Origin of the sequence: Acinetobacter sp. EKM10A, assembly GCF_011075215.1 — a bacterium.
Taxonomy (GTDB): domain Bacteria; phylum Pseudomonadota; class Gammaproteobacteria; order Pseudomonadales; family Moraxellaceae; genus Acinetobacter; species Acinetobacter baumannii.
This window is the reverse complement of record NZ_JAALLK010000004.1, coordinates 288,357-346,027: the sequence shown is the minus strand read 5'-3', so window position 1 is coordinate 346,027 and position 57,671 is coordinate 288,357. Positions and strand designations below refer to the sequence as shown.

Genomic DNA, 57,671 nt, shown 5'->3' with positions numbered 1-57,671 from the left:
AGTAACTTACAGTTACACCGCCGGCGTTACATACAACGTCAGGAACTACAACAATGCCACGCTCAACCAATACATCTTCAGCTTTAGGATAAGTCGGGCCGTTCGCGCCTTCTAAAATCAACTTAGCTTTAAGTTTTTCAGCACGCTCAACTGTAATTTGGCCTTCTAATGCAGCAGGAATAATGATGTCTACTTCTGCAGTCCAGAAATCTTCATCTGCAATTGCTTGTGCACCAGCAAAACCACCAACACCTTGGTTTGCATTTACGTGATCACGTAGCGCAACAAGATCAATACCATCAGCATTGAAAATTGTGCCAGTGTGGTCTTGAACGTGAGTGATTTTTGCTTTTGATTCAACAAATAAGAAAGCAGCTTCGCTACCTACGTTACCAAAACCTTGAACAGCAACTTTCGCACCTTCAATTGGTAAGTTGATTTTTGCAGCAACTTCACGGCCAGTAACGAATACACCGCGACCAGTTGCTTTCACACGACCTAAAGAGCCGCCTAAGTGCACTGGTTTACCAGTTACAACACCAGTCACTGTGTGACCTTGGCTAGTAGAATAAGTATCCATCATCCAACCCATAATATTGGCATTTGTACCAACGTCTGGAGCAGGAATATCTTTTTGAGGTCCGATAATGTGACCAATTTCAGTCGTATAACGGCGAGTTAAACGCTCTAATTCACGATTTGATAATTTACGTGGGTCAACACGGATACCACCTTTTGCACCACCAAATGGCAAGTTCAAAACAGCAGTTTTAATTGTCATCCATGCAGACAATGCCATCACTTCATTTAAGTCAACATTTGGATGGTAACGAACACCACCTTTACCAGGACCACGAGACAAGTTGTGTTGTACACGGTAGCCTTCAAAGTGCTGGATTGAACCGTCGTCCATTACAATTGGCACGTCCACAATAAGCGCACGCTTAGGACGTTTTAAAGTATCGATATAATCAGCTAAATGTTCTAAGTATGGCGCTACACGGTCAATTTGAGCCAAGTAAGTTTGCCATGCATCGCTATGTTCGTTTACGTATGAAAGATCTGACATCTTTTTTCCTATCTACCTACACAGACTCAGATGTGATAAATCTGCAGTCTTTATTATTCAGCAACCAAAACCTTGCAATAACAATGTTTTGATTTATTTATAAAATCTTCAGCTCTTCTAAAGCTTTAGACCTTTTAAATTCCATCTTTTGATATCAAAAGTACGATTTACTTTTATATATCGATATCTTTTACAATATTCTTTTGCCTCATCTGCCATTTATAAAAAGTCTTTATAAAAGCAAAAGTTCCACCGCAACCAACTCAAATAAGTCGACTGGAAATAAGTACAAAAGAGGTGACATAACCGTTTGGGAGTTAAAAAGAACTAGGGTTCATGAAACAAAAAAACCATAAGTCCCTAAAATTATTTTTGACTAATCGATAGATCCCTCCATTAGTCTTTTTAAATAAAAATTGTTCAGTAATACTGCAAGTTTCACATCACTACTCAAGCGAGTTAATCAAGCCTTCATATAGACATAAAATCTTTAAGTAAATATAGCACAGAGCAAGTTAATTTAGAACATTTTAAAATAAACAAGCAGAGAAAAAATAATCAATTTTCTCTATTTTTTATAATAAAAAAGTAACCAGACCTAAAAAAACACTACACTATAATAATTTTATTTTATGGAAATTAAAAAAATATTAAAATTAAAAATGATTAAAAAATTACCATTTAATAACAAAGACTTAATTAACAAAAAATTTTTAAAAATTCTTAAAATTTCTATAAATTTTCATAATATTTATTCAGTTTCTCTAATTCAAAACAAAGATATATAAATATTTAAACAATCTCTTTATTAAATAACCATGATAAACATATACTTATTTAAAAACTTATAATAATTAGCTATTAATAATATTCCGACAAGTGGTTAATTTATGTGTCAATATTTGCTTTTATTATCAAAACAAAAAAAACATTTTCAAAAAAAATATATAAAACTCACTTTAAAGCTCAAGTTGCGCCCATGAAAAAAGGCCCTATAAGGAGCCTTCAATCAACACAACCAAGTAAGCAAAAGACTTAGTTTTGAGCTATATCTTTTTTACGATAAAAGATGAAATAGCTGACATAGCATAGCAAGATAAAAATAATGCAGCAGATAAAGCCCACTTGCATAGATGGATCAAATACCATACTGATACAAGTAACTATACAGAATAGCCCGCCTACAATTGGAGTAAGAGGAAAAAGTGGTGCAGCGAAACGTAGATCTTTTACTGTTTTTCCTGACTTATACCACTGTCTACGGAAGTTAAATTGCGAAATACAAATTGCAATCCAAACAACAACCATTGTAAAAGCAGCAACACCCAACAAATTTTTAAAAATTGTTTCTGGCGCAAATTGTTCTGAAAGCAACCCCGGAATAGCACCAAACATTGTCACAATAATGGCAATAATAGGTGTTCCAGACGGCGTGAGTTTCGCAAAAATTTTAGGTAATTGATTTTTTGCTGAAAGCGACCACATCATACGTGATGCAGCAAATAGACCCGAGTTAGCAGCTGAAAGCAAAGCTGTAATAATTACAAAACGGATAATATCCTCTGCATACGGAATACCAATGTAATTAAATACAGTCACAAATGGGCTACTGCTCACATCATTTGCACTAAGACCTGCTAGGTGGTATGGCAATAGTGAACTAATCACTACAATCGTACCAACAAAGAAAATCAATAAGCGCCAAATAGCCGCATTAATTGCCTTAGGAACTGTTTTTGCTGGATTCTCAGCTTCGCCAGCCGCCACCCCAATTAATTCTGTGCCAGAAAATGCAAAGTTAACGATAAGCATAGTGGCAAAAATTGGGAAAAGACCATTTGGGAACCAACCATGAGCAGTCAAATTACTGAACAATGGTGCTGTTTCATGCCCCTGATAAGGAATAAAGCCGAAAATCGCCAGTAACCCCAAACCAATAAAACAGATAATGGTGATTACTTTTACAAGCGCCAGCCAAAATTCAGACTCTGCAAATAAGCGGGTGGAACTTACATTAAGAAAGAAAACCAAGGCGCCAAAGAAAAGAGTCCAAGCCCACACCGAGGTAGATGGAAACCACTCCTGAACCAACAAGGCCGCAGCGGTAAACTCAGTCCCCAAAGTTGCAGTCCAAGTCAGCCAATACAGCCAAGTAATCATATACCCCGTACCTGGACCGATATAACGCCGTGCGTATTCACCAAAAGAGCCAGACTCAGGGACATGAACCGCTAGCTCACCGAGACACAGCATAACGGTATAGGCAATTAGACCGCCCAAGAAATAAGAGATAATTGCGCCAATTGGACCTGCTTGAGAGATTACGTCGCCAGACCCAAGAAAAAGACCTGTACCTATGGCACCGCCAAGGGAGATCATCACCAAATGTCGAGTACTCATTGCTCGTTTCAAAGGTGCAGAACTTCCATGTTGCGATGCATCATTATTCCGATAATTTAATGATTGCATATAAAAAACTGTAACGACAATTTAGTAAAAAATCATTTTAGGATAAAAAAATAAATATGCAATTATCTTTGAATAGTGAATTTATTTTAAGCAATCTTTTGCCAATCAAATAAAATATATTTAAAAAACAATCAATTAATAATTATTATGGTAATTATTGTATTTTAATTAATCTTACATCATTTCTTTAATTTATATAAATTTAAAAACTATACTTTTTAAAATATAATAATTTTTCACTTAATTCCCCATGCCTACTTTTAGCTCTATCTTTATTTAAAAATTAGATACACTATTTATTTAAATAATGACTTTTAATTTTATATACAAATAAATTGATAAAAAAAATTTTTTTAAGCAAAAAATAAAGCTCAAATCTCAAGATTTGAGCTTTATTTAATCGAGGAAATAACTTAGTAGCTGGTCAATACAAACTGTTGAGATGGCTGAACGGAACCTTCAACGTAATCACATACAGCTTGTTCATCACAATTTAAATTTAATTGCTTATAGCTTAACGCAAAGAAATCAGAATATTGTTTAATGACAAACGGACTCATATCAGAAGTGAGTGCATCACCCTGTTTAAACAATTTAATAATTTTTCGGTCATTCATCCCTAACAAATAAAGTTCATTATTTAACTCAATCTGAACAACCCCAGTGTGTTCTGCCACAATCGGAATCAAATATGATGGGTTCGCCAACACTACATCTACAGCATAGGTTTCAAGCTTTAGATTAATCAAATTAAATACCAGTATTGCCTCAAATTGATTTTTCAAACCCTTTTTATGGTTTTCAGCTTGCTGGCTATACTGAATTTTAATTCCAAGCTTCTGGAAATCTTGCTCTGTAGCTTGCTTTGTTTTAATAAGACTACGAGTGACTGCTTGCTTAAGTGGATTGTCTAAATAACGTTCATCTAACTGAAAGTCATTTTGACGCAATATTTTCAATAACATGCTGTCATGGTATGTCAGCACATTTGCAAGAACATTACGATAATAGAACTTGCTTTGTTTTTTGATTTTACGAACTTGTTGATAGAAATACGTTTCATCAAATTCATGCTCAATAAAATCATGTAAAAGGCTTGAGCTTGCCAATACAGATAAAGCTTCATGTCCTGTAAAAGGCAAATGAATTGTATGTAAACTTGGTAAGATCTCTTTTATTTTTAAGTAATGTTCGCGATCAATTGAAAAGTAAGGATCATAAACAATAATGTATTCACGACTTGCATTCACATCTTGCGGCTGAATTTGCATGTCTTTATTCGCGACAGCATCGAAGAACTCAGCATAGCGTCGGTCTTCAACTTGTTCAGGGTCAATTGAATACTGAGGTACAAATGCAATGATTCGATTCATATTTAATAAATTCGAATATTTAATTGCTGCATAGCCACCCATTGAGCCGCCATAACCTACAATATTTTTAAAACGCTGAATAATAGGCAAAATGACTTTTGCCAGCTCAACCATACTGGCCTTTGGAAACCATGATTTTTGTTTTGGCATCACCCCAATAACATTGTATTGGTACTTTATTAGAGACTTTTCAGCATTGATAGATAAGCCACTCGCCCGGGTAATCAAATCGCCAAAAGAGAGAACTAATGTATTAGAATCGCCTTGTAAAAAAATGGCTCTAATGTGTTCGTCTTCAAAAATAATTTGCTTATCCATGCTCACACCGAAAGAAAATTTACTCCCACATACATCGTCAAAAATGAAACAAAATAGGTGTTTTGCCAATTTATGATTGCGGAGTATCTTATTTTATAGATGCCAGTCAGATTAAAAAGCGCAAAATATGACACAATCCTTACATCCTGCCGCTCAAAAAGGCTTCAGCTCTGCTGCTGAGCTTTATCAGCAAGTTAGACCAAATTATCCCGTAGAAATAGTAAGTTGGCTACAAGATCGGCTCCAAATCCATGAAAATTCTACTGTTATCGATCTTGGATCGGGTACTGGCAAATTCTTACCTTACTTAAAACAGACACATGCCAATATTATTGCGGTAGAGCCAATTGGCGAGATGTTACAACAGCTTCAGCAAGCCTATCCTGATATTAAAACTTTACAAGCCTTTAGCCACAATATTCCGGTAAATGACCAACAGATTGATGCTGTCATTTGTGCCCAATCTTTTCATTGGTTTGACAACATAGAAACATTGACCGAAATCCATCGGGTATTAAAACCTCAAGGACATTTAGGACTTGTTTGGAACCAGCGCGATGAAGGTACAGACTGGGTAAAAGCTTTAGCGGATTTTCTACTACCGCTTGAAGGTGATACACCTCGTTACCATAGTGAAAGGTGGAAAAAGGTTTTTGAAGAGCAAAATTTATTTACTTTTGACAATTTAAATACTTTTTCGCAATCGCAGCATGGTACTGTCGAACAAGTGGTGAGTAAGCGGTTACTTTCAACAAGTTTTATTGCAGCAATGACTGAAAAAGATCAACTACAGCTCAAAGCTCAGTTTGAAAAAATTGTTTATGATTTTACTGGGTTAGGCCCACAAGATCAGATTGATTTTCCATATGTCACATATGCATATCATTTTCAAAAAAGTACGTCGTCAAATCATAGAGAATAGGTTCGGTTGAAAGCTATGTTAAAAAAAACGCCTCATATCATCTTAATGTCTTTGCTCAGCTCTAGCCTATTATTGACGGCTTGTAAAAAAGCAGATGAGCCAGCAAAGACTGAACAATCTCATACAAGTTCATCTACCGATCAGGTCTTAGAAAAACTCAATGAAAGACCAGTGAAGAAATTCCCAGCTACTGCGGATGACGCTCATGATATTGCACTACTAGAAGATTACGATCACCGCTTTACTGAAATGAGTGATGAAATGGAAACTGAGCTAGAAAAAATGCATGAGGCAGGTACGCTCACCACAGAATTTGAACAAAAACGTACGCTTGATAATGTGCGCTCAGCATTGACCATGTTAAAAGAGCTCGACTTAAAAACTGAACAAGGCCGTTACATTCAAGGTCTACTTTATCAATACTGGGAAAACCAAGAAAAGAACTTTAGTGATAAGCAAGCAAGTAAAGATGAGCAGGTCAAACAGCTTGCTGACTATTTACAAGCACAAAATCAGTTAAAGTACTGGAAAGCCTCACAGCAGCATTAATTTAACTGCATGCAATAAAAAGCCTTCTTATAAAGAAGGCTTTTTTAATTTAAATATTTTGTTTTTCAACCCAGTGAATGGATTGAACACGGAAGAGTTCACATGCACCATCGCCGGTATCAGTTGGGGTCAAAGATGACTTCCAAACCAAATCTTTATCTTTGATTTCAACCAGATCACCTTTTAAATAAACCAAATCACCACGTTTAACTTGCTTAATTTGTTGGGCGATTTCAGGGTTTGCAGGAATAATGTGCATATTCGATACCATCTGCATCGCTTGCTCAGCTGGTACAGGAAGTTTTGCTATTTTCCAGTTTAAATAGCGGTCATATTGTTTCACTGAAATATGGCGCGCGATTTCAGGTTGAGCAAATAAACCCCAACTTACCGCATAATCAATCGGTGAAAATTTGGCTTGCTCATCATTGTGATAAATTTTTGAACCTAAGATCCTAAAATTTCCCTGAAATGGTTGTAATACAGAAATTGATTGATCTTTTTCAACTGGAAGCAAACCATTGGCAATATTGTATTCACTCGAGGTTGATGCAAATGCTGAACCCATACCTAAAGACGCCAGCAAAGCTATCATCAAACGTTGTTTTTTCATCGCTTTATACCTCAAATATTGCTAGATCAAATTCATTAGATCTTCGTTTTATGGTAGCTCTAAGGTATGAAAAAAATATCGGAATTTAGTAACAATACAGATCAATTTCGTCTATTTTTGTGCCTAATTAAATAGATTATTAATCTTCAAAATCTATTCTTAAAGTTTCAAAACGAACTTTCCCTTCCTTAATTGCCTGAGCAATTGCTTGCTGCCCCTTTGTTAAACGTGCCCCTCCACTTTTTACATCCAGCAAAATAATTTGAATATCATCGGCAGTTCCGTCTCCATCTCGAAAATCGGTATAGCCATCGAAAATAATATAATCAACCGGGTCGCCCATAAACTTGGCATCACTTGGCAAATACTGAAACTCCGGCAAGACTGGCGCAAATTGTTCTGCCATTTTTCCTTTTAATACGGCGCGGCTCGTATTCACACTTCTCTTTTGTGCTTGGGCAAGGGCTTGTTGATGCTCAAGCTCCAACTCGGCAATATATTGCTCGTATTCAGCCTTGATTCGGCCATTACGGGTATTTGATAAAATGAGCGTCGTGATAATAATACCAATACCAGCACCAATAAGCATGGCCAGCCATACGGACATAAATTTTCCTTAACAAATACACATCATCGCGATAGATGAGCAATCATATCTAAAATTAGGGAGTAGCTTAAACTTTTGTCAAAGGCAGTCATCTACTTCATATAAAAAGATGCTAAGGTATAAGTAGAACAAGTGTGCTGCTGAATATAACTGAATTTATGAAAACGATACTTATTGCAAATCAAAAGGGCGGATGCGGAAAAACCATGACAGCCATTACGTTGGCAACAGCTTTGGCACAAAAAGGATATAAAGTAGCATTGGCAGATTCTGACAACCAGAAATCTTCCTTACAATGGTTAAAACAACGTCCAGATAACGTAGCTGTAATTCAAAGCCTCGACTGGCGTCAAGAAAAATCAATTGGTGATGCACCTAAAAATTTAGACTATTTAATTATTGATGCACCGGGTGCCCTTTCAGGTGATCATGCTGAACAATTAGTCAGCGAAGCCCATGCGATTATTACTCCACTTCAGCCTTCATTTTTCGATATCGACAGTACACGACGTTTTCTCAAGCATTTGCAGGATATTAAGCGTATTCGTAAAGGTAAAGTACAAATTTTACTACTTGCAAACCGAGTTAAACCGAACAGCGCCAGTTCAAAAGATATTCAGCAATTTTTTGAAAAAATCGAACATGAACCTATTGCATGGATTGCCGAGCGTAGTGCTTATGGCAGTTTAGCAATGCAAGGTTTAAGTGTATTTGATAAACCACAAAAGAACTTTATTGCAATTCAAAGCCAGTGGCAGCCTCTTTTAAATAAACTGATTGAAGATAAATCTGAGTGGTTCTAAAACCATCTCTTTATTTTAGGTGGGCAAGATGCAGAAATGAGCACGCCTGCCTAAAATTTGTCTCAGGTCATTTTTCAGTTAATATGACCTTATTCTATTTTAAAAATTAGAGAATTTTGTTCGTGCATCCATACGCTCCTACTTTACAGCGCGTTTTATTGTTTGGGCTGTTTTTTATCCTGATCTTTTTAGGATTTAACATCCTGAAGTACTTTATTGTACCTGTACTTTGGGCTGCCATTATTGCCTACATGACTTGGCCGATTTATTTAAGAATTCAGCATTTTTTTGGTGAAAACAGAAATAATTTAAATGCTACAGTTATGATTAGCTTAGTCATTTTAATTGTTGGCGTGCCATTTACATGTGCTATTTTTATTCTACAACATGAAGGTCGTAACCTTTATTTTGATTTACAGCGTCAAGTCTTTTCAGGTCATTTAAGCGTTCCCGATTTTATTCGTAATCTTCCGTTTATTGGTAAAGAAATATCTCGCACACTCAACGAAATTAATACAGACCCTAATAGTACTATTCAGAATATTGCAGCTTGGGTACAAAGCCATTTAAGTTATGGGCGTGTGTTATTAAATGAAATTAGTAAAAATATCGTCAAACTTTGTTTTGCGATTTTAAGTCTTTTCTTCTTTTATCGTGATGGCCACACGATCTTAACCCAAGTGAGTAAAGCCTTGGAAATGGTGATTGGGCCACGTATTCATCATTATCTCGACACAATTTCAGAAACCACTCGTGCCGTTGTGTATGGCGTGGGTTTAACTGCAATTGCTCAAGCAGTACTGGCTGGATTAAGTTATTTCGTCGCTGGTGTACCTAACCCAATGGTTCTCACCATTGCAACGTTCTTATTAGCCCTAATTCCGTTTGGTACTCCTGTTTCCTACTTAGGCGTTGGACTATGGTTGTTCTCTCAAGGTCAAACCATGGAAGCTATTGGCGTCATCTTATGGGGTGTGCTGATTGTAAGTAGTTCAGACAACGTGATCCGTCCACTTGTAATCTCTGGTGCGACTCAAATTCCTTTTTTATTGATTATGTTCGGTGTATTGGGTGGTATTGCAAGTTTTGGTTTAGTTGGTCTATTTATTGGCCCTGTTATTTTAGCTGTTTTATTAGCAATTTGGCGAGAATGGCTTCACGAGACAATTGACCCTGAACCCATGCCAAAAACAACCATGATTTATGATTCAGATGATGATTTACCGCCATCTAAAAACTAAGCTAATGATTTAAAAATATTTCAAGATACAAAGTGACTATTTAAATTAACTTGTAGGGTTCACGCACCTTTGCTTGAATAAAAAAATCAGATTTATAGTTATAAGGATATCTATAATGCCAGTATTTAATAAAATTGGTGCAGTATGTGCACTGACAGCTTTATTAACGGTCGGTTGTAGCACGGTAAGTAAGACTGTATCTGATACAGCCCATGCACTTACCACAATGCATACTAAAAAAGTGGTGGATGTTAATGAAGTGACAGCCAATGGTATAGGTAAAAAACTTGGTACGATCAGCTTTCAAGACAGTGATAAGGGCTTAATCATTACCCCTGCTTTAGCAGATTTACCAAGTGGTACTCGCGGTTTCCACATCCATGAAAATCCATCTTGTGCCCCTGCTGTTAAAGATGGAAAACCAGGCGCTGCTTTAGCTGCTGGTAGCCACTATAACCCTAACCAAGCCCCACATCATGGTACGCCAACTACTGGGCATTTAGGCGATTTACCAGCATTAGTCGTTGACAATACTGGTGTAGCTACAACTGCTGTTATTGCACCACGTTTAAAACTTGCTGACATTCAAGGTCGCGCTATCATGATCCATGCTGGTGGTGATAACTATTCAGATTCTCCTCTGCCTCTAGGTGGTGGCGGAGCGCGAATCGCATGTGGTGTAATCAAATAAGTGCTTTTTTTAAATTGTGGGTATCTAAAAAGATATCCACAATTTTGCTATTTTATTAAGCAACTTAGACTAATTAATTATTATAAAATCTTAAAAAATAAACTGACTTTTTTAAACAAAACGCATAATATTTTTCAAGTAATAAAAATTTAAATACCAATTGTCACGTACCCTCTCATTTAGAAAAAAGCCGTGAATAACCTGACTCAACTATTCAATCGTTTTAAAACGAATTCAATTTTAATTTATTGCCTGCAAATTTTAATTGTACTCACAGGCACAACTTTAGGTTTACTTTGGTTAGGTCATAATGAGCTGATCGTTCCTGTGACTTTAGGTGCGATTGCTGCTGCACTTACTGATTTTGATGATCGCTTAAGTCTTCGTTTACGCAACCTGCTCTATGTCTGCCTACTCTTTTTTACTGTCAGCACTATTCTTGGTTTTTTAGCACCTTATAAATTTTTATTTATTTTATATCTTTCAATTTCCAGTGCTTGTTTCATTTTATTGGGAGCTTTAGGGCAACGCTACGCTACCATTTCTTTTGGTACGATTTTACTCTCAATTTATAGCATGTTTGGTTTAGGAGAATATGCACACTGGTACCAACAGCCTACTTATTTTGTCTATGGTGCGTTGTGGTACGGCCTAACTTCTATTTTATTTTTTATTCTTAAACCAACACTTCCTTTACAAGATAAACTTTCACAAATTTTTGAAGAAATTTCAGCCTTACTTCAAGCTAAAGCACGGTTGTTCGACCCGGATAATAAAGAAAATGTTGAACAGCTTTTATTTGAATTATCATTGCAAAATACACAAGTTGCGCAAAGCCTTAACCAAATACGCAGCTCTCTGCTGACTCGCCTTAAGGCATCACGAGTCAGTAATAAAAGTATTTATTGGTTAAACTTATACTTTTTTGCGCGAGATATACACGAGCAGGCAACTTCTAATTATTTACACTACGAGCATATCCAACAAAATTTTAGCCGTAGTGATCTCATTTTTCGTTTTCAGAAAAACCTACGCTTACAAGCTCAAGCTTGCCATGATTTAGCCCAATGCATTTTGCATAATCAACAATATCAGTCTTCTCAAGAAAGCCAAATTGGCCTAAACCATTTGGAAAGCTCTTTGAAAGACTGGATACAACAGCATCCACAAAATTTTGAAGTTAAAAATTTAAAGCTAATTTTTAATAATTTAAAAGGAATGCATGAACAATTTGAGCAGCTTCAATATGCTCAACCGTTTAATGAAACGCTAAGTCAGAACAAGCAAGAACATCTCAATTTACTAGATGACGATATTCAAGGATTTTCAGACCTTGTTTTAAAAATTCGGCAGCAACTAACGCCACAATCGGCCCTATTTAGGCATGCCATACGAATTGCGGTTGTATTTGCCGCAGGTTATGCCATTTCCCTCCTACCTTTTGCCCAACATGGTTACTGGATTTTGCTCACCAGTTTATTTGTTTGCCAAATTACTTACTTTGCAACCAAAAGTCGTTTAAAGCTTAGAACGATTGGGACTTTACTCGGCGTTTTATTGGGTATTCCCATTTTATATTTTGTTCCTAGTATTGAAGGTCAACTCATTCTTACCATTATTTGTGGAGTTAGCTTTTTCTACTTACGCCAGAAAAAATATGCGCTGGCAACACTGATGGCAACCTTAATGGTATTGCTCATTTTCAATTTAAAAGGTGCAGGTTACAGCATTATTTTACCTCGCCTAATCGACACCTTATTAGGCTGCTTTATTGCTTGGCTTGCTGTTAATTTTATTTGGCCAGACTGGAACTTCCGTAATATTCCAAACAATATTAAGAAAAGTAGCCAAGCCACTTTTGATTACTTCAATGTGATTGTCGAGCAATATCAGCATGGGAAAAATCAAGACATTGAATATCGTAGAATTCGCCGTGCTGCACATAACGCGCAAATTGAACTGTCAAATATGATTTCAAGCTTAAGTGCTGAGCCCAATCCAAATCCAGAGCTGATTCATTATGCCTTTCGTTATTTGGTTTATAGCCACAGCCAGCTGAGTTATGTCGCCGCCTTAGGCAGCCAAAGACAAAAAATTGATGATCAACAGGTATTACAACTCTTACTGGATTGTCAGCAAATTCTTAAACAAAGTTTATTTGAACAAGCGTCGGTTAACTTTAGTTTTCTTGAACAGACTTTAAAGCAAATTCAAAGTTTAATAACTCAAGAACATTTTTCAGAGAACTACACACTTGTCTTAAAACAGATGAGTTTATTATTAGAAACCTTGCCTGAACTCTTAAGCTTAAAAGGCAAACTTTTAGAGCATGAAATTAAATAGAATAAAAAATACCGGAATATAAATTCCGGTATTTTTTTAATGTAAGTCTTGTGCAACTCTTTCCTGCATTTCTCGTTTTAAAGCTAAACGTGGTTGAGTAAACCACAAGGCAATAAATGCAAAAGCAGATAAGACAAAAGCCCATAAATGAAATTGGGTGTAGAGGTAACGTACAAGCTCAATCATTGCAAAGAAGCTCGTCATCAATAGCATTGAAACAGCAGCAGCTACAGTTCCTTTTGACACTTCAGATGACATGAGTGCAAAACGGTACAACACTGAGAAGCTAATTCCTTCACCAAAACAAATGAGTGTCATACCTATTAACAAGCAAGGAATTAAATAGGCTTGCCAGACAACACCTAATATTAAAATTAGCGTACCAGTGAGCATAATCGGTAAGCCAATTAAGACAGTTTTACCTAAAGCTAAACGGTCAATAATTTTAATTAAAACAATGTTACCAACAATTAAACCTAAAAATACCGGGAACTGTGCTAAACCATATTGCACGCTCGTTAGCTTCAGTTCATCGACCAAAATAATTGGTGATAATGCAATCCAGAGCATAAGCGGCATACCTACAAGCGGTAAGGCCAACGTTAACCCAAGGAACTGCCGATTGCTAAATACCTTTTTAAAGTCATCAAAAAGATAACTAAAAGGCTGTTTGGTTACACTCACCTTATGACTAGGCATTTGTTTCTTTAAGCCAACCCAACTCAGCAGTGCAAGTAAAGCAATTGCCACGAAACCCCAGTGCCATGAAACATAATCAATTAAGAAAGCTCCAAGTACAGGCCCTAGCAAAGGCGCAAGCAATGAAATATTTGCCATGAGGGCCATGACTTTAATCGCATCACGCTCGGCAAAGTTTTCCTGAATTGCGGCATATCCCACTGCTGAAATTACGCTTAACCCAATACCTTGTAAAAAACGTAATGTCAGAAAGTGTTCAATTTGTCGCGTTAATAAAATTAAAAAACAGCACAAGGCAAAAAATAAAACACCAGACAAAAGTACTTTTTTACGGCCTAATCGATCTGATAAAGGTCCTAGTAACCATGCAACAGATGCACCACCTAATAAATAAAATGACATTGAAGACGGCGCCCAAGTTGCACTTACACCGAAATCTTCAGTAATTGCCAACATGGCTGGCTGAATCAGGTCATTACCAATATAAACCGCAAATTCAAATAGCACTAAAGCTAAAGGAAACATCAACGTTGTACGGTTCAACGCTGTCGTTTGAATATTTTTCATGAGTTTGTACACTTCAAAATAGCGGCCACTATGTCTCAGCAACTACATATTGAAATAAATAATGTAGTCATGACGATGACAGTATGGTCAGTCAATCTTTAGTTAAGTTGTTATATGCCGTGAGAGTGCATGTTTAGAATGTGAAACACCGTATTCACAAGGTGTCTAAAACGAGAAAAAATGTATGACGTGAGATTCGGTAATTTTTACCATCTGGCATAATTGCCGGATGACACAATATCACTTTTCAAATTGATCATCAATCGGACAATTCCAACAATTTTAAATTCTATATTTTAATGATGACGAACTCATTTTTATATTGTGAATAACTCTAAAGTTATCCACATATTCAATAGAAATTCAGCTTTAAGGACAAGGATTAACTTGAAAGTCTGCTGTTTCCTCGCCTTTTGTACATTGATAACTTTGTTTTTTATTCACGATTTTCCAAACAGTCTCATCTTTTTTTAATAAATACTCAGTACGTGTTTTCGAAACAGCATCTTCACTCGGCTCTGTCTGCAAAATAGTGACTTGAGCATTAGAAGGATCTTCTAAGGCATTCATTTGCTGTGAAATACTTAAATTACTGGCATTATTTAAAAGATTAGGTTGATCGAGTAAAACAGCTTGTATCGGACTGTTCGCTTGAGGTGTAGGTGGATTTGTATTTGGTGTACAAGCACTCAGAATCAACAAATTACACATCATGAGTAAACCAATCTTTTTCATACTCAACTCCACCACAACTTCACCTTGATGCTAAAGGCTACAAATAATTTTTTCCGTTCAACTTTGTAAAGTATTTGCCATTAAAATAAAGAAACCAATATAAGGTATCAAATCAAGATTAATGATTTTTAATCAATAATATTTTTCCAATTACTACATTTTTCTTTAAGAGTAAGTTCTCTAAAGTATCGCTCAAGTTTAAGAATTGAATTAGAGTAACTCCCATGAGCAATATTTTAGTCATTAATGGTGCCAAACAATTTGCCCACTCAAATGGTGAATTAAATGACACACTCACGACATTAGCGACGAATCACCTGACTGAACTCGGCCACGAAGTAAAAGTCACTCGTGCAGATAGTGACTACAATGCGGAAGCCGAAGTAGAAAAGTATTTATGGGCAGATGTCGTAATTTATCAAATGCCTGGCTGGTGGATGGGTGCACCGTGGACCGTAAAAAAATATATTGACGATGTATTTACGACAGGTCATGGTTCTCTTTATGCAAACGATGGTCGTAGCCGCTCTGATACCTCAAAAAAATATGGTTCAGGTGGTTTAATTCATGACAAAAAATATATGCTGTCGCTTACTTGGAATGCGCCAATGGAAGCATTTGACGATGCGGATCAGTTTTTCCATGGCGTGGGTGTAGATGGTGTTTATTTACCATTTCATAAAGCAAATCAGTTCTTAGGTATGAGTACCCTACCAACATTTATTGTAAATGATGTAATTAAAATGCCTGATGTAGATAGTTATGTGGAAGCATACAAAGCACATTTGAACACACTATTTGCAGCAGCCTAATCCGGAGAAAACCATGCTTACTATTATCGCGGAAATTCGTACTCAATCGGGTGGACAGCACCGCCAAAACGTATTGAATGCATTTCAAAAAATCATTCCAACTGTTTTAGCAGAAGATGGTTGCCATGGTTATGAACCTTTGGTTGACCACATTTCAAATGCGAGCTTCCAAAACAAAGACCCTGACATTATTGTGATGTTAGAAAAATGGGAAAGTGTAGCTCATCTTGAAGCACACTTGGCTACACCTCATATGCAAGCGCATCATGAAGCAGTCAAAGATGATGTGGTTGACGTCAAAATTAAAATTTTAGAAAGCGGCGTATAATTTAAGAAATAAAAAAGACGATATATTTATCGTCTTTTTTATGCTTAAGAACAAAGCTGCGTTTGGAAACCTCTAGAACCTTTTCCTCTTGCACATTGGTAGCTCTTTTGCTTATTTTGCAATTGCCACTTTTCATCAACCAATTTAAATAAATATTCCGTCCGAATTGCTGAGACAGAGTCATCCATTAAACCGGTTTGTATAACAGTAATGCGAGAAACAGTTGGGGATTCTACTCGGTTAAATACCTGCTGAACTGAAGTATTGTTATGCTCTTTTACAATCTCGGGTTGCGTTTTAAGTACTTGTTGCATTGGGGTTTCTGAGCCCACAAAAGGAATTAATTTACTTGTGGTTGCACAACCCGTCATAAGTCCAGCACAGAGTGCAGAAATTAAAAATAAACGTTGCATTTTCATCACCAAAAAACAAAAGGCATAGCTTTATGATGCTATGCCTTTGTCGGTTACTCTGTAGAAACTATGTAGTTCTACAAAATAGATCTAATTTAAAGATCGAATAATTTACCCGGATTCATAATGCCATTCGGGTCAAATACTTTTTTCAAAGCTTTCATATATTCGATTTCTTCAGCTGAGCGCGAATATTCCAAATATGGCTTTTTCGTCATACCTACGCCATGCTCGGCAGAGATTGAACCATCGTATTTTTTAACGGTATCAAACACATATTTATTCACAACCTGACACTTCGCAAAGAACTCATCTTTGGTTAAGTTTTCAGGTTTTAAAATATTTAAGTGTAAGTTACCGTCGCCGATATGGCCAAACCAGCAAATTTCAAAGTCAGGATAGTTTTCTTGAACAATTGCATCAATCTCACGAATAAATGCAGGTACGTGAGTAATTAATACTGAAATATCGTTTTTGTATGGAATAAATGGCGCGATTGATTCAGAGATATCTTCGCGTAAACGCCATAAGCTTTCTACTTGGTCAAGGCTCTGGCTCATTACGCCATCAAGTACCCAACCTTGTTCCATACAGTGTTCGAAAATCTCCATTGCTTTGTCGATAATCGGTTCGTATGGCGCTTCAAACTCAAGCAATACATAGAATGGACATTGAGTTTCAAATGGACGTTGAACATGACCACGGTCGAGTACTTTTTGCATTGCAAGCTCACCAAAGAACTCAAATGCAGTTAAGTCGATATCTTTTTGGAAAGCATGTAACACAGGCATTACTGCATCAAAATCAGGCACACCTAAAACTAAAACTTGTAGGTTTTGTGGTTGACGCTCAAGTTTAATTTCTGCTTCAGTCACTAAACCTAATGTACCTTCACCACCAATAAACAAATGCTGTAATGCATATCCAGTTGCATTTTTAATCATGCCTTTGTTTAAACGTAAAATGTCGCCTTTACCTGTCACTACAGTTAAACCGAGTACCCAGTTACGCGTCATGCCATATTTAATGACTTTAATACCACCAGCGTTGGTACCGATATTACCGCCAATCTGACTAGAACCCGCTGACGCAAAGTCAACCGGATAATACATACCCTGCTCTTCTGCATAATTTTGCAATTGCTCAGTCACAACACCAGCTTGTACACGAACCATACGGTCTGCCGGGAAGAACTCAAGAATCTGGTTCATTTTGTCCATGCTAATGACAATTTCACCATTGGTTGCTACAGCACCAGCAGAAAGTCCTGTACGTCCACCTGACGGTGTAATTGCGATATTAAACTGGTTTGCAAGCTTCACAACTTCCTGAACTTGTTCAGTCGTTGATGGAAAAACGATGACCGATGGGTTCGGATTAAAATGCTTGGTATGATCTTTACCCCAGTTTTCGAGACTATCAGCATCGGTTTTAATACGGTTTTCACCGACGATTGCTGTTAATTGGGTGAGTAACTCAGGTGTTAAAGCGACTGGAGCATTCATCGTTTGCAGACCTAGCAAGAAGTAAACTGTGGTGGGACTATGACCTCATATTTCTCTAGGTTTTCACCTGAGCAAAGCCATAATGTTCAAGGAACTCCTATATTCTACATGTAACAGCACAAGCGATAAAGTTCAGAATAGAGATACTGTCACTACAAAACATGTTTAACACCAATAAAACACTTTTTATAAGGCCTTAAAGGAAAATTTGGGCCTAAACGTAGATCAAGCATATTTTGTAATGCTCGACAAGCCATAAATGGAAGTGATTAGATATAGATAAAATTGCCATAAGGCGATGGTATAAACGAAATATCTATAGCGCTGCCCAGTATGTTATTATACCGCCACCAAATTTGGCCTTTGTAGCGGAGCCGTAATGAGCCAACATCTTTCACTACCTAAAGATAAAATCCGTTTCCTTTTGTTAGAAGGCGTTCACCAAAACGCAGTCGATACTTTAAACGCTGCGGGTTATACCAACATTGACTATCGCAAAACTGCTCTTGAAGGCGAAGCGCTTAAAGAAGCAATTAAAGATGCTCACTTTATTGGTATTCGTTCGCGTACCCAATTGACTGAAGAAGTTTTCGAAGCTGCAAATAAATTGATCGCAGTAGGTTGTTTCTGTATCGGAACAAACCAAGTAGATCTTAAAGCAGCGATGGCACGTGGTATTCCTGTATTTAACGCACCATATTCAAATACGCGTTCGGTTGCAGAGCTCGTACTTGCTGAAACTATTCTTCTTCTTCGCCGTGTTCCTGAAAAGTCAGCGGCTTGTCATCGTGGTGGTTGGGACAAATCTGCTGTGGGTTCTTTTGAAACTCGTGGCAAAACTTTAGGTATTGTGGGTTACGGTTCCATCGGTTCTCAACTTTCAGTTCTTGCTGAAAGTATGGGTATGCATGTCATTTATTATGATGCAGTCACTAAATTACCAATGGGTAATGCTCGCCAAGTTGGTTCTTTAGATGAACTTTTAGCAACTGCTGATGTTGTGACTTTGCATGTACCGGATGTTCCGTCTACACGTAACTTCTTCACTAAAGAACAATTTGCAAAAATGAAAGAAGGCGCGATCTTCTTAAATGCTGCACGTGGTACATGCGTAGTAATCGAAGATTTAGCTGATGCAATCAAATCTGGTCACCTTGCAGGTGCGGCAGTTGACGTATTCCCGAAAGAACCAAAAGCAAATGGTGAAGAGTTCCAGTCTCCACTTCGTGGTTTAGACAACGTGATCTTGACTCCTCACGTTGGTGGTTCAACGATGGAAGCTCAAGCAAACATCGGTTTAGAAGTAGCAGAGAAATTTGTTGCTTACTCTGATAAGGGTATGACACTTTCTGCGGTAAACTTCCCAGAAATCGCGTTGCCATTGACAGCGGGTCAACACCGTTTACTACATATCCACAAAAATGTACCGGGTGTATTGTCTAAAATCAACAACTTGTTTGCTGAACAAGGCATCAACATTTCTGGTCAGTCACTTATGACTAAAGGCGACATCGGTTACCTTGTAATGGACGTAGATGCTTCTGCTTCTCAAGAAGCTTTAGATATGTTGCATGAAGTTGAGGGCACAATTCGCGTACGCGTATTGTTCTAATACAGACTGTAACTTTAAAAGCCACAGCATTGTCTGTGGCTTTTTTATAGGTATTTACATTATCATGTGAAAAGTATACCAATTGATCAAATAATAAAATGTCCAGTTCAAGCCAGAAATCCCAGCTTCATGCTTTGGGCTTTCTTATTCTTGCCATGTTAAGTGTCCAAAGTAGCGCATCCTTAGCTAAAGTCCTGTTTCAGAACTTTCCTGTACTGACTGTTTCTTCAATGCGTTTATGTATCGGGGCATTTATTTTGGCTTTCATTTTTCAGATCTGGAAAATTAATTTTAGTCAGGTCCGATGGAAAGCTATTTTGAGCTATGGCTTTGCTCTTGCTGGCATGAATGCCCTTTTCTATTTATCGCTTGAACGTTTACCCATTGGTATTGCGGTTGCATTTGAATTTATTGGTCCACTTAGTGTGGCCCTTTACCATGCTAAACAAAAATATGATTTTGTCTGGGTCACTTTCGCAATTATTGGTCTCATTTTATTATTTCCTTTTAACCAAGCACATAGCTTGGACTGGATCGGAGTCCTATTTGCGATGAGTGCGGGTGCTTGTTGGGCCCTATATATTATTGCAGGGCAAAAGCCTTCTGGTATCTCAGGTAACCATACCGTTTGTTTGGGCATGACTGTAGGTGCTTGTATACTTTTACCCATTACTTTTTTCTCAGGCTCGATTGGGCAAGTTATAGAACTACCATACTTTTTTTATTTTATTGGTCTCGCTGTTTTAGCCAGTGCACTTCCATTCTCTTTAGAAATGTTAGCTCTACGCAATTTAACACCTTTAAGTTTTGGAACATTGATGAGCCTAGAGCCAGCTGTTGCTGCACTTTCCGGTTTTATCTTCTTAGGTGAATACCTGTTATGGAATCAATGGTTGGCACTCGCCACCATTATTACTGCTTCTGTGGGTTGTACTATAACTACCCAAAGAGCCCGACAACAACGTGAAAAACAGTAGGTTAATTCTGCAAAACCTGCGAGTTGAAACCCAGTATTGGCTATAATTAATCACCCTTATTTTTTACATATCAAATGAAGCGTTAAGGTACTTCCATGCAAAATCTTCCAATTATTGCTGTGCTCTATATGATTTTGTCGATGGTTTCGTATCAAATCAGCGCTTCATTTGCCAAGCAACTTATTGCGGCTTTAGATCCGCTTACCGTTACTATTTTAAGATTATGTTTTGCAGCAGTGATTGTTGCCATTATGTTCCGTTCTTGGAAAATCTGGTCTCGCTTACCTTATTTAAAATGGCGTGATTTATTAATGTATTGCGCATCTTTAGGGTTAATGAATATCTTATTTTACACCTCTCTTGGAAAATTACCCCAAGGGATTGCGGTAGGTCTAGAATTTATTGGTCCATTAGGCCTAGCCCTAGTTTCTATCAAACAAAAGAGCGAATATATCTGGGTAGCTTTTGCCATGCTGGGTATTGCACTCATGGTACCTTGGCAAGATCCAACTCAACACCACTTTTCTTACGTAGGTGCAGCCTGTGCTTTAGGCGCAGGGCTTTGTTGGGCATTCTATATTTATTTTGGTCAAAAAGTTGTAACTCAAAATATAGGAATGCATGCCTTAACCATAGGGATTACCGTATCTGCCCTCGCCTTATTACCAATTGGTATTTGGTATAATGGCCCAGCATTACTTGATACACAGTACTGGGGTAAAGCCTTACTTATTGCAGTTTTAGCGACTGCTATTCCCTATGCACTCGACCTAATGGCACTCAAACAACTTAATAAATTAACTTATGGCACCCTAACAAGTTTAGCGCCAGCATTGGCAGCATTAACAGGTTTCTTACTACTTCATGAAGAAATCAGCATGCTGCAATGGGTGGCTTTAGCTTGCGTAATGCTAGCGTCAATTGGAGTTACTTTAAGAAGCAAAACAGCATCATAGGTGTAGCTTATTGCTGTTTTTTATACTTTTTATATTCCTTTAAATATTTATTGCCTAGCGTTTCTTTTTCACTGTCTTTAAGAATTTTACCGGCTTGCTGAAAAAACTTATGCTCTTCTTCTTTTAAGTGGTGATGGACTTTTTCGCTCAACTGTTTAGCGGTTGCCAACCAACTTGGGCTACTCATATCCGTTTTTTCGAGTTGCTCGACCAACTCATCCATTTCATGGTGTTCAGATAAAGCATGTCTCGTAATATCCAAACCGACATCATCAAACATTAAAGGAATATATAAATAACGGTCTTCGGCAACTGAGTGAGCATAAAGTTCGTTTTTTAATGCATCAAATAATTCTTTTCGTTCTTCGGTTAAACCATGTGTCTGGATTAATTGTTCAGAAAGGTTGCGTTGATTTTCGTGGCTTTCTCTTAATGCTTCGAAAATATTCATTCTCTTCCTCATTTTTAGTTAAAAAATCTTTTTTATTTCAAGGTTTATCGTACGGCAAAATTTATATTATTTAAGTAGCTTAAAATGAGACTATTTTTTACACAGTTTTCTTTCTAGTAAGTTTCTGTAATGTTTTTTATATTTCCAATTTTAAAAGATACATAAAAGTATGAACCACTCCTCAGGAACAGTTCATACTTTTTATCTTATTTAGCCTGTAACAAACATTTGATATCCCAAACGGCAAATCAGGATACTCACCAAAATTAAAAAGATAATACGTACAAAACCACTACCGTATTTAAGTGCGGTACGCACCCCAACAATAGAACCTAGCACGTTAGCCGCTGCCATCATTAAACCAATATGTAAAATAGCGTGCCCAGTTGGAATGAGGAAACTCAGCGCAGCTAAGTTAGTCATAAAATTACCGATTTTTGACAACGCCGAAGCATGTAAAAAATCGACTTGTAAAAAACGAATGAAGAAAAAGATAAAGAAACTACCAGTACCCGGCCCGAAAATACCGTCATAAAAGCCAATCGCCAGACTACCGATACCAGCTAAAACGAGCATTTTCGTAGTAATTTTTTGCTCGGTATGAACCTGTCCGAAGTTCTTTTTAACTAGGGTATAAATCGCAATCACAATCAACATCACGAAAACAAAAGGACGCAATACCGATTGAGGGATAAGCGACAAACAAGCCGCGCCAGCGAAAGAACTAATCAAGGCACAAATGGCAATAACGGCTAAAAGCTTCCATTGCAACTTTACTTTTTTAGCAAATGTATAAGCTGCCGATGCCGTACCAAAAATGGATGAGACTTTATTGGTACCAATCACCGTAGCAGTCGACATGTTAGGAAAAGTGCTCATGATCCCGGGAATCTGGATGAGTCCGCCGCCACCAACAGCAGCATCAATTGCTCCCGCAGTAAACGCAAAAAAGATCAAACTAAGGATAACATCCCATTCCATGCCCATGTTTTATACTCTACATCTACTACAAATTTAAGATACGTTTAGGTACCAACCGTTTTTTATCGGTAATTTCAGCTAAACCTAGACAGCGTTCATCCGAAAAAACCAACACTTCTGCTTCTGCAGAATGATCAATATTGCTTTCTAGACCGTTACAAAAATATTTTTCCCGTCCTTCGGGAACCTGAATTTTTAAGAAATGGTCAATTGGAGCATATACGGGCAGTAGCAAAGCTTCTCTTTGCTCTTCCGTTAAGCTTTCCAAATATTCAATGGTATAACTTGGGATGAGTTCAAAATGTCCAGTTTGAATACGGTGAAGCATGGTTAAATGACCACCACAACCAAGCGCCTCACCAATATCTTCACCTAACACACGAATATATGTTCCTTTAGAACAAGTTACATCTAAAGTGATACTATTTTCAGTAAATTCAATGAGTTCTAAAGCATAAATCGTAACTGGGCGTGCCTCGCGCTCAATCTCTATACCCTTTCTGGCCAGCTCATATAGTGGCTTACCTTCTTTTTTTAATGCCGAGTACATCGGTGGAACTTGTTGAATATCGCCCCTAAACTTTTCTAAAGTTTGCTCAATAAGCTCTTTGCTAAGAACCGGGATAGGACGTTCTTGTAAAATATCGCCTTCAACATCGCCTGTTGTTGTAGTTTGGCCTAATCGAACAGTAGTTTGATAACGCTTTGTCGAGTCCAGCAAGTAATGTGAGAATTTAGTGGCCTCTCCTAAACAAATAGGAAGTAAACCGGTTGCTAATGGATCTAATGCACCAGTATGACCCGCCTTTTGGGCACGGTAAAGCCAACGCACTTTTTGCAAAGCAGCGTTAGAACTTAGCCCTAATGGTTTATTTAAAAGAAATACACCACTGATATGGCGACGAGAAATTTTTTGATTTTTTGTCGTCATTTTTACTGGAACACAAAGCTAGAGAAAAGTGCCGACATGTTAGCAAATTCAGCAAGATATTTTCATAATATTTAGGTGCCTTTTCACTTATTTTATGGCACATTAATGATCGAGTAAAAAAACAACAAATGAAAACTTAAGGAAGATATCTTTATGCAAAGGATGCAGAAAAAGATATGGTGGTGTGTGATCGGATTTTTTATTTTGAGCCTCATCGCATGTGTGTATTGGCTAAGCCCAGACTCGGAAAATACTTCACCTCAGCCAAATCAGGATGAAGCTAGGTTGGTAGCTACTTCACAATCTACTTTAAATTCACCATTAAACGAAAATACTTATTTGAGTAAAAGTCAGCAAGATACTCAAGTTAACTGCCAATTAAAAATTAATAGTTCACAGCATTTAGTTGTGAATAGCCAAACCCGTGACTGCTTTGAATATTTTATTACGCAGTATGGCGAGAGCAATTTACAACAAGTTAAAACTCATTTTGAGAAATTTATACAAGATCAATATTTAGAGCCAGCCCGCTCACAGATTATTGATTTGTGGACGCGTTATTTAAAATACCGTGAGCAGCTTGCACAAATTCAACCGCCTCAATCTAAACAACAAGATCAAAATTATTTTCAAAAGATCTTCAGTTCAATTCAAGATATAAGAAAACGTTTCTTCTCTGCCTCTGAAATTGAAGGGTTATTTTCAACAGAAGATATTTATCAGAACTACACATTAGATCGCATGAAGATTTTAGAAGATTCATCTTTAAGCGAAATTGAAAAAGCTAAAAAACTTAAAGAGCGCTTTGAACAATTACCAGAAGACTGGCAAGAAAACCTACAAGAACTTTCAAAGCTTGATGATTTACACACACTGACCAAACAAATTAAAGCTCGCAATGGTTCAGCAGAGGAACTTCGGCAAATGCGTACAGCACTTGTTGGAGCCGAGGCAACTCAACGATTAGAAACTTTAGATATACAGCGTAATGCGTGGCAACAGCGAGTGACTGGCTACTTAAATCAGCGTGATGAAGTCCTGCATAGCAATATGAGTGACAACGCTAAAAAACAAGCTATCCAACAACTACGCCAACAACAATTTAGCTCATCGCAAGAACAGCTTCGTCTTAGAACTTTTGAAACAGTCCATGATCAAGGAGGTGAACTACCCTTTAACTACTAGGCTTTTCTATTTCAAAGTGAGCCAAACCTTATCCAGCAGTAGAAGCTGCTTCTCATACAAAATAAAAATAGTGAGTAAAAAATGAAAAGGAACTTAATATTTTTCTGTGCTGCAATACTCTCAGGACTGAGTGTTTCAGCAACCCATGCCACAAATGCCGAGCAAGTCAAAAGCTCATTCGTCTATTCGACTTATGCACAAACCAAATATCCATTGGTTTTTAACCATGGTATGGCGGGTTTTAACCGAGTTGGAACAGATACGCTTGGTCTGGACTACTGGTATCAGATTCTTCCTGATCTTGCGCGTAACGGAGGAAATGTCTGGGCAACAAGAGTTTCACCGTTTAACTCAACTGAAGTTCGTGGAGAACAACTTGCCCAACAAGTAGAAGAAATTATTGCCATCACCGGAAAGCCTAAAGTCAACTTGATCGGACATAGCCACGGGGGACCAACAATTCGCTATGTCGCTGGGATCATGCCTGAAAAAGTAGCTTCACTTACTACTATTGGTGCACCTCACAAAGGATCGCCAATGGCAGATGTCATCCTGAATGTTGAGGGTACTCCTCTATCCGGACTGGCAACATTAGTAAACTGGTTTTCCGCAGCAATTACTTGGGCAGGAGGTCTAGACCCAAATAGTTATCCGCATGACTCCCTAGCAGGTGCCCACAGTTTATCGACTCAAGGCTCTGCACAGTTTAATGCCCAGTTTCCAATGGGTATTCCTAACACGTCTTGTGGTGAGGGTACTTATCAGGAGAAAGGCATTTATATGTATTCATTCTCTGGTAATAAAGCGCTGACAAACCCATTAGATCCATTTGATATAGCATTGACAGGAAGTAGTCTAGTGGTTGACCCATTTGGGGATAATGATGGGCTGGTTTCTCGATGCAGTGCCAAATTTGGTAAAACTATTCGTGACGACTATAACTGGAATCATTTAGATGAAGTCAATCAGGTCATGGGAATACGTTCTATTTTTGCAGCAGACCCTGTCTCGGTTTACCGTCAACATGCTAACCGTTTAAAACTTCAAGGATTATAAGCTTTAAAACAAAAAAATGCGCCAAGAGGCGCATTTTTTACTCGCTATAAGCTTACGCTTTACGAGCTGGTAATTTTTCACGAATACGTGCAGCTTTACCAGACAAGTCACGGAGGTAGTAAAGTTTAGCACGACGAACGTCACCACGACGTTTCACTTCGATTTTAGCAACAACTGGTGAGTGAGTTTGGAATACACGCTCAACACCAACACCGCTAGAAATTTTACGTACTGTGAACGCAGAGTTCAAACCACGGTTTTTCTTAGCGATTACAACACCTTCAAATGCCTGAAGACGTTCACGGTCACCTTCTTTTACTTTAACTTGAACAACTACTGTGTCACCAGGAGCAAATTCAGGAAGGTCAGTTTTTAACTGTGAATTTTCAATAGCTTGAACTAAAGGATGTTTACCACTCATTGTGGGAATCTCCAATATGTGCGGAGTCAGAAGAGGCCTGAGTTTCCGCTGGGGATAGAGGCTAAAGCGCATATCAACCCGTTTAACTTTCCCTTTACGACAACCGTAAAGAGCCTTAAGTACACATAAATCTATAAAAAATAGACTTATGCTTTAATTCGAAGCAAAGCTTCTCATCTTTTGCTCAGAAAAACACAGGGGATGTGCTTACCCTTGTTCATCTGACAGCCATTTTTTTTGCTGCTTAGTCAACGTAACCTGTTCAATCAACTCAGGTCGACGCTCTAAAGTTCGTTGATAACGCTGCAAAAAACGCCATTTCTCAATATTGGCATGATGTCCCGACTTTAAAATTTCAGGAACCTCTAACCCTTCAAACTGGTCTGGCTTAGTGTATTGCGGACAATCCAAAAGACCATCTACAAAAGAATCCTGTATCGCTGATTGCTCATCTGACATTACATTCGGCAAACGGCGAATAATACTATCAAGCAACACCATGGCAGGTAGTTCACCACCAGATAAGACATAATCTCCAATTGACCATTCCTGATCAACATAATGCTGGATCAAACGCTCATCGACGCCTTCATAACGCCCACACAATACAATTAAGCCATCATAATCGACGAACTGCTGTACTGCCTGTTCATTTAAAGTTTTGCCTTGTGGAGACATATACACCACAGGTACATGAACACATCCTGCTTGCGAAGCAAGTTGTTTGGCATGGTTAATTGCTTTTGCCAAAGGCTCCGCCATCATCACCATACCAGGGCCACCACCAAATGGACGTTCATCCACTCTTCGGTAATTCCCTTCAGCAAAATCACGTGGATTAATACAAGTGACTTGTACTATGTCACGTTTTGCTGCACGCCCGCTAATCCCGTAGGCTGTAATCGCTTCAAACATTTCAGGAAAAAGCGTAATGACTGCAAAAAACACCGCAGACTCCTCTATTTTCCTGCTGCGTTAATCCTATAAAAAGGATTAATAATCTACGCCCCAATTGACGTAAATGCGACCAGCTTCAAGATCAACGCGTTGCACCACATCTTTATGCCACGGGATCATGCGTTCTTCTGAATCAATGCTGTCTGGTGTAGCGCGTACAACCATCACATCATTAGCTCCAGTTTCAAACAACTCATGAATTTGCCCCAAGTTTACTTCCTGTTCGTCTTCATCAAGACCTAACACTGTTAAGCCTTTCAAATCTGACCAGTAGTACTCATCTACATCTGCTTTCGGCAGTTGAGATTTAGCAATCCAGATATTAGCGCCAACCAAGCTTTCTGCTCCTGTGCGATCACTCACACCTTTTAGAGCAACAACCAGGCCTTTGCCATGTGGTTTCCAACGTTTTACATCAACGATTTGCCAACCGGCCTTGGTCTCGATGTACCAAGGCAAGTAGTCAAACATATTGCTCATGGGTTCTGTATTGGAATACACCCAGAGCCACCCATTTAATCCATAAGCTGAACGTAACTGTCCAATCTGAATACGATCTTCGGGAACATTCTGTGTTGGTGTCATGGGCTACCTACTACAATAATTATGCAGTAGCTTTTTTAGCTTGAGCAGCCAAAGAAGCAACACGTTCAGAAGGTTGAGCACCTTGAGAAACCCAGTGAGCAAAACGGTCTGCATCTAAACGAAGTTTTTCTGCTTGACCTTGTGCAGTTGGGTTAAAGAAACCGATACGCTCGATGAAACGACCATCACGTGCATTGCGGCTATCAGTCACAACGATTTGATAGAATGGACGTTTTTTTGCGCCGCCACGTGCTAAACGAATAACAACCATGATAAAAGCCTTATAATTCTTACGGATTATCCCTGCGCCGACCATCGGCAACACTTCAAACCCCTTTCATAGAGGGCGACATTCTACGTGATTTTCACCCTGAAAGAAAGATTAAATTTTGAGTTATCCGCAGTTTTGAATTTAAATTACTCTGTCCAACTTGATGAAGCCGATAGTGCACAATCTGTAGCACCTTTTGCCCAAAATTTTTGCCCTTGATCATTTAAGCAAATAATTCCATCACCAGCTTGTGAAGTATTAGCGATTGGTGTTGCCGTAAGCACCCATGTCGAATCGTTTAAAGTAGTAAAAGCTAAAGTATATAAAGCTTTGCCCTGAAGAGGACTCACATTAGAGCCATAAATTGATTGTATAGTTGCATTTGAGGGATAACGGTTATTCACCATTTTTTGAGACTCTAAAGTCTGCGCAATATTCATCATTTCGGATTGAACAGCAGTACGATGTCCTTTATGCAAATATTGTAAATATGAAGGGGTGGCTATAGCCGCTAAAATTGCAACTATTGCTACCACGACCATAATTTCAATTAAAGAAAAACCATTCTTCACTGCCAAACCTCACTGTTCGCTTCACATGTATTACAAGTAGTCGTACCACCACAATCATTATCAACAGCTGTAACTGTTAAACTTTGACAACGTATACCTGAATTTTTAGCAATAAAATTAAAATTTCTCGAATCTGTTGTGGTTGCTCTAATTACCCATGTTTGACCATTAGCAGCAGAATTTGTTAATAAATTACCTCTGGTCGTATCATCAGTAATCTGAATCGTATATCCCCCGCGAGGTAGGGTTATAGAGGTTGTGGTAAAACCCCTATAAGTAAAATTTCTTGATTTATGCTGTTCTAATTGTTCAGCTAATTTCAAAATTTCACTTTTAGCCGCAGATGCAGTAGCTCTACGGCTATAACTTTGATATGAAGGGATAACAATTGAAGCAAAAATAGCAACGATAACAATCACGACCATAAGCTCAATCAAGGTAACCCCCTGATTGAACCGTAGAATAGAGTATTTATTCATAAGCTGTTCCTTCTAGCGATAGCGCTCATACCAGCGCACAGGAAGTAAATGACTTGTACATTGCCACTCACCTGTTCCGTTCTCGTTTCCAGACAGCTGTAATTTCCCACAACTATTAGTCACAGGAGGTTCATCTCTTTTTGGAACAAATGTGATATTACGAATACCTGCACCAATGACATTTGTATTACATTCAGAGACTCCAGCTGGACAGTTACTACCAGTTTTTGTTTGAAACCCGCTCGGGTTTTCTTTATTTGAATTAATGGTTCCATCCGGATTAAGACAAGCACCAAATGGTAAACAATAAGTTTGTCGGTCTGTTTCTCCCACAACACGAGGTAGACAAGGATCTGCCGCAACAATTCCCGTTCCTTGAGGGTCATAAACTGGAATAATTAAATTACCCGTAATTGCCATTGGTTCCTCAAAAGCTTTTAGTCCTCCTTTAATACGAAAACTATTATTAGCTTTTTCTGTACCATCGCTCGTACTAGAAAGCGAGCGATACCAACCACCTTTACCTACTCCTGTAGTTGGGAAGAAAATTTGAGCTACTCTTGTTTCACCTGTTCTTAGAATTTGTGGATTTTTTCTTAAGCCTGTCCGTGTAATATCTTTTGTTTCAAGCTGATTATCAGTTAAAGACATTAAGTTCTTTTTAACAAAGTCTCTATCAATAATTCCATATACATTATTTACAGGACGTCCACTTAATGCACTTGCAGGCGTCATACCTTCACGACCTGTGAGTGGGTAAACATCTAACGGTGTACTACGGTCTCCTGATGCGATTCCTACTGTAATAAAAGTGTGAATTCCATAATCGTGGATCGTTACTGTTGGAGGCTCATAAAAACGAGGAGCATTCCCACCTGTATAATCATTTGTGCCATCATAAGTTGAATCATTTGTTGCTAAATTCGCTAAACGCACAACTCTGACACCAAAACTGCTATAGGTCGAATTGGTTTTTGTCTGATTATTATTAAGGTCCACGCGAAAAATTTGTCCGCCTAAATCTCCAAAATATAGATGGTCGACTAAGCCATCAGCATCACGGTCTAAAGTACTAATACGGCTAACAATACTATGCTTCATATTGGCGTTATCAGTATTAGAACCTGTATCACTTGTCCACCACAAACGCTGACCAGTTTTTGCATCAATAATATAGACAGCATTTCCTTTTGCTTTTCCATTGGTAAAGCAAGCGTCAGTCAACGTAATATTTGGTTTTTCATAACACTGATCATAACCACCGCCAACAATCAGGACACGTCTAATAGAACCGTTATAACGGATGTTCGCGAGTAGGGTTTAGACCAGCTTTGACCCATACGGCTATAGTCAGTCTGGTCTGCCCCTATTCTAAAAAGCAGTTTCGGTGAAGTAGGGCTTAATACATCTAGTCCGTAGTAGCTACTTCCTCCCATACGCATGCCGCCATAAATATTCATTTGCTTTGCAGTTACTTTTGATACTGCCGAGCTACCACTTCCCACTGTAGTAATATTATAGGCTGGATCAGATACCCAAGCTCCGTCCATACCATGAGCGGGAGCTGAAGCATCACTTTGACCAACAACTAAAGCTTTGGAAGCAACTGAATCATTTAAAATATCTGCAGGAACAAAGACCATTTGCTCAATACCAGATGAAGCATCCACAATATGTAACCCGCCTTCCATGGTTCCATAGAGAATGGATTGTTCTCGGGCAGATGTTAAATTCCCATTATCATCTAGTGTTCCATTGTAGGTTAGTTGAACCGGTAAAGAGTGAATACTTCCCCCCATCGATAAATAAGGTTCATTCGATGTAACCAAAGATGAAGGCAGAGTTGTTGCATTAATATCTGTTGAATAACCTAAATAATTTAATATTTTTAATTTCAAGCTTATAGGAAAAGCTTTTAAAATATTTTGTCCAGTTGATGGATCAAATTTACCTAAAACATAACTTGCTGTATTAGCCACCGTATCAAAAGGATTAGTTCCTTCTGGTGGAGCGGCTGGAATTTTTAACAAATTAGTTCCAGAAGTTGAAATTTTCGTTAAGCTACCATCTGCTGCAACAGCGGAAACATCAGTAAATAAGTTGCGGATTTTACTTTGTACTGCGTAATAATATTTTGTGATATTTCCTTCTGCATCACGTGTTTCAGGTTGTCCAGCAATGGGTAAAGGCACATTCGCATATGAACCACCTAAAAAGACTTTGCCTCCGTCAGTATAAGTAGAGCTATTCCAATAATCCTTTGTTCCAGTCCTAAAAGCCCCACTTGCATTGTAGACTAATCCGCCAGAATTGGCCTCAAAAGCACCTGCATTCGCTCCAGATAAAACCACATGATATTTCTTTAAATTTCCACGCCATGTTAAGTACGTGTTAGCTGGATTTGGCTCAAAAGCTCGTAAATAACCATATTCCTGTAAATTTTTGGGATTCAATGCATCATATGGAACTGAGATAGCACCTGTGGTTAAGGGTTCTAAAGGAACTTTATCTAAATTATTAATAAATGCGATAACGCTGTCTGTTACACCTTGTGAACTCTGAGTAGGGAAAAAACCACCATTTCCATAACCTGGTGCAGCTACCGCATTTGTAGATTGATTCGGTGAACACGCATCATCTCCTTTTCGGTCAGACTGGGTTCTCGAACTTAAACGGCAGGCATTTTTTACATCAGAAGAACTCAAACTAGAAAAGTCACTACCAAAACCGACAAATGCTGTTTGAATAGAAACTCCGGCAGGATTCTTTGTTTTATCAAATAATCTTTTTGCAAACTCCCCCATACAAGCCCAACCAGAGTCTGCCGTAGTGTTAGATAAACCTCCAGAACAATTAAAATCAGCTCCAAAAGTACTACCTAAAGCAGTCGACATAACACTTGCCGAACGTGTATTTGTTGTATTGTTCGGTTCGCCATCCGATAAGAAGTAAATACCTTGTCCATCACAACTCTGACGATTCGCTACTGCAGGTAAAGGTGACTGATACACTGCATTGGAGTTAGTAGCATTTCGGTCTACAACAATATTCGGATTGCTAGCTGTATCGTTTGATTTAGATTTTGGAATACCGCTATCTGCATTTGCTACAGCATAATTAAAAGTGGTGTAGTAATAAGTATAGTAATAAGTCCAGTCAGATGAAGTATCATAAGCAGTAGCATTATCCACACCTGGATTATTTGTTGACCAGCTACTCCAATAACTATTTGAACGACAAGGTTGCCATAGGTTGGCTGTATCAATTTGCGAATCACGGTAATTAGTACAATATGAATATTCAGTTCTATTATCAGATCTTCTTACACGTTTGATATAACTATCTTTACGAATAGCATAATTCGTCTCTGAATATGTGGTTGTCCCCATTAAGTAAGCAGCTGCTTCAGCATAAGCGTGGGCTGAAGGTGTTGAGCCTCCCGCAGTTAAATTAGCAACAGCTTGTTTTAATTTATAACGTTGTGAGCCTACCGTATTTAAAGTACTTGCATCACCTAAAGGAGCAGCAGCCACTAAAATTTGTCCACTTCGGCTGTCACCATTTGCCGAGAAATTTCCTAAACCTACTCGCGTATCATTTAAGACAGGGTTATTGCTAGCCAAAAAAGCATTCATACCATTTTTAAGCATGGCTAAGCGGTTTTCACCATAACTATTGTTGGTCATACTTCCTGATGTATCCAACATCATCACAATTGTTTTTTTACCTGCTGTAGGTGAGGCATAAATTTGTAAATCACTTGCTTGCACCACAGAGCTTGTCATCAGCCATGTGAATATCATTGAGCTTGAATAGACGGCATACCATAAATTATTTGGCTTAAAATTCTTCAATTTTAGTTTCATGATATTCCCCATTATGAACCTGGTGCCGTGATTTCAGTCAGCTTATTGGTATAGTTAAATTCTTGAACTTGAGTACTAAAAGGTACGTTATGGTTTGCCAAACAATCAGCTAGGGTTTGCTTATCCGTTAATGCACTATCAAAGTTGTCACTAATTTTTGCGGAACTCGTACTTAAGCAATCAGATTGCAAAGTTTCTAAAGAGGTTGATGCATAAGCAGGTAAAAACGCTGTTGTAATAACCCGAATACGTTGCGTAGATAGCATACTTTTAGGAAGTTGGGTTCCTTCGGAAAGATTTATGTCCCGAGGTAGATTTGAACCCGGAATATCAGGCATGGCATCGGTTGGGATACTGACAGCAACTTGAGTAACTACCGCTTGACGATTACTCCCATAGTCACTTGTTAAATCGCAGAAACCTGCTACTCCACCGTCTTCAACCACAGCATTATTGGCGCTGCCAGCTCGAAGCAAACTTGCTCCCCGAGTTTGAGCAAAACTTACAGATGTAGAAGTTGGTTTATAGCAAAAGTTATATTCCGCACCAGGGTTACTTTCATGTGCTTTCAGTGCTGCTCCAATCACATTGGTAATATTTGTCAATGTGGTTGGGTTCATCTGTACAATAAGCTCTAACGGAGTATCTGAAGATTGAAAGTTTAATTGGCCAACTTGGCTATTAGTTGCAACTTTTAGAGAAACAATCGCTACTCTTATTGCCAAAACCCCGACAGAAATAACAATCAATAAAATAATAAGTACAACAATAAGTGTAGCACCCGTTTCCTTAGATCGACCTTTAATATTTTTATAATTTAAATGGGTCATATTGTTTCCCCCATTGCATTGCGTAAAGCAATTGTCACGCTATATACGCGTCGCAAAAAGCGATTTCTGTTATCAGCAGCATGCACATTCTGATCTAGCATAAGAAAAGACTGATTAGGGTCTATTGCCTTATTTTGAGCATTATTTGTAGAACGGGCTAATACCGATATTTGTATTGACAGAATTCTTGGAGCAGCCACAGCTGGACTCGCATCTCGAGCAGCTTGTGCAGCCACCCGATACTGAGGAATTGTGTAATAAGCAAAATTACCAGCTGCGTTTTTCGTACCTAATAAGACATGAAAATGGTCAATACGAGGCAGTATAATTTGGCCTGCATCTCCTAATCCATTAACGATATCAGGTTGAGCTGTAGCACTAACCGCAGGGGTATTCGCATCACATGCAAGTGCATAATCCTGTTGAGAGCTACCATTATTATCAACACGTAAAAAATACCGTTGAACTATTAGGTCCCCCGCTAACACATTCACACCTTCACAATTAGTCATATTGGTCGGGGCAATGAATTGAATAGTCAGTTGATCGCTTTGTACTTCAGCATTTGAACTATTCTGTATATTTGAAAGACCTTTCCAGTGGTTATTCACTGTACTTACCGTATCACCTGCACCACGGCTTAATAACGCTTCCGGAATATAAGTATTTGTATCAACTTTTGGAATAAAATTAATATTGTTGGCATTTGTTGCTGTTGAACCTGTTAATACAATACCTCCCCAAGGCGTTGTATCTGTTAATTGTGGATTTACAACATTTCCATAATTTAGAAGCCGTATATCACGTGCCATATATTCCAAACCAAAAATACCGCTGTCCTGGATTTCAGCATTGGCCTTTTGCAATCGGCTCGATAAAAGCCCTCCAATAAATAGCTGTGTTGCAGCAGCCACTAATATTAGGCCTAAAGCTAAGGCGACTATAAGTTCAATCAAGGTAAAACCTTGTTCTTTATTAGAAATAAATGATTGAGCCATTTAATATGCCTCCATCATTAAGCAAGTTGAATTATTCACGTAAACACCGTTATTACTCATACAACTTGAAACATCCACACTAGTATTTGTTCCATTTGTAGTAATCACTGGCGCAGTTTTACCCCAAAAGACAAATAGGCACTGGCGTTGTTGCACCATTGTATTTGTAACGCCAGGGCAATTTGACATCGTAATTCTCATACCCAGTTGATTAGCATTTCTAGCTGCTTGATAGGCATCAAATTGAGCGAGTTGGGAGGCAGTACATAGAGAGTTAAAACATGACGTGGGTGCAGGAGTATCAGATGTATAGTTGCTATAACTACGCACAAATGTAGGATACTGGCTAGCTTGAGTACTATTTGTACGGATATTTTCTGCTAATCCCCTCATCACTAGAATGGCTTGAGATTTACTTAATGCTTCTGAAGATGCATCCATAGCTCTTAGCTGCAAGGCAACATAACCTAAAACTCCAATAGCAAGTAAAATTAAGGCAACCAAAACTTCGAGTAAGCCCACCCCAGCTTGGGCTTTTTGCTTATAGTGATGCATTAACAAGTCTCCTCGGCCTTAAAAACTAAAGTGCCAAGCTTGGTCAAAATAATGACTTTCTTTTTATTTATTCTAGAATTACAAATAGATAAAAGCGTATCTTGAGTTATATTTGCCACTACTCCATTTGCGTTAAAAGCTAAAGTGGTAGTCGTTAAAGAACTTTGCGTACCATCAGCGGCTATATTTTTTAGCTCAAGAGTATTATTAGAAGCTGTCTGCCAATTTAATGAAGTGGGTGTATTTGAAGCTGTTGAGTTCAAGTTAACAGAAACATTCTGACGTCCTAAAATTGCCTGACTTTTCGCTTCTGATAAAGTGTTGATTAAGTCTCTTTGATTACCATCTAAACGTTTACTTTCTAATAAATTTGACATTGATGGCGCAGCCATCAGTGCAATAATAGCCATGACTGCAATCGTCACCATTAGCTCGACCAAGGTGAACCCTTCTTGTGGAATAATTCCCCTCATCCCCAGAACCCCAAATAAAACTAAAATTTTTTATTTCTTATTTAAATTTTACTTTTACAAATTACAAAACAAATACAAAACAGACAAAGGGTATAAAAAAACAGATAACTGTCATGTTAACAATTATCTGTTTAACTATTTAAAATCAGTATGTTAAATAAGTCACATTTTATGCCTGGGTCACATGAATACGTAATTCTTTAGGAAGACTAAAAGTAATATTTTCCTCACGTCCTTCTAATTCTTTAGGCGCCTGAGCTCCCCAATCTTGTAAACGTTGAATCACTTGCTTAATTAAAATTTCTGGAGCTGAAGCTCCCGCTGTAACACCAATTTTACAAGTATCATTGAACCATGATTGTTCAAGTTGATCTGCATTATCTACTAGATAAGCAGCTTTCCCCATACGCTCAGCAAGCTCACGTAAACGATTCGAATTTGACGAGTTAGGTGAGCCAACAACCAGCACAACATCACATTTTTCAGCTAAGTCACGTACTGCATCTTGTCTATTTTGAGTTGCATAACAGATGTCATCTTTACGCGGACCTTGAATATTCGGGAATTTCGCACGCAAAGCATCAATCACTTTTGCTGTATCATCAATAGATAAGGTCGTTTGCGTAACAAATGCTAATTTTTCCGGATGTCTAACCTCGAGTGCTGCCACATCAGCCTCATCTTCAACCAGATAAATATCGCCACCTTTTAATTTGTCATATTGTCCCATTGTACCTTCAACTTCTGGGTGCCCTTCATGACCAATTAAAATAGCTTCTGTCCCTTCGCGAGCATATTTAGTTACTTCAATATGTACTTTAGTCACCAATGGACAAGTCGCATCAAAAACTTTTAAGCCTCGACGCTCTGCTTCTTGCTGAACTGCCTTTGAAACACCGTGCGCACTGAAAATTACAATAGAATCATCTGGCACTTGGTCCAGCTCATCAACGAAAACAGCCCCTCTTTGGCGTAAGTCATCTACCACAAATTTATTGTGTACAACTTCATGACGTACATAAATAGGAGGATTAAAACATTCCAAAGCCCGATTGACGATTGCTATGGCTCGATCAACACCGGCACAAAAACCACGCGGATTAGCTAACACAATTTCCATAACAGCCTCAAAATTAATAAAACAGGGGAACTTCTCGTAAATATTTGCAGTTAAAACTATTCAGTTTAAACGCACGGTACACTACAATAGCGAAGATATTTTATCATATCAGGAAAAATATCATGTCGGGTCTATTGTTTGTCGTTTCTGCTGCATCAGGAACGGGCAAAACATCTTTGGTGAAAGCCCTACTTGACCGTGTGAGCAATTTACATGTTTCAGTTTCGCATACTACCCGAGGTCAACGACCAGGTGAGTTAGATGGTGTTCACTATCACTTCACAACAAAAGATGAATTTTTAGACCAAGTGAACCAAGGTGGATTTATCGAATATGCTGAAGTATTTGGTAATTACTACGGCACTTCACAAGCAACCGTAAAACAACAGTTAGCTCAAGGACATGATGTCTTGCTTGAAATTGACTGGCAAGGTGCAGAGCAAGTACGCAAGCTGTTTCCTGAATCTAAACAGATCTTTATTTTACCACCTACTCAATTCGATTTACGTCAACGTTTATCTAACCGTGGTACAGACTCTGTTGAAGTTATTGAACACCGCTTAAGCTGTGCTGTTGAAGACATGCAGCATTACGTAAATTTCGACTATATCATCATTAATGATGACTTTAATAAAGCCCTACATGAGCTTGAAGCCGTCATTACAGCAAATCGTTTAGTCTTATCTCAACAGGCAAAAAGACATCAAAATCTAATTCAAGACTTGATTACTCCACAACCAAAACAGGAATAACTTGAGTCTGGAACGAAAGCCTTTTATACTATTTAGTCTGTTCAAATTTACCATTCCAAAACGAGAACTTTTATGGCACGCGTCACCGTTGAAGATTGTTTAGATCATGTAGACAACCGTTTTGAGCTTGTGCTCGTTGCAAGTAAACGTGCTCGTCAATTGGCACGTCAAGGCATGGAGCCAACTGTAGAATGGGATAACGACAAACCAACAGTTGTTGCTTTACGTGAAATCGCTGTAGGTCACGTAACGAAAGAAATTCTTAAACAACGTGAGCAAGATTACCAAACTTCTAGTCTTGATCTTGCCCTTTCTACAAACAGCTTAAATTTAGAAGGTTTTTCTTTCTAATTATTCCTGTTTCTATAAAAAACCATCGTTTTTTTGCGATGGTTTTTTATTTGGCTTATGCATATTTAAAACATATTGGTAAAAGCAATTATTTTCATTGAAAAAAAAATACACTTTTTCAAGCGAAAAAATTGACAAGTTCCGCAATATGCTTTTCATTAAGAAGTAGATAGATTTAGTTTTTTAAGCAACAGAAAAAGGGTGGTCTATGCCAGGCGAAGAGGTCAGCCAAGCCAAGCAACAGCTCAAATTAATTATCGACCCTTACTTATCGGTAAGTGAAGTCGAAAAAGTGCTTGCTGCCTGCGATTTTGGAGATCTGGCACACACTGGTATTACCCGTAAAAGTGGTGAACCTTATATTCTGCATCCTATCGCGGTTAGCTGTATTTTAGCGAATATGCGCCTAGATCCTGAAACATTAATGGCTGCACTTTTACATGATGTCATTGAAGACACTCAATATACAAAAGACGATATTATTGAGCGATTTGGACAAACAGTTGCAGAGCTTGTTGATGGCGTAACCAAACTAAGCCAGTCGAGCGATAAAGAATATAATAAAGCTGCTTCTTTTAGAAAAATTCTACAAGCTACTTTGCAAGATCCACGCGTCATTATTATTAAACTAGCTGATCGCTACCACAATATGACCACATTGGGCGCCTTACGTCCCGATAAACGTGCTCGTATTGCTCAAGAAACCTTTGATATTTTCGTACCTATGGCAAGATTAGTCGGCATGAATGAAATGGCCGATAACCTTGAAAATTTATGTTATCAAAATCTCGATTTAGATATGTTTGATAACGTTCAAAATGCGTTGCTTCAAACCAAGCCAGAGCGATGTAAATACCAAAGTATCTGGGAACAAAATCTTGCGGAGCTTCTCCACAATTATCATATTCAAGGTCGAATTAAAAAGAAAAATAATAATATTGAGCTCTTACGCCATTTCGTAAAAAATGAAATGGATTTACAAGAACTTACTCATAGCCATGCCTTTGAAATTGTTTTGCAATCCATTGCAGACTGCGATCGTTTAGTAGCAGCCTTAAAAGAAAATTTTCAGGTCATCCAATATCAAGATCATATCCGCCGCCCGTTACCAGGTGGCAATCAGTCATTAATGATCAAGCTTAAGGGTGAAAAAACTACCTTATCGCTCACTATTCAAACTGAGTTGATGCGTAAAGCTGCACGTTTCGGTGTAGTACTCGGCGAAAATGCTCCACAAACTTGCCGCTCTGCCATTCAAGCTTCCATGCAGAACCTAAATACACTCATTGATGGTGAATGCGCTAAAACGACTTTTAATGACTTACTTGATTATTTACATCAAGAAAAAATTTGGGTTTACACACCACACGGCCAGTTACATGAATTACCACAAGGTGCCACAGTAGTTGATTTTGCCTACTCAGCTAGTCTTTTCTTAGGCAACCATGCGGTAGGTGCAAAAGTTGATGGTGAAATTAAGCCACTTTCTACACCATTAGTTAGTGGGCAGGTTATTGAGATTATTACTGACGTTTTAGCAACGCCAAATCCAGATTGGTTGAGCTTCATTAACACTCAAAAAGCTCGCCGTGCTTTACAGCACGTACTCAAAGACCAAGATATTGAAGAACAACGTTTAGTTGGTGCCCAAGCACTTTCAAGAGCTTTGAAACTCTTTAATCGTTCTATTAACGACCTTTCAGATGCAGATTGGTTAGATCTCTTAAAATGGCGTCATATTGATAATAAAGATGCATTATTTGAGCAAATTGCTGTTGGAGATTTACTTCCTCAACTTGTAGCTAACCATTTGTTTGCAAATGACAAGCATCCTCGAGCAGAAAATTCAGATCGACTAATTCAAGGTACTGAAGGCATTGATGTTAAATATGCCCACTGTTGTAATCCTATTTTAGGCGACCCAATTCAAGGCCATTTAACACGACGTGGTTTAATTGTGCATCGTATTCGTTGTCATAATTTGCTTCATGAACAACATTTACACCCAGAAAATATTATGCCGCTTCAATGGAAAGCAGATGACGTAGATGATGTACGTTTTACTGCTTACCTTGCGATTTATATGGCAATGAATGATGAACAGGTATCAGACCTCATCTACCAATGTCGTAAAAATAATGCTGGGGTAGAAATGGTACATTCCAACGAACAGCGTACTTTCGTCAATATTGTAGTAAACAACCGTAAACATATTGCAAAAGTCATTCGTGATTTACGAATGCACTATGGCTTCCCACGTATTGAGCGTCTAGACGCCCCTGCTCCACAAATGGAAATTTCCAAAGTCAGCTAAAATTTGTTCTGCTTTACTAAAATCTAACTTCTAGAAGTACTTAATCAATTAAATCGATGATACTTTTGTCAAAACGTATCATCGATTATGATGAAAAAAGATTTAATCAAGGAGAACCAAATGTCCCGTCAAGTCATTCATACTGAAAATGCCCCTGCTGCCATCGGCACATATTCTCAAGCCATTTTAGTAGGTAACACACTATATTTATCAGGGCAAATTGGTTTAGATCCTTACAGTATGGAACTTGTAGACGGTATTGAAGCTCAAATCCGCCGTGTTTTTGATAACCTTAAAGCAGTATGTGAAGCTGCAGGCGGCACACTTGCAGATATTGCAAAGCTCAATATTTTTCTTACTGATTTATCTAATTTCCAACTCGTTAACCAAATTATGGGCGAATATTTTGCTCAACCATACCCAGCTCGTGCTGCACTTGGTGTAGCAAGCCTGCCTAAAGGGGCTTTAGTTGAAATGGATGGAATTGTTATTATTAATCAGTAAGATAAAATATTAACTAGAAATTATTTAGCTCTAAAATTAGATACCACCCCAGCTTAAAAAGCTGAGTAACTCTCAGATTTCCGCTTAGGTGGTATTTTTTTATCCAAAATCCCAATAATGATAAATGAGATTTTAAATGAATTTCATTGACAAACGATAATAATTATCAATAATATCAATTATCGCATTTATATTTGGGGATCACTCCCATGTACGTTTGCTTGTGTCGTGGCATTACCGATCAGGATATTAAAGACGCTATTGAAAATGGCGCTGAAAGCTATCGTGAAATTCGCGATTTGCTTGATCTTGGTACTTGCTGTGGACGCTGTGCACCAGAAGCACGTGCTATTATTAGTGAAGAATTAGCAGAAATTGCTGCTCGCATTTCTGTAGCTGCATAATAAAAATTAATATTTAACAAAAATTTATTGACTCCTCCACCGCTTTTTGCGGAACGTTAAATGTTCCTCATTGAAGCGGTTTTTTTTGGAAGGGAATTCACATTTACCAATATTGTGTTGTTTTTGATTGCGATTTTCATTTGCTGTTCCATAAATTACTCGCCATATCCATGATTGTTCACTAAAATGAATTTATAGATTGCCTTAATTGAATTAAGGCAGAAATTGTTTTGGAGTAGCTACAATGAAAGGCAATCGTGATGTCATTAATCAGCTCAACCAAGTGCTGTATCATCATTTAACTGCAATTAATCAATACTTTTTACACTCTCGTATGTTTAATGATTGGGGAATTGAACAACTCGGTTCTGCCGAATATAAAGAATCAATTCGCCAAATGAAGCATGCTGACAAAATTATTGAGCGTATCTTATTTTTAGAAGGTCTCCCTAATCTTCAACACTTAGGTAAATTGTATATCGGTCAACATACAGAAGAAGTTCTGCAATGTGACATCCGTAAAGTAAAAGAAAATATTGAAGCAATTCAGAAAGCGGTCGCTTTAGCCGAAACAGAACAAGACTATGTAACGCGTGATTTGGTACAAGAAATCTTAGAAAAAGAGGAAGAATATTGGGATTGGTTAGATACTCAAATTGATCTTATTGGCAGTGTTGGTATCGAAAATTATATTCAAAGCCAAATGTAATTTCTCATAAAAAAATCCCCTTGTATTCAAGGGGATTTTTTTATTTATCTTTTAACAACTCTGCCAAAGTTATTTGCTGTCGATAAAGATGCTGCAAAATAAATATTTGTTGCTCGGCCTGTTCTACTTTTCCATTATAGGCAAGTAGCTGGGCATATTTACGCAAGTTATAAGGCGTCGCTTTATTCTTCACAAAATTACCCCACACTGCTAAATCAGCATCAGATAAAGTAGTTTCAGGCTTCATCTCAATCCATTTTAGACGCTGCTCAAACTGCGTTAAAACAAAAATCTGATTACTTCCCAAAACCTCAGCATTTGGCTGTTTATTCTTAAACAACAAATTACTATTTGTGACATAGACATTATAGTCACGCCAAATTGCTAGCAGAAGTATTAAACTGACTCCCCAAATTAAACGAAGAACCTGCTTGTTGAGCACAATACCTTTGAGTACAGGTGTCTGTGCCTGAATTATGCCTAATAAAAATCCACAAGTAAGTAAGAAGTAAGCGTAGCGTTGAGGAAACTCTAACATGGCATGAATGAGTACGGTACACACCATCATAATTGCAATAATTGAGATAGTTTCTTTAGCCTGCTGGTTTAGCCAAAGGAACCAACATGCAAAGTAAGCAATAATGACTATACCTATTGGGATACCGTTCCAGATGATGAGATCTAATAAAATATTATGGGCACTGGTCGTCCACTCAGTTGTTGGAAAAAGAGCATAGGCTGACATTTGCGCTACACTGGTTTGGTTCCAACCATACCCCAACCAAGGATGTTGCTGTACAGCAAGTAGCATTTGGGTCCAGATATTAAAACGTAGATATCCAGAGCTTGCTCTTTCAACTAAACTACTTGCTTGGGCTACATCAGCGCTCGACCATGCTTCAATTAAACTAGTAGCAAATGGCAGAATTACGCCGGCTATTACAAAAAAACCAGCACACCACAAGAACCCTTGAATAAAACCAAATCTTTTTTGTTTTCCAAATAGTTTAACTATCCAATAGATAAGTAAAAATGGAAAAACCACCCAAGAAGTTCTTGATTGGCTTAAAGCGATTGTAAACAAGATAATAAGTGCTGAAGGGAAAAGTAACCAAACTGTTGCTTTATTCTTTTCATATAAAAATAGACAACCTAATAGCCCCATAATCAGAAAGGTTGCCATATTGTTAGGTTGACCAAAGTTGCCGTAAGGACGGTTACCAATTAAATGCAACATATGCACAAAATGAGACTCAATATTTAACCATTGGCATATCGCAATAAAACTGGTCGCAATTGATACAATAATCAGTAATAAACTAAAGCCTGTAAAAATTTGATCTCGCTTTTGTTGATCTAGTGACAAGTTATAACCCGCCACAACCATAAACCAGAAGCCTAATAAGTAAAGTGAACTTAACAAAGCTGTACTAAAATCAAAAACTAGACCAAAAGCCCACTGCACCACTGGAATTAAAATAAATGGCAATAGCAATAATTGTGCACGCGGAATTTTAATATTTTGATAAAAAAGTGCAGCTAAGACACTTAAACCTGCCGCAAAAGTACTCATTTCACTAGAAAACATTACCCAAGGGTTATAGTGAAATGGTGATAACCACGCAAAACCCAACAAAATTGCTGCGAGGAACAGAAAGAATACTTGCATAGTGACAGGTTTGAGACTATTAGAAATGGGTGAAATTATACATGGAACCCTAAAGAAAAATGTATGAGTCTATATGAAAAGGCTTTGATAAATTTTACTTCAAAAGTTAAGGAATTTTTGAAGCTGGTACTAAGTGCTCCGCACCACCATAAAACCAAAAGTTTGGAGCCATTCGTCCTCCATAGCTTCCGCAACTCCAACAAGTTAAATCTTGCCCTAAATACATTATTGTGATGTATAAGAATAAAACTCCCCATAAAGCAATCAGTATTTTTGTCGATTTAGAAGAATATTGGGAACTAGAAGTTAACTCTCTATGAGAAAAAGTAAAAGCTATAAATAATACACAGGCAATTTGTGACGCTGGGTACACCATACTACCTGAGAACATTGCATCAACTAAAACGGCGATCACACCAACTTTCAAAATTAGTGAAACAGTTTTATCTTTAAATAAACCAATTAATTGGGTCAACATCCATATACAGAATATGAGACCTATAATGCCCCATTCAAAAATAAGTCTTAAATATAGATTATGTATATGATGTCCATACGCATACTGTATTTTAGACAAGTATCCACCACCAACCCCAGTAAATGGGTGCTGTTTCCATTGTTTAAATACAAACTTCCACATTTCTGCGCGCAGCGATGTTCCCATTCGTATTACAGTCATTGTATTTTTTTCAGCTAAAAAAATAGTGATTTTATAAATAAAAAAAGCTAAAAAAATATAAATACAGCTTTGCAAAATAAGCTTTCGATTTTCTTTAGAATATATAAAGAGAACTAACAATCCTGTCATTACCGCAAGTAAAGCAGACCTAGCTCCATCAAAAAACCATGCTAAAGCAAAAAAGAAAATTACTATAGGGTAAAAATAAGAGATATAAGGATATTTCTTATTTTTTAGATAAATCAGGAAGAAAAACAAGGGAACAATAACACTATCATAAATCCGAATGGTGCCAGAGTTAAACTGCCAATCAAACCATTGTTGATGGATAATAAAATTAAAAATAGAAATCAAAATAAATAAACATGGAATAATTGCTGTAACTACAATTAGTGCAATACCATGCTCTATATTTTTTATATTCCTTAACTCATATGTTAAGGCAGAAAATATAAAAAGTAATGCTATCGCAGACCAAAGCTCTTGAAACTCAAAAATTCCCCAATTTATGTGTTGAATTAATATAAATACCCCAATAATAAAAAAATTAATTTGACTATAAATTGAGTATTTTAGTTTTTTTGCGGAGATTAATATTAATAAAGCACATAACGCTAAAGGAAACTGCAATAAACGAAGTTCGTCATATTGCGAAATAGACCAGCCAATTTGGTATCCCAATAGTGCTGTAATAAGATAGATTACTATCACAAACAGTAAAATATTTTTCTTTAACATATTTATTTTCTTCAATAAAAAAGAGAGGCCGCAACCTCTCTTTTTATTAATTAACTATTAAGAAGCACCACATGATTTAGGACGTAAGTTTTCAGCTACATCAGTTTTACAGCGCCAAGCACCTGTCGTACCATTTGTAGCATTATCTGCATCACGGATCCATTCAATTTTTTTACTATTAATTTGTGATGTACCTTTCAATGTACAAGTAATATTACTTGCACCATTAGTTCCGATACTGGTTGTAATAGTACTACAAGCATTCGTAGATTTTTGTAAGCCTAAAGCTTCTACATCAGTTAATGCCGCAGTTAAACCTTCTGCTAATTTAGTTTCTGCGTTTGTCTTACCAGCAGTAATATCAGCTAAACCAGTACTTACTTGTGACTTAGCAATGTAGTTTTGATAAGCAGGAATCGCAATCGCAGCCAAAATACCAATAATGGCAACTACGATCATGAGTTCGATTAATGTAAAACCTTTTTGTGCATTCATAGCCTTTTCCCCAAAGATTGTATATATGTTTTTATATAAGCTTTTTCAGCTATGAAATATATTGCAGCAACCATGCCAACTTTTATTATTGTTAAAAAACATAAACTTATAATTTATTGAGTCTTATTTTTAATAGCTTAAGCTGTAATAAACTGACAAAAATTGTCACTAGGAATTTAGTAGAATTAAATCACCGATAAAAATTAATTTATTGTCTATTTCATTTTTTTAATATCGAATGTGATAAAAATCTCTATAAAAATAAACAAATAGGTGACATTTTTTGTCAGTCACCTTATTGAGCAATAAATTCTATAAACAGTTAAGTTTTTGAGTTAATCATTTAATTAATAATAATAGGTGCATTACCTAATTCATTTAATTGATCTGGCATATTTTCATCGTAAAAGCGTGACATCACTTCTCCAATTTGCTGAACTCCTGTAACTACAGCTTTCTGATATTGCTTTTGTTGAAGCTTCTCTACAATCGACTTACAAATCTGCTGCCATATTTGTTCAGTAGTTGCATTCCTAATCCCACGATCAAAGATGATTTCCACTGTGCGTTCACACAAATTTAAATAGAGTAATACACCACTATTGAGCTCTGTATCCCAAACACCCAGTTCTGCAAATAATTGCTGGGCTCGTAAACGTGTATTTTGTCTATACGCTTGTGAACATGGGATATGGCCTTCTATGACAACCTGTATTTCGCCAACATGTCCATGCTCTGCTTGCTGTACAGCCTCAGCAATAGCTTGTTTATCTTGTTTGGAGAAATATCTGCTACTTGCTGGTAAATAACAAAAATGCTTAAACCAACGTTTTAAACTTGGCTCTACAGATTCCTCAATTTTTGGGTGAGTAATAATTTGGGTTGTTTCTGATGTTGTTACCATGAGCCTGAAGCACCTCCACCGCCAAAACGTCCACCGCCGCCATAGCCTCCGCCACCACCGCCAAAACCTCCTCCGCGTCCGCCGCCACTAGCTCCACTCAGAATAGCCTGTAAAATCAGTTGGGCAATTGAAGTTATGAGTAAAAAGAAAATACCAAAACCCAGTAGTAAACTCATTACTATGCCAGCACCATTTACAAAACCAGCTACCGCTGCCGCAACGCCAGCTGTTGACGCGCTAAGTGGTCGACCGACAATAAATGATCCTACAACTCCAGCAACAAGAATAAATAAAGCCATTGTAAGCGTTGTTTGTTTGGCTTGTTGTTCTTCGGCAGCTTGATGTTGGCGTTCTTTTAAATCTTGAGCAGCTTGCTGAGCAACTTCCGGATCTAAATTTAAAATTCTTCCAATTTCATCAAGTCCTGCATTTAGTCCTTGAGCATATTGGGCTTGTTTAAAATAAGGGGTAATTTGATTTCGAATAATTCGACTTGCAACAATATCAGGTAATACTCCCTCTAAACCGTATCCAGTTAGAATCTGTATTCTATGGTCATTAATTGCAACTGCGATAAGTAAGCCATTATCTCGTTTACTCGAACCGAGTTGCCATTTTTCACCTACTCGCAAAGCATAATCAAAAATATCTTCTTGACCTGTAGTTGGTACAATCACAATACCTATTTGTGCTTTACCTTGCTGGTACAGATTTAAGATTTTCTGGCTAAGCTGTTGTTTTTCGGTTTCACTCAAAATGTTAGCTTGATCAATGACAGGTTGATTTAATGTTGGTAAACCGCGAATTGATTCACCATCAGCCATATCATTTGCAACTTGCGTTTGAGGTGTGACACTCGAAGCTGCCTGAGAATTTATTTGAGGCTTAGATGCTTGAGCTTGCTGCTGTTGAATAATTTTGCCTGCCACTACCGTATCCGTTTCATCGGTAGCAGTGGCAATATTATTCTCACTCCAAGCCGCACTCTGAAACAGAACACCACAGCAGAGAACAATTAAGGTAATAACGAATACCCTAATTTGCTTAGACTGAAGCAATATAGTATTTCTCATGCGGCACTCCTTTGATTTAAATTAATCAAAAGAAACTTTTGGAGCCTGCTGAGCAGATGCTTCTGCAGAGAAATTGGCTTTAGGATGCATGCCAATCACTTTTGCTGTTACTGCTTGTGGGAACTGACGAACATAAGCGTTATAGTCCTGAACAGTTGTAATATAACGATTACGGGCAACAGCAATTCGGTTTTCTGTTCCCTCAAGCTGAACTTGCAATTCTTGGAATTGGGTATTGGCTTTTAAATCCGGGTAATTTTCTGAAACGGCAATAAGTCGAGATAATGCCCCAGTTAACTGGCTTTGTGCCTGTTGATATTTTTCAAGTAATGCTGGGTCTTCTAATACTTCTTTATCAACCTTCAAGCCTGCAACATTGGCACGTGCTTGAGTGACTTCTGTTAAAACCTGTTCTTCATGTTTAGCATAACCTTTTACAACATTTACCAGATTTGGAACTAGATCGGCACGACGTTGATATTGGTTTTGTACTTCAGACCAAGCCGCTGTTACAGCTTCATCTTTAACCTGTAAGGTATTATAGCCACAGCCTGAAAATAGTAAGGTACTGGCAAGTGTTGTCGCGATAGCAAGTTGTTTAAACGTTTTCATCGTCACATTATCCTCAAGTTTTTCTTTATATTTTTAACCACTTTTCCCGATTGTATGACGATTTTGGCATTATTGTGTTGCTTTTATTTTATAGATTTAAAAAAACCGGATTTTTAAATCCGGTTTTTTATTAGCTTGGTCTTGGATTTTTTTCCTCTTGGAAACTTGTCATTTGATATTCATCAGCCAAATAACTTTTCCAATAATCGACCATATGACCATAATCTTTTTGACTCGGGTGGAAGTCCTTTTTGTAATAAGCAAAATATTCAGGAGTTAGCTGTATAAGCATTTTAGCAAGCAAATATAGCCCAAATAAGTTACCTCCGATTTTAGGTAAGCTCTTCCATTTATCTTGCCAAAATAAACGAGTTGTCCCATAAAAAGCAAGACTTGCAAACCCTGTAGTGACACTCCGCATGAGTAAACGACGAATACGGTCATCACCATATACCTGTTGATAGACATCGAATGCAACTGAACGATGCTCAATTTCTTCTATAGCATGCCAAACCCAAAGCTTTAGCGCATCTTGATCCAAAGTTTTTAGAAGTTCTGGATGCTGTAAAATATATCCCCCCAGCAAAGCCGTAAAATGCTCAAATGCACATGTCAGTGCTAGCTGCAGCTTAGGAGAAATTGTTCTTAAATATTTGTCACGCTCATTCAACCAGTTTTGAAAGCGGTCCAGATTATAGTCATCACGACGCCAAGCCTCATTGAACTCTCCATGTGCTTTCGAATGCATTGCTTCTTGCCCAATAAATGCCGCAATCTGAGCCTGTAATTGAGGATCGGAAACTTTGTCACGTACATTACGCACGCTATTTACAAAAAACTGTTCTCCTACGGGAAATGTTGAAGAGAGTGCAGTTAAAAAATGGGACATTAAAGGCGAATTTGCAAAATAATAGCGTTTGATAGCTTGAGGATTAAACTCAAGGCGACGCACTGTAATACCCAACGCTTTTCGACGATTTAAATATGATTTTTCTGCCGTCATGCCTGCGATATTCATATTCAACACCTATTGTATTGAAGAAAGAAGCTTTGAGTATCTCTTGCGACTAAGGGGCTAAACAGGGCAAAAAAGCTTATTGTATTTGCCAAAAACATCAAACTGACTAATGGTAAAAAGATAAAGCCTACATATCGCAGGCTTTATCAGAAATTTTAGTAATGATTTTTTAGATTAAACACCAAGGTAATCTAAAATACCTTCTGCAGCTTGGCGACCTTCCCAAATTGCAGTCACAACCAAGTCAGAACCGCGTACCATATCACCGCCCGCAAAAATTTTCGGGTTAGATGTTTGGAATTTAAATTCTTGTTGCTCAGGTGCAACAACACGACCAGAACCATCAAGATTAATATTCACACTACCAAACCAGTCAGCAGGGCTTGGACGGAAACCGAACGCTAGCAAAACTGCATCAGCAGGTAAAACTTCTTCAGAACCCGGAATTGGCTCAGGACTACGGCGGCCACGACTATCTGGTTCACCCATTTGTGTCGTTACCACTTTTACGCCTGTTACCTTACCATTTTCGCCAACAATCTCGATTGGTTGACGGTTAAATAAGAACTTTACACCTTCTTCATACGCATTTTTTACTTCACGTGCAGAACCCGGCATATTACTTTCATCACGGCGGTATGCACAAGTTACATCGTGGGCACCTTGACGTAATGAAGTACGGTTACAGTCCATTGCGGTATCACCACCACCAAGAACAATAACTTTCTTACCATCCATGCTAATGTATTCACTTGGGTCCTTTTCCCATCCCTGACAACGGTTCACGTTAGAGATTAAGAAATCAAGCGCATCATAAACACCGTCAAGATCTTCACCAGGGAAACCACCTTTCATGTAGGTATAAGTTCCCATCCCCATGAATACTGCATCATATTCAGCAAGTAATTCATCAATCGTGACGTCTTTACCAATTTCAGTATTTAAGCGGAATTCAATGCCCATGCCAGTGAAAATTTCACGGCGGCGCTTCATCACATCTTTTTCCATTTTGAATTCTGGAATACCAAATGTTAGTAAGCCACCAATTTCAGGACGCTTGTCAAATACCACCGGTTTAACGCCGCCACGAGCTAAAATGTCGGCACAGCCTAGGCCTGCTGGACCTGCACCAATGATTGCAACTTTTTTACCTGTCCACTTCACATGTGACATATCTGGGCGCCAACCCAAAGCAAAAGCCGTGTCATTGATATATTTTTCAGCATTACCAATAGTTACTGCACCAAAGCCATCATTTAAGGTACAAGCACCTTCACACAAACGGTCCTGCGGACATACACGACCACATACCTCAGGTAAAGTATTTGTTTGATGGCAAAGCTCAGCAGCCTGAAAAATTTGGCCTTCAGCAATGAGTTTTAGCCAGTTTGGAATGTAGTTATGTACAGGACATTTCCATTCGCAATATGGGTTACCACAACCTAAACAACGGTGCGTCTGATTGGTTACAGTTTCCGAAGTAAAAGGTTTATAAATTTCCACAAACTCTGCTTTGCGGACAGTAATATCTTTTTTCTCTGGATCTTGACGTGGTACATCCAGAAATTGAAAGTCATTATTTAGGCGTTCTGCCATGTCTCTCTCCGTGGGTAGGCGCGGATTTCCTTGTTTGCCCGCACCTGCCTATGTCTTTGCAGTCGTGGAATTATTGTGGGTCAGCTTGTGTAGTTTTCAAAAGCGATTGCAAGTTAGCAGCTTTTGGTTTCACAAGCCAGAATTTACGGCTGTAGAAGTCAAACTCATTGCGGATTTTGTAAGCCCAAGCACTACCTGTTTCCTTGATGTGCTCGTCAATAATACGCAATAAGAATTCTTTATGATCTTCCATAGATTCTGTTGAAATACGGGTTAAGTCAATTAACTCGTGGTTGTAGTAATCTACAAAGTCATTATCGAGGTCAAGCACGTAAGCAAAACCGCCTGTCATACCTGCACCGAAGTTATGACCCACTTTTCCAAGCACAGTCACAACACCACCAGTCATATATTCACAGCAGTGATCACCTGCACCTTCAATAACAGCAAACGCACCAGAGTTACGAACCGCGAAACGCTCACCTGCTGTACCTGCAGCAAATAACTTACCGCCAGTTGCGCCATACAAACAAGTATTACCAATAATTGCTGTATTTTGTGTCTGGAAAGGTGAACCTTTTGGTGGGAAGATCGAAATACGACCACCAGCCATACCTTTACCTACATAGTCATTTGCATCACCTTCAAGACGGATGTGCAAACCACCAGCATTCCAAACACCAAGTGACTGACCAGCAGTACCTGTTAGGTTCATTACAACCGGATGTGCTTCCATACCCAAGTTGCCATAGCGACGAGCAATCTCACCCGATACACGTGCACCAATTGAACGGTCACAGTTCACGACATTAAAGTTGAATTGACCACCAGCGCTTGACTCAATTGCAGGAAGCATTTCTTCGACCATTCTTTCAGCCAATACGCCCTTGTCAAACGGTGCATTACCTTCTACTTCACAATACTGTGCTTTACCTTCAGCAGCAGGATGAGAAGTTAACAATGCACTTAAATCAAGATGAGCATGTTTCTCTGTTTCACCCGGTAAGACTTCAAGTAAATCTACACGGCCAATCAAGTCTTTAAGTGAAGCTACACCAAGAGCCGCCAACCATTCACGAGTTTCTTCTGCAATAAAGTGGAAGAAATTAATGAGCATTTGTGGTTCGCCAATATAGTGCTCTTGACGTAAATGATCTTGTTGAGTTGCAACACCAGTCGCACAGTTGTTTAAGTGGCAAATACGTAGGTATTTACAACCTAATGCGATCATTGGTGTAGAACCAAAACCGAAACTTTCAGCACCTAAAATAGCTGCCTTAATAACATCAAGACCAGTCTTTAAACCACCGTCAGTTTGTACACGCACTTTGCCACGCAAGTCATTTACACGAAGTGCCTGATGCGCTTCACTCAAGCCAAGCTCCCATGGCGAACCTGCATGGTGAATTGATGAAAGCGGAGACGCAGCAGTACCACCGTCATAACCTGAAATGGTAATAAAGTCTGCATATGCTTTAGCAACACCTGCAGCAATTGTACCTACACCCGGCTCAGATACTAACTTCACAGATACCATTGCTTTCGGGTTAACTTGTTTCAAGTCAAAAATCAGTTGCGACAAATCTTCAATTGAGTAAATGTCATGATGCGGCGGAGGTGAAATAAGTGTCACACCCGGAACAGAGTAACGTAAACGTGCAATCAAGCCATTCACTTTACCACCTGGCAACTGACCACCTTCACCCGGTTTTGCACCTTGAGCAACTTTAATTTGCAAGACTTCGGCAGAAGTTAAATATGCAGGTGTTACACCAAAACGTCCAGATGCAATTTGCTTGATTTTCGAGTTACGAATTGTGCCGTAACGCGCAGGATCTTCACCACCCTCACCAGAGTTTGAACGACCACCAATGGTATTCATGGCAATTGCAATTGCTTCATGGGCTTCTGGAGAAAGTGCACCTAAAGACATCCCTGCCGAGTCGAAACGAGGCAAGATAGCTTCAACCGATTCAACTTGCTCAACCGGAATTGGATTGGTTGTTTTTAACTTAAACAGGTCACGAATAGTCGCGATCGGACGGTTATTCACTAACTCGGCATATTCTTTAAAGTCTTCGTATTTGCCAGAACGAACTGCCTTATGTAGCGAGTTAATCACGTCTGGGTTAAACGCGTGGTATTCTTTACCAAATACGAATTTCAGCAAACCACCTTGATCAATTGGTTTACGGTTAGACCAAGCTGTAGCCGCTAACTTTTTCTGGTCATTTTCAAGATCAACAAATGTTGCACCTTGGATACGACTAGGAACACCTAAGAAACATTGATCTACAACTTCAGAAGATAAACCAACTGCTTCAAATAACTGACCACCACGGTAAGAAGCTACTGTCGAGATACCCATCTTTGAAAGAACTTTTAATAAGCCTTTCTCGATACCTTTACGGAAGTTTGCCTGTGCATGGATTGGATCACCTAAAAGCTCACCTTTAGCAATCAAGTCATTGATTACATCATATGCAAGGTATGGGTAAATGGCAGTAGCACCAAAACCGAGTAACACCGCAAATTGATGTGGATCACGTGCAAAACCGGTTTCAACCATAATATTTGCATCAGTACGCAAACCAGTTTTTATGAGGTGATGGTGTACCGCACCTGTTGCAAGCGCAGCATTTGCAGGTAAATAACCTTGACGAATGTTTTTATCAGTTAAAACAATTAAGGTCTTACCATCACGAACAGCTTGTGCAGATTCTTCACAAATACGAGTAATCGCAGCTTGTAAACCTTCGGTTTCAGCATAGTTCAGATCAATATCAACCGCCTCATAACCTGCACGTTCAATGCTACGAATTTGCTGCATTTTTGAATTTGATAAAACCGGGCTAGAGATGATGATACGATCAGCATGCTCAGGACCTTGTTCGAATACGTTCTGCTCACGACCCAAACAGGTTTCAAGTGACATAACAATTGACTCACGTAATGGGTCAATTGGCGGGTTTGTCACCTGTGCAAACTGTTGACGGAAGTAATCGGTCACATGACGTACTTGACGAGACAATACAGCCATTGGTGTATCGTCACCCATAGAACCAACAGCTTCCTGACCGCTCTCAGCGATTGGACGTAACAACTGATCGCGCTCTTCAAATGTCACCATAAACATTTTTTGAGCCGCTTTTAATGCATCGCCAGTTAAACCTTTATCAACAAGTTGTTCTTCAAGTTCCGGGTTTGCATTTAAGCGAATCGCATGGTCACGCAACCACTCACGGTACGGACGCATGTTTTTCAAGTGATTGCTAACATCTTTAGTATCAAGCACTTTACCTGTAAGGGTGTCTACAACCAAGATTTGACCAGGACCTACACGACCTTTTGATACCACATCTTCTGGCTCATAGCCCCAAACACCAATTTCAGATGCCAAGGTAATGTAATCATTTTTGGTAATAACCCAACGCGCTGGACGTAAACCATTACGGTCAAGCATACAAATCGCATGACGACCATCTTGAATAACGAGGCCTGCCGGACCATCCCAAGCTTCCATATGTTTTGAGTTGAACTCATAGAATGCACGCAAGTCTGCATCTAAAGTTTCAACGTTCTGCCAAGCTGGTGGCACGAGCATACGTAAAGCACGGAATAAATCCATACCACCGCCCACCAGAATCTCAAGCATATTATCTAAACTTGAAGAGTCCGAACCTGTACGGTTTACAATCGGGTTAAGCTCAGTCAAACCTGGTAATAATGGGTTTTCAAATTTAGGAGTACGCGCTAATGCCCAGTTACGGTTTGCTGTAATTGTGTTGATTTCACCATTATGCGCAAGATAACGGAATGGCTGAGCTAATGGCCAACGAGGTAATGTATTTGTAGAGAAACGTTGGTGGAATACCACGATATGTGATTTTAAACGCTCATCTGCCAAGTCTGTATAAAACTCGGCAATCGCCGCAGGCATCATTAAGCCTTTATAGCTAATAACTGTCGAGCAAAGCGTAGTCACGTAAAATAACGGATCATTTTGGAGTTGTTGTTCCGCACGGCGACGCGCCAAGAATAACTTACGGTTAAATTCAACCTCAGTTACGCCCATTGGGCAGTTGACGATGACTTGCTCAAAAGCAGGTAAAGATTGAAGCGCGATTTCACCCAATGCATCGTTGTTTGTTGGAACGATACGCCAAGCAAGTACACGTAAACCTTCTGACTCAATTTCTTTCGTTAAAATATTTTTAGAGTGCTGTGCTAATGCTTGATCAATATTTAAAAATACCGTACCCACAGCAAAAATTTCACTCAGTGTAATATCACTCAGTTTTTTTGCTTCATCACGGAAAAATTGCTTTGGCATCGCCAATAATAAGCCGCAACCATCTCCCGTCTTGCCATCTGCGGCAATACCACCACGGTGCGTCATGCAACTTAAACTGTGAATCGCGGTTTCTACTAGATGATGACTTGATTCACCCTTCATATGGGCAATCAGTCCAAAACCACAGTTATCCTTAAACTCATCAGGCTGATATAAACCTTGAGCGGGAGCTACAGTATTAGGCGATGGCATGTGCATAGCGTACCCTTCTTTCAATAAGGCTCTTTCGAGCGTCAAACAAACAACTTCTTTTTGCGATAGTGCCTATGGACGATAGTTAGCTCAATGTTTCGCAAAAAAAAATTTTGGGCGGATAAGCCAATATACGCTGTTCCATTTTTACGTACACTGGTTTTTGCTAGAAAAATGTTTTGACTTATTTCGCACTCTTTTAAAGCAGTTCGACCCCACGACTCTGCATAGAATTCACTTCTTAGAGGCTAAAATAGTTTGCAGCACATTAATAAGCACAACAATAAAGCAAAAAGTGTGCCAAAATAGAAAAATAGACCTAAATCTTTATATTTATTATAAATATAATTATTTTATTCACGTTATCATGTTAAAAAATGTCTAAATATGCACCACATCTGGTCAAAAAATATTAATACACCATATATTCGCCCTATTTTGGAGCACAACTTAAGGTGATTTAGTTCCCTCTTGTGCCCTCATTTGTAGCATTTTTGGGTTGATTCTCATTACCCCTTGTCTGTGCAGGTTTATTTGGCTGATCAATATTAGAATTAGATTGTTGTACATCAACCACATTTCCTGCCGCATCACGACGCACAATAGTAGTTTTTGTAGCCGAGTTAGTATTAGCAGGTTTTAGCTGAGTGTTTAGGGTACCACTCGCTGGAGCTGACATTAATAAAGATTCATCAATTCTAGGCAAAGCCGCTGGACGCAATCTAACTTCATATAACTGATTATTGCCACCTTTCATCTCATCTGCCCCCAAATCATTTACCAGTGGGGCATAACTTGAGAACTGCTGTGGCTGAGGTTTAACCGAATCAGGTAACTGCAAATTAATCTGTGTTAATTGCTGAACCGCATCTTCTGAACGTTTGAATGTTCCGTAAGCCAACACATACTGTTCTGCTTGTTGTTCTCCGCTTAAGCGGAAATAAATAAACTTATTACGATCAGTACGACTTTTTAAAAAGTTTTTAATGATGTCTTCATCAGAAGCTCTGAATAACTCAAGCGTCCATTGTTTTTTATTTTCATTAATAAATTTTGTACCACGAAACTCAGGCTCATGTTCACCTGACGCCACAGTTCGTGTTGTTAAATCCAGTGGACGAACCTCGTCAGCTAAAGCACCTAAGTTAGGAGTAGTTGCAACTTTCTCTGGCTGAATTTGTACGGGTGCATCGGAATCAGCCGACTTTTCAACCTCAACCAGTTTTTTATTATCAGTTATGACCCAAAAAATAAAAGCAAGGAATAAGCAGACAATACCACCAACCAACCAGATATATTGTTGAACATTCTGCCAAAGTGTACGTGATACAGTCATGCTTTACCTTATTTGTTATCCGTGTTGATTCGCCAAAATAGCTTGTTTCATAAGTTCAACATCAAAGTCTTTGGTAATTACAGCTTGCCCAAGTTGTTTTAACAACACCAAACGTAATTGCCCATTAAGAACTTTTTTGTCATGAGCCATATATCCAAGGAAATCATCCAATGGAATTTGTGGACATGATATCGGCAAATTCGCACGTTGAATGATTTTTTTTGTACGTGCCACATCTTCATTTGAGATCCAGCCCAAACGTTGTGATAAATCCGCCGCCATAACCATTCCAGTTGCGACAGCTTCACCATGCAACCAAGTTCCATAACCTAGATACGACTCAATCGCATGGCCAAAAGTATGACCTAAGTTAAGTAAAGCACGTTCACCTTGCTCTTTCTCATCATTGGCAACAATACGGGCTTTGTGTGCACATGAACGATAAACAGCCTCTGCTAAAAGGTCAGCATCTCTTGCAACTAGGCCATCCATATTTTCTTCAAGCCAAACCAGGAAATCTTCATCACCTAAAAGTGCATATTTAATTACTTCGGCTAAACCGGCCGAAAGCTCACGTTCTGGCAGCGTATTCAATTGTGCCATGTCAGCTAAAACGACTTGTGGTTGCTGAAAAGCAC

At 38.4% G+C, this 57,671-nt stretch carries 53 protein-coding genes and 2 pseudogenes (2 of these 55 cut by a window edge); 20 read left to right on the top strand and 35 right to left on the bottom strand.

Annotation, left to right across the window (positions count from 1 at the left end; genetic code table 11):
* The 3 genes from G9371_RS08120 to G9371_RS08110 all read right to left on the bottom strand — a co-directional run.
* On the bottom strand, window positions 1-1,069 hold the 5' portion of the coding sequence (locus G9371_RS08120; RefSeq protein WP_001281781.1) for a Glu/Leu/Phe/Val family dehydrogenase. It extends 203 nt beyond the left edge of the window; 1,069 of the gene's 1,272 nt are visible here — the first part of the coding sequence; its start codon is at window positions 1,067-1,069; its stop codon lies beyond the left edge, outside the window.
* A gap of 1,035 nt (window positions 1,070-2,104) precedes the next feature.
* Window positions 2,105-3,538, bottom strand: coding sequence for an amino acid permease (locus G9371_RS08115; RefSeq protein WP_001191140.1), 1,434 nt, complete (start codon window positions 3,536-3,538; stop codon window positions 2,105-2,107).
* A gap of 413 nt (window positions 3,539-3,951) precedes the next feature.
* Window positions 3,952-5,229 carry a hypothetical protein gene (locus G9371_RS08110; protein ID WP_002062209.1) on the bottom strand — a complete coding sequence of 426 codons (1,278 nt, stop codon included), beginning with the start codon at window positions 5,227-5,229 and terminating at the stop codon, window positions 3,952-3,954.
* 127 nt (window positions 5,230-5,356) lie between these two features.
* Here G9371_RS08110 and G9371_RS08105 point away from each other — a divergent pair, with 127 nt between their 5' ends.
* Together G9371_RS08105 and G9371_RS08100 are read left to right on the top strand one after the other, a co-directional pair.
* Window positions 5,357-6,151 (top strand): class I SAM-dependent methyltransferase, encoded by a 795-nt coding sequence (locus G9371_RS08105; protein WP_000194467.1) that lies wholly within the window; start codon window positions 5,357-5,359, stop codon window positions 6,149-6,151.
* A 15-nt stretch (window positions 6,152-6,166) separates the two neighbouring features.
* Window positions 6,167-6,700 carry a hypothetical protein gene (locus G9371_RS08100; RefSeq protein WP_002048125.1) on the top strand — a complete coding sequence of 178 codons (534 nt, stop codon included), beginning with the start codon at window positions 6,167-6,169 and terminating at the stop codon, window positions 6,698-6,700.
* A 49-nt stretch (window positions 6,701-6,749) separates the two neighbouring features.
* Here the strand turns inward: G9371_RS08100 and G9371_RS08095 are convergent, their stop codons facing one another.
* Window positions 6,750-7,313, bottom strand: coding sequence for a hypothetical protein (locus G9371_RS08095; protein WP_029424127.1), 564 nt, complete (start codon window positions 7,311-7,313; stop codon window positions 6,750-6,752).
* A gap of 139 nt (window positions 7,314-7,452) precedes the next feature.
* The gene (locus G9371_RS08090; RefSeq protein WP_000118035.1) at window positions 7,453-7,920 is read right to left on the bottom strand and encodes a Holliday junction resolvase-like protein; all 468 of its coding nucleotides are present in this window, start codon (window positions 7,918-7,920) and stop codon (window positions 7,453-7,455) included.
* A gap of 158 nt (window positions 7,921-8,078) precedes the next feature.
* Here G9371_RS08090 and G9371_RS08085 point away from each other — a divergent pair, with 158 nt between their 5' ends.
* From G9371_RS08085 to yccS, 4 genes are all read left to right on the top strand, one after another.
* Window positions 8,079-8,723 (top strand): ParA family protein, encoded by a 645-nt coding sequence (locus G9371_RS08085; RefSeq protein WP_000849145.1) that lies wholly within the window; start codon window positions 8,079-8,081, stop codon window positions 8,721-8,723.
* 122 nt (window positions 8,724-8,845) lie between these two features.
* Window positions 8,846-9,964 carry an AI-2E family transporter gene (locus G9371_RS08080; protein WP_000553809.1) on the top strand — a complete coding sequence of 373 codons (1,119 nt, stop codon included), beginning with the start codon at window positions 8,846-8,848 and terminating at the stop codon, window positions 9,962-9,964.
* 115 nt (window positions 9,965-10,079) lie between these two features.
* A complete protein-coding gene (sodC, locus tag G9371_RS08075; RefSeq protein WP_001143890.1) occupies window positions 10,080-10,655 on the top strand; it encodes a superoxide dismutase family protein in 576 nt (191 codons plus the stop codon).
* Window positions 10,656-10,847: 192 nt separating this feature from the next.
* Window positions 10,848-12,998, top strand: coding sequence for a YccS family putative transporter (gene yccS, locus G9371_RS08070; RefSeq protein ID WP_029424126.1), 2,151 nt, complete (start codon window positions 10,848-10,850; stop codon window positions 12,996-12,998).
* A gap of 36 nt (window positions 12,999-13,034) precedes the next feature.
* Here the strand turns inward: yccS and G9371_RS08065 are convergent, their stop codons facing one another.
* Complete coding sequence (locus tag G9371_RS08065; RefSeq protein ID WP_000790118.1) at window positions 13,035-14,264, bottom strand: MFS transporter; 1,230 nt, start codon at window positions 14,262-14,264, stop codon at window positions 13,035-13,037.
* Between the two features lie 369 nt (window positions 14,265-14,633).
* Window positions 14,634-14,999, bottom strand: a complete 366-nt coding sequence (locus G9371_RS08060) for a hypothetical protein (RefSeq protein WP_000719494.1) — start codon at window positions 14,997-14,999, stop codon at window positions 14,634-14,636.
* A 224-nt stretch (window positions 15,000-15,223) separates the two neighbouring features.
* Between G9371_RS08060 and G9371_RS08055 the strand changes: the two genes are divergently transcribed.
* The gene (locus G9371_RS08055) at window positions 15,224-15,811 is read left to right on the top strand and encodes an NAD(P)H-dependent oxidoreductase (RefSeq protein ID WP_000065455.1); all 588 of its coding nucleotides are present in this window, start codon (window positions 15,224-15,226) and stop codon (window positions 15,809-15,811) included.
* 13 nt (window positions 15,812-15,824) lie between these two features.
* The gene (locus tag G9371_RS08050) at window positions 15,825-16,139 is read left to right on the top strand and encodes a putative quinol monooxygenase (protein ID WP_000955560.1); all 315 of its coding nucleotides are present in this window, start codon (window positions 15,825-15,827) and stop codon (window positions 16,137-16,139) included.
* A gap of 44 nt (window positions 16,140-16,183) precedes the next feature.
* Here the strand turns inward: G9371_RS08050 and G9371_RS08045 are convergent, their stop codons facing one another.
* Window positions 16,184-16,552 carry a hypothetical protein gene (locus G9371_RS08045; RefSeq protein ID WP_001189306.1) on the bottom strand — a complete coding sequence of 123 codons (369 nt, stop codon included), beginning with the start codon at window positions 16,550-16,552 and terminating at the stop codon, window positions 16,184-16,186.
* A gap of 95 nt (window positions 16,553-16,647) precedes the next feature.
* Window positions 16,648-18,057 carry an FAD-binding oxidoreductase gene (locus tag G9371_RS08040; RefSeq protein WP_000993505.1) on the bottom strand — a complete coding sequence of 470 codons (1,410 nt, stop codon included), beginning with the start codon at window positions 18,055-18,057 and terminating at the stop codon, window positions 16,648-16,650.
* A 379-nt stretch (window positions 18,058-18,436) separates the two neighbouring features.
* Between G9371_RS08040 and serA the strand changes: the two genes are divergently transcribed.
* The 3 genes from serA (at window position 18,437) to G9371_RS08025 (ending at window position 21,602) form a co-directional block, all read left to right on the top strand.
* Window positions 18,437-19,669: a phosphoglycerate dehydrogenase gene (gene serA, locus G9371_RS08035; RefSeq protein WP_000077814.1), complete on the top strand. Its 1,233-nt coding sequence runs from the start codon at window positions 18,437-18,439 to the stop codon at window positions 19,667-19,669.
* Between the two features lie 98 nt (window positions 19,670-19,767).
* Window positions 19,768-20,646, top strand: a complete 879-nt coding sequence (locus tag G9371_RS08030) for an EamA family transporter (protein WP_029424125.1) — start codon at window positions 19,768-19,770, stop codon at window positions 20,644-20,646.
* Window positions 20,647-20,741: 95 nt separating this feature from the next.
* Window positions 20,742-21,602, top strand: coding sequence for an EamA family transporter (locus G9371_RS08025; RefSeq protein ID WP_029424124.1), 861 nt, complete (start codon window positions 20,742-20,744; stop codon window positions 21,600-21,602).
* 7 nt (window positions 21,603-21,609) lie between these two features.
* On the opposite strand, the gene G9371_RS08020 is transcribed toward G9371_RS08025, so the two are convergent.
* From G9371_RS08020 to truB, 3 genes are all read right to left on the bottom strand, one after another.
* Window positions 21,610-22,053, bottom strand: a complete 444-nt coding sequence (locus tag G9371_RS08020; protein WP_001019905.1) for a hemerythrin domain-containing protein — start codon at window positions 22,051-22,053, stop codon at window positions 21,610-21,612.
* A 210-nt stretch (window positions 22,054-22,263) separates the two neighbouring features.
* Complete coding sequence (locus G9371_RS08015; RefSeq protein WP_000525222.1) at window positions 22,264-23,040, bottom strand: sulfite exporter TauE/SafE family protein; 777 nt, start codon at window positions 23,038-23,040, stop codon at window positions 22,264-22,266.
* 19 nt (window positions 23,041-23,059) lie between these two features.
* Entirely contained in the window at window positions 23,060-23,965 is a 906-nt protein-coding gene (gene truB, locus G9371_RS08010) for a tRNA pseudouridine(55) synthase TruB (RefSeq protein WP_000208694.1), read from the bottom strand.
* A gap of 153 nt (window positions 23,966-24,118) precedes the next feature.
* On the opposite strand from truB, the gene G9371_RS08005 reads away from it, so the two are divergent.
* Window positions 24,119-25,150, top strand: a complete 1,032-nt coding sequence (locus tag G9371_RS08005; protein ID WP_029424123.1) for a lipase secretion chaperone — start codon at window positions 24,119-24,121, stop codon at window positions 25,148-25,150.
* A 114-nt stretch (window positions 25,151-25,264) separates the two neighbouring features.
* On the top strand, window positions 25,265-26,206 hold the full coding sequence (locus G9371_RS08000; RefSeq protein ID WP_086221420.1) for a lipase family alpha/beta hydrolase: 942 nt from the start codon (window positions 25,265-25,267) through the stop codon (window positions 26,204-26,206).
* A gap of 52 nt (window positions 26,207-26,258) precedes the next feature.
* Here G9371_RS08000 and rplS read toward each other — a convergent pair whose 3' ends face one another.
* From rplS to ispH, 12 genes and pseudogenes are all read right to left on the bottom strand, one after another.
* Window positions 26,259-26,627, bottom strand: coding sequence for a 50S ribosomal protein L19 (gene rplS, locus G9371_RS07995; RefSeq protein WP_000014562.1), 369 nt, complete (start codon window positions 26,625-26,627; stop codon window positions 26,259-26,261).
* Window positions 26,628-26,834: 207 nt separating this feature from the next.
* Entirely contained in the window at window positions 26,835-27,575 is a 741-nt protein-coding gene (trmD, locus tag G9371_RS07990; protein ID WP_000464599.1) for a tRNA (guanosine(37)-N1)-methyltransferase TrmD, read from the bottom strand.
* Window positions 27,576-27,620: 45 nt separating this feature from the next.
* Window positions 27,621-28,169, bottom strand: a complete 549-nt coding sequence (gene rimM / locus G9371_RS07985) for a ribosome maturation factor RimM (protein WP_005130741.1) — start codon at window positions 28,167-28,169, stop codon at window positions 27,621-27,623.
* Between the two features lie 19 nt (window positions 28,170-28,188).
* The gene (gene rpsP, locus G9371_RS07980; RefSeq protein WP_000260334.1) at window positions 28,189-28,440 is read right to left on the bottom strand and encodes a 30S ribosomal protein S16; all 252 of its coding nucleotides are present in this window, start codon (window positions 28,438-28,440) and stop codon (window positions 28,189-28,191) included.
* A gap of 146 nt (window positions 28,441-28,586) precedes the next feature.
* Window positions 28,587-29,012, bottom strand: coding sequence for a type IV pilin protein (locus tag G9371_RS07975; RefSeq protein ID WP_005130737.1), 426 nt, complete (start codon window positions 29,010-29,012; stop codon window positions 28,587-28,589).
* Window positions 29,009-29,491 carry a type IV pilin protein gene (locus G9371_RS07970; RefSeq protein ID WP_029424121.1) on the bottom strand — a complete coding sequence of 161 codons (483 nt, stop codon included), beginning with the start codon at window positions 29,489-29,491 and terminating at the stop codon, window positions 29,009-29,011. Before G9371_RS07970 ends, G9371_RS07975 begins: the two co-directional genes overlap by 4 nt.
* Before the next feature lie 12 nt (window positions 29,492-29,503).
* Window positions 29,504-33,357 (bottom strand): annotated as a pseudogene (locus tag G9371_RS07965) (PilC/PilY family type IV pilus protein).
* An 11-nt stretch (window positions 33,358-33,368) separates the two neighbouring features.
* Window positions 33,369-34,187, bottom strand: coding sequence for a PilX N-terminal domain-containing pilus assembly protein (locus G9371_RS07960; protein WP_000149377.1), 819 nt, complete (start codon window positions 34,185-34,187; stop codon window positions 33,369-33,371).
* Window positions 34,184-35,185 (bottom strand): PilW family protein, encoded by a 1,002-nt coding sequence (locus tag G9371_RS07955; protein WP_002132301.1) that lies wholly within the window; start codon window positions 35,183-35,185, stop codon window positions 34,184-34,186. The genes G9371_RS07960 and G9371_RS07955 overlap by 4 nt, the downstream gene beginning before the upstream one ends.
* Window positions 35,186-35,746, bottom strand: coding sequence for a type IV pilus modification protein PilV (gene pilV / locus G9371_RS07950; protein WP_002194578.1), 561 nt, complete (start codon window positions 35,744-35,746; stop codon window positions 35,186-35,188).
* The gene (locus G9371_RS07945) at window positions 35,740-36,213 is read right to left on the bottom strand and encodes a Tfp pilus assembly protein FimT/FimU (RefSeq protein ID WP_001214067.1); all 474 of its coding nucleotides are present in this window, start codon (window positions 36,211-36,213) and stop codon (window positions 35,740-35,742) included. The genes pilV and G9371_RS07945 overlap by 7 nt, the downstream gene beginning before the upstream one ends.
* 169 nt (window positions 36,214-36,382) lie before the next feature.
* Window positions 36,383-37,333, bottom strand: coding sequence for a 4-hydroxy-3-methylbut-2-enyl diphosphate reductase (gene ispH / locus G9371_RS07940; RefSeq protein WP_000407064.1), 951 nt, complete (start codon window positions 37,331-37,333; stop codon window positions 36,383-36,385).
* A gap of 122 nt (window positions 37,334-37,455) precedes the next feature.
* Here ispH and gmk point away from each other — a divergent pair, with 122 nt between their 5' ends.
* From gmk to bfr, 7 genes and pseudogenes are all read left to right on the top strand, one after another.
* Window positions 37,456-38,085, top strand: coding sequence for a guanylate kinase (gene gmk / locus G9371_RS07935; RefSeq protein ID WP_000015937.1), 630 nt, complete (start codon window positions 37,456-37,458; stop codon window positions 38,083-38,085).
* A gap of 72 nt (window positions 38,086-38,157) precedes the next feature.
* Complete coding sequence (rpoZ, locus tag G9371_RS07930; RefSeq protein ID WP_000135049.1) at window positions 38,158-38,436, top strand: DNA-directed RNA polymerase subunit omega; 279 nt, start codon at window positions 38,158-38,160, stop codon at window positions 38,434-38,436.
* Window positions 38,437-38,474: 38 nt separating this feature from the next.
* Window positions 38,475-38,605 (top strand): annotated as a pseudogene (locus G9371_RS07925) (hypothetical protein).
* Window positions 38,606-38,644: 39 nt separating this feature from the next.
* Window positions 38,645-40,750 (top strand): RelA/SpoT family protein, encoded by a 2,106-nt coding sequence (locus G9371_RS07920; protein ID WP_029424120.1) that lies wholly within the window; start codon window positions 38,645-38,647, stop codon window positions 40,748-40,750.
* A gap of 120 nt (window positions 40,751-40,870) precedes the next feature.
* Window positions 40,871-41,254 (top strand): RidA family protein, encoded by a 384-nt coding sequence (locus G9371_RS07915; RefSeq protein ID WP_000090000.1) that lies wholly within the window; start codon window positions 40,871-40,873, stop codon window positions 41,252-41,254.
* Between the two features lie 209 nt (window positions 41,255-41,463).
* Complete coding sequence (locus tag G9371_RS07910) at window positions 41,464-41,658, top strand: bacterioferritin-associated ferredoxin (protein WP_000289091.1); 195 nt, start codon at window positions 41,464-41,466, stop codon at window positions 41,656-41,658.
* Between the two features lie 244 nt (window positions 41,659-41,902).
* Window positions 41,903-42,367, top strand: coding sequence for a heteropolymeric bacterioferritin subunit Bfr (gene bfr, locus G9371_RS07905; RefSeq protein ID WP_000678123.1), 465 nt, complete (start codon window positions 41,903-41,905; stop codon window positions 42,365-42,367).
* Window positions 42,368-42,407: 40 nt separating this feature from the next.
* On the opposite strand, the gene G9371_RS07900 is transcribed toward bfr, so the two are convergent.
* The 11 genes from G9371_RS07900 to aroB all read right to left on the bottom strand — a co-directional run.
* Window positions 42,408-44,036, bottom strand: a complete 1,629-nt coding sequence (locus G9371_RS07900; protein ID WP_001195765.1) for a PglL family O-oligosaccharyltransferase — start codon at window positions 44,034-44,036, stop codon at window positions 42,408-42,410.
* 106 nt (window positions 44,037-44,142) lie between these two features.
* The gene (locus tag G9371_RS07895) at window positions 44,143-45,453 is read right to left on the bottom strand and encodes an O-antigen ligase family protein (protein WP_029424119.1); all 1,311 of its coding nucleotides are present in this window, start codon (window positions 45,451-45,453) and stop codon (window positions 44,143-44,145) included.
* Between the two features lie 57 nt (window positions 45,454-45,510).
* Window positions 45,511-45,948 (bottom strand): pilin, encoded by a 438-nt coding sequence (locus G9371_RS07890; protein WP_000993715.1) that lies wholly within the window; start codon window positions 45,946-45,948, stop codon window positions 45,511-45,513.
* Between the two features lie 343 nt (window positions 45,949-46,291).
* Window positions 46,292-46,852 carry a TPM domain-containing protein gene (locus G9371_RS07885; protein ID WP_004839782.1) on the bottom strand — a complete coding sequence of 187 codons (561 nt, stop codon included), beginning with the start codon at window positions 46,850-46,852 and terminating at the stop codon, window positions 46,292-46,294.
* Window positions 46,846-47,925, bottom strand: a complete 1,080-nt coding sequence (locus G9371_RS07880) for a TPM domain-containing protein (protein WP_029424118.1) — start codon at window positions 47,923-47,925, stop codon at window positions 46,846-46,848. The genes G9371_RS07885 and G9371_RS07880 overlap by 7 nt, the downstream gene beginning before the upstream one ends.
* Before the next feature lie 21 nt (window positions 47,926-47,946).
* Window positions 47,947-48,537 (bottom strand): LemA family protein, encoded by a 591-nt coding sequence (locus G9371_RS07875; protein ID WP_000846931.1) that lies wholly within the window; start codon window positions 48,535-48,537, stop codon window positions 47,947-47,949.
* Window positions 48,538-48,667: 130 nt separating this feature from the next.
* Entirely contained in the window at window positions 48,668-49,555 is an 888-nt protein-coding gene (locus tag G9371_RS07870) for a metal-dependent hydrolase (protein WP_001017320.1), read from the bottom strand.
* A 174-nt stretch (window positions 49,556-49,729) separates the two neighbouring features.
* A complete protein-coding gene (locus tag G9371_RS07865; protein WP_000840834.1) occupies window positions 49,730-51,151 on the bottom strand; it encodes an FAD-dependent oxidoreductase in 1,422 nt (473 codons plus the stop codon).
* Window positions 51,152-51,221: 70 nt separating this feature from the next.
* Window positions 51,222-55,697, bottom strand: a complete 4,476-nt coding sequence (gltB, locus tag G9371_RS07860; protein WP_171068535.1) for a glutamate synthase large subunit — start codon at window positions 55,695-55,697, stop codon at window positions 51,222-51,224.
* Window positions 55,698-56,157: 460 nt separating this feature from the next.
* On the bottom strand, window positions 56,158-57,033 hold the full coding sequence (locus G9371_RS07855) for a hypothetical protein (protein WP_029424116.1): 876 nt from the start codon (window positions 57,031-57,033) through the stop codon (window positions 56,158-56,160).
* Between the two features lie 15 nt (window positions 57,034-57,048).
* Window positions 57,049-57,671, bottom strand: the 3' portion of a protein-coding gene (aroB, locus tag G9371_RS07850) for a 3-dehydroquinate synthase (RefSeq protein WP_001193997.1). 460 nt of this gene lie beyond the right edge of the window; the window shows 623 of its 1,083 coding nt (coding positions 461-1,083); its start codon lies off the right edge, out of view; its stop codon occupies window positions 57,049-57,051.

What these genes read in the sequence shown, in the direction of transcription:
- G9371_RS08030 (WP_029424125.1), top strand. Translation starts at nt 19,768, where the DNA reads ATGTCCAGTTCAAGCCAGAAATCCCAGCTTCATGCTTTGGGCTTTCTT.
- rpsP (WP_000260334.1), bottom strand. Translation starts at nt 28,440, where the DNA reads ATGGTTGTTATTCGTTTAGCACGTGGCGGCGCAAAAAAACGTCCATTC.
- G9371_RS08040 (WP_000993505.1), bottom strand. Translation starts at nt 18,057, where the DNA reads ATGAATGCTCCAGTCGCTTTAACACCTGAGTTACTCACCCAATTAACA.
- G9371_RS07920 (WP_029424120.1), top strand. Translation starts at nt 38,645, where the DNA reads ATGCCAGGCGAAGAGGTCAGCCAAGCCAAGCAACAGCTCAAATTAATT.
- rplS (WP_000014562.1), bottom strand. Translation starts at nt 26,627, where the DNA reads ATGAGTGGTAAACATCCTTTAGTTCAAGCTATTGAAAATTCACAGTTA.
- truB (WP_000208694.1), bottom strand. Translation starts at nt 23,965, where the DNA reads ATGACGACAAAAAATCAAAAAATTTCTCGTCGCCATATCAGTGGTGTA.
- rimM (WP_005130741.1), bottom strand. Translation starts at nt 28,169, where the DNA reads ATGACACCAACACAGAATGTTCCCGAAGATCGTATTCAGATTGGACAG.
- G9371_RS08065 (WP_000790118.1), bottom strand. Translation starts at nt 14,264, where the DNA reads ATGAAAAATATTCAAACGACAGCGTTGAACCGTACAACGTTGATGTTT.
- gltB (WP_171068535.1), bottom strand. Translation starts at nt 55,697, where the DNA reads ATGCCATCGCCTAATACTGTAGCTCCCGCTCAAGGTTTATATCAGCCT.
- serA (WP_000077814.1), top strand. Translation starts at nt 18,437, where the DNA reads ATGAGCCAACATCTTTCACTACCTAAAGATAAAATCCGTTTCCTTTTG.
- G9371_RS08085 (WP_000849145.1), top strand. Translation starts at nt 8,079, where the DNA reads ATGAAAACGATACTTATTGCAAATCAAAAGGGCGGATGCGGAAAAACC.
- rpoZ (WP_000135049.1), top strand. Translation starts at nt 38,158, where the DNA reads ATGGCACGCGTCACCGTTGAAGATTGTTTAGATCATGTAGACAACCGT.
- bfr (WP_000678123.1), top strand. Translation starts at nt 41,903, where the DNA reads ATGAAAGGCAATCGTGATGTCATTAATCAGCTCAACCAAGTGCTGTAT.
- G9371_RS07870 (WP_001017320.1), bottom strand. Translation starts at nt 49,555, where the DNA reads ATGAATATCGCAGGCATGACGGCAGAAAAATCATATTTAAATCGTCGA.
- G9371_RS08110 (WP_002062209.1), bottom strand. Translation starts at nt 5,229, where the DNA reads ATGGATAAGCAAATTATTTTTGAAGACGAACACATTAGAGCCATTTTT.
- G9371_RS08055 (WP_000065455.1), top strand. Translation starts at nt 15,224, where the DNA reads ATGAGCAATATTTTAGTCATTAATGGTGCCAAACAATTTGCCCACTCA.
- G9371_RS07945 (WP_001214067.1), bottom strand. Translation starts at nt 36,213, where the DNA reads ATGAGGGGAATTATTCCACAAGAAGGGTTCACCTTGGTCGAGCTAATG.
- G9371_RS07955 (WP_002132301.1), bottom strand. Translation starts at nt 35,185, where the DNA reads ATGGCTCAATCATTTATTTCTAATAAAGAACAAGGTTTTACCTTGATT.
- G9371_RS08060 (WP_000719494.1), bottom strand. Translation starts at nt 14,999, where the DNA reads ATGAAAAAGATTGGTTTACTCATGATGTGTAATTTGTTGATTCTGAGT.
- G9371_RS08005 (WP_029424123.1), top strand. Translation starts at nt 24,119, where the DNA reads ATGCAAAGGATGCAGAAAAAGATATGGTGGTGTGTGATCGGATTTTTT.
- G9371_RS07960 (WP_000149377.1), bottom strand. Translation starts at nt 34,187, where the DNA reads ATGACCCATTTAAATTATAAAAATATTAAAGGTCGATCTAAGGAAACG.
- G9371_RS08050 (WP_000955560.1), top strand. Translation starts at nt 15,825, where the DNA reads ATGCTTACTATTATCGCGGAAATTCGTACTCAATCGGGTGGACAGCAC.
- G9371_RS08025 (WP_029424124.1), top strand. Translation starts at nt 20,742, where the DNA reads ATGCAAAATCTTCCAATTATTGCTGTGCTCTATATGATTTTGTCGATG.
- sodC (WP_001143890.1), top strand. Translation starts at nt 10,080, where the DNA reads ATGCCAGTATTTAATAAAATTGGTGCAGTATGTGCACTGACAGCTTTA.
- G9371_RS07880 (WP_029424118.1), bottom strand. Translation starts at nt 47,925, where the DNA reads ATGAGAAATACTATATTGCTTCAGTCTAAGCAAATTAGGGTATTCGTT.
- G9371_RS07970 (WP_029424121.1), bottom strand. Translation starts at nt 29,491, where the DNA reads ATGAATAAATACTCTATTCTACGGTTCAATCAGGGGGTTACCTTGATT.
- G9371_RS07895 (WP_029424119.1), bottom strand. Translation starts at nt 45,453, where the DNA reads ATGTTAAAGAAAAATATTTTACTGTTTGTGATAGTAATCTATCTTATT.
- G9371_RS08095 (WP_029424127.1), bottom strand. Translation starts at nt 7,313, where the DNA reads ATGAAAAAACAACGTTTGATGATAGCTTTGCTGGCGTCTTTAGGTATG.
- G9371_RS08115 (WP_001191140.1), bottom strand. Translation starts at nt 3,538, where the DNA reads ATGCAATCATTAAATTATCGGAATAATGATGCATCGCAACATGGAAGT.
- G9371_RS07885 (WP_004839782.1), bottom strand. Translation starts at nt 46,852, where the DNA reads ATGGTAACAACATCAGAAACAACCCAAATTATTACTCACCCAAAAATT.
- gmk (WP_000015937.1), top strand. Translation starts at nt 37,456, where the DNA reads ATGTCGGGTCTATTGTTTGTCGTTTCTGCTGCATCAGGAACGGGCAAA.
- G9371_RS07915 (WP_000090000.1), top strand. Translation starts at nt 40,871, where the DNA reads ATGTCCCGTCAAGTCATTCATACTGAAAATGCCCCTGCTGCCATCGGC.
- G9371_RS07900 (WP_001195765.1), bottom strand. Translation starts at nt 44,036, where the DNA reads ATGCAAGTATTCTTTCTGTTCCTCGCAGCAATTTTGTTGGGTTTTGCG.
- G9371_RS08020 (WP_001019905.1), bottom strand. Translation starts at nt 22,053, where the DNA reads ATGAATATTTTCGAAGCATTAAGAGAAAGCCACGAAAATCAACGCAAC.
- G9371_RS08100 (WP_002048125.1), top strand. Translation starts at nt 6,167, where the DNA reads ATGTTAAAAAAAACGCCTCATATCATCTTAATGTCTTTGCTCAGCTCT.
- G9371_RS07890 (WP_000993715.1), bottom strand. Translation starts at nt 45,948, where the DNA reads ATGAATGCACAAAAAGGTTTTACATTAATCGAACTCATGATCGTAGTT.
- ispH (WP_000407064.1), bottom strand. Translation starts at nt 37,333, where the DNA reads ATGGAAATTGTGTTAGCTAATCCGCGTGGTTTTTGTGCCGGTGTTGAT.
- G9371_RS07910 (WP_000289091.1), top strand. Translation starts at nt 41,464, where the DNA reads ATGTACGTTTGCTTGTGTCGTGGCATTACCGATCAGGATATTAAAGAC.
- G9371_RS08105 (WP_000194467.1), top strand. Translation starts at nt 5,357, where the DNA reads ATGACACAATCCTTACATCCTGCCGCTCAAAAAGGCTTCAGCTCTGCT.
- G9371_RS08015 (WP_000525222.1), bottom strand. Translation starts at nt 23,040, where the DNA reads ATGGGCATGGAATGGGATGTTATCCTTAGTTTGATCTTTTTTGCGTTT.
- G9371_RS08090 (WP_000118035.1), bottom strand. Translation starts at nt 7,920, where the DNA reads ATGTCCGTATGGCTGGCCATGCTTATTGGTGCTGGTATTGGTATTATT.
- G9371_RS07855 (WP_029424116.1), bottom strand. Translation starts at nt 57,033, where the DNA reads ATGACTGTATCACGTACACTTTGGCAGAATGTTCAACAATATATCTGG.
- G9371_RS07865 (WP_000840834.1), bottom strand. Translation starts at nt 51,151, where the DNA reads ATGGCAGAACGCCTAAATAATGACTTTCAATTTCTGGATGTACCACGT.
- G9371_RS07875 (WP_000846931.1), bottom strand. Translation starts at nt 48,537, where the DNA reads ATGAAAACGTTTAAACAACTTGCTATCGCGACAACACTTGCCAGTACC.
- G9371_RS08045 (WP_001189306.1), bottom strand. Translation starts at nt 16,552, where the DNA reads ATGCAACGTTTATTTTTAATTTCTGCACTCTGTGCTGGACTTATGACG.